Here is a 57356-nt window from a genome sequence, read left to right as displayed (position 1 = left end):
GCTTGGCCTGCGAGGCGATCGCCTCGCGCACCGTCTCGGCGGCCAGCACCTGGTCCACCAGCAGGCGCCGGGTCGACAGGTCAGGACCGATCACCGACTCGCGGATGCGGCGGAAATGGGTACGCAGCACGCGCTGCAGCTTGCGCACCGTACGCTCGGGCTCCAGGCCCTCGTCGACCGTGCTGCGCAGCGAGATCGGCGGTGCGAAGCGGACGATGGTGTTGCGGCCGTTCAGCAGCAGGCCGAGCAGGCGGCGGAAGCGGCCGACCAGCGCCCAGTTTTCCGAGAACAGCACGGCGAACCAGCCGCTCTGCTTGTCCGGGGCGCGGCCGACGAAGATCGACACCGGCACCAAGTGCACATCCAGGTCGTCGCGCACGCGATGGGCCTGCAGGACCTTGGCCAGCGAATCGGAATGGGTCTTGGCGCCGCGCTGCTCGGGAATCAGCGAGTTGCTCGAACTGCGCCGCGACAGGGCCAGGTAGGCGCGCTTGCGGCCGGTGGGGTCACCGGCCAACGGTACCAGCGGCGAGGGCAGGCCAGCCTGGCGGCAGGCCTTGTCCAGGATCAGCGCGTTGGACAGGCCGTAGTCTTCCAGCACGTACATGACCGGGCGGCCATCGTTGTACTGGCCCGGGTCTTCCGGCTCGATCTTCAGCGACAGCCAGGGTTCCACCAGGCGCCCGAGCAGGCGCGCCCACAGCGGGCGGCGGCCGGCAGGACGCGCGTGCACAGGCGTCGCCGCCGGCGGCGTGCCGGCGTCGGTCGAGGGGGACGCCGGCGCCGTGTCGGCGGGCGTCGGCTGGGATTCTTCGCCGGGGAACGGCAGCGGGTTCTGTTTCGACATCGACGTCATTATGGCTTAGCCGATGGCGTTGCCGCTTCCCCATCGGTTGTCGGGGCGGGCACAGGGTCCGGAGCGGCGGCGGCGCGCGCCGCATCGGCCTGCCGCAACAGGGCATCGGTATCGGCCAGGGTACGGGTCAGGTACCAGTGACCCTCGCGCCGGCTCAGCGGCACCTGCACGGTCATCGCGCGGCCGGCGAGCTCGTACTGCAGGCGCACCAGGGCATTGTCGCCCTCCACCGACAGCAGCTCACCGCGCACGCTGCGCAGCGCCTCGTCCACACCCAGGCCATAGCTGGCCAGCACCGCCTTCAGCGTGTGGATGAACGGCGCCAGCTGCTGCAGGCTGCCTTCCATGCCTGCGGCCTGCAGACCGGCATCGTCCTGGAAACCCACCTGGGCGGCGGCGCCGACGAGGGCGGCGATGCTGCTGCGGGCTCTGGCGCGGTCGCTGATCGGGGCATCCTGCGCCCAGGCGGCCAGGGTCTGCACCAGCTGGATGTAGTGCGCCTGCTGGCCGGGCGTATAGCCCTTCTGGTGCCGCAGGTACTGCACACCGAAGTTGCCCATCGACTGCGCGGCCTGGCGCACGGCACGGGCCTGGCCGGCCAGCTGGCGATCGAAACTGCGCTGCAGCTGCACGCTGGCGCCGGGCTCACGCAGCGCCGCCAGCATCGGCAGCAGCTGGTCGCCCAGCGGCAGTCCGGTCAGCGGCCACTGGCTGTGGCCGTCGGCCCAGGCCTGCTGCAGGCGCTGGTACTGGCTGGGGGGCACCGACAGCTTTGCATAGCCGACCAGGTCGTCCTCGGCCAGCCGTTGCGCCATCGCCTGTACCGCAGCGACAGGTTCAGCCGGCGCGGCGGCCGGATCACTGCCGGATTCACGGCACGCGGCGATGGCCAGCAGCAGCATGGCCGCCAGCCCCCATCCCCGCGCAGACCTTCCTCGCATTACCACGCTCATGCAATCGGACTCCCCGGACCGGTCCGCATCTTGCGGCCTGCGACGTGACAGCGGCAAGCCGGGGCGTCACGGTTTCTGCCATGGCGCGCACTGCGCGGTGGATCCACGCCCCGCGCCGATGGGCCCTTGCCGCACCCGGCGGATAAAAAAAGAGCCCGGACCACAGGGATCGCAGGCTCTTCAAACCGGCGCAAGGCCGGTGGACAGTGTTGTGGCGCATGTCCGGCCCGAAGACCGGATGGCGGCGATCCTACGCTGCCCGCAAAGTTAACGCAACACATGATGAAATGTCATTCAACCCATTGATTTTACTGGATCAATCGCGTTGCCAGACTGCTTCAATGAAATCTACGGCATGTTTTTCGGCGATTCGGGCATAAACGCCGGGGTAGCCGGCCAACGCGCAGCCTTCGCCCCAGCTGACAACACCGAACTGGGTCCAGCCCTCGCGCAGGCGCAGCAGCAGCGGACCACCGGAGTCACCCTGGCAGCTGTCGATCCCTTCGCGGCCGGCGCAGATGACCTTGCCGCGTGCGAGCTCGCCTCCGTAGGCCTGCTGGCATTCGGCGAAGGGCACGAACGGGGTCTGCACCGTCTGCAGCTGGGTGGGATAGAGCCGTTCTTCACTGATGTCGGTGTCGCCCCAGCCGATCACCGTGAACTCCCGGCCTGGCTTGAGATAGCTGGCATCGGGCCGCAACCGCAGCGTGACCGGCTGCGCATCGGCCAACGGTGCGCTGAGCTGGATCAGGGCAACATCATGTTCCAGCGTGTTGCCGCTGTTGAACGCCGGGTGCACGTGGATGGCCTTGACGTTGGATGCATGCGCGGACGGTTCGGTGGACAGCCTGGTGACATTGCCCAGTACCGCGATCGAGGCGGGCGAATTGCCCTGCACGCAGTGCGCGGCGGTCAGCACCCAGGACGGTGAGATGAGCGTGCCGCCGCAGAAGTGCCGGGTGTGGTCGGTGTCGCCGTAGGAGATGCCCTGCAGGCTGACCATGAACGGGTAGTCGCCCGGCTTGGCATCCTCGCCGCCGATGATGCGCGGTGCTTCGCGGGGTTGGGGTGCAGCCGTGGCGGGAAAGACGATGGCCGCCGCCAACAGGCCGCCGAACAACAAAGAGGTGCTGCGATACATATCCGTGTATTCCTCTGTCGATGGTTGGTACCGGCACGGCCGCGGTCCGTGCTGGTGCATCGATTGATAGAGGGCGCTCCACGCTTACAGCGCGATGCGGCGCACAGTTTTCCCGGCTGGGGTCGGGTGCGTCAGGGCAACAGGCACAAATGCGAACGCCATCCCGCATTCGACGGGATGGCGTTCGTGGTGCCGGCGTGACCGCCGTCGGGGCGGGGCTCAGCGCGCGGCCAAAGCCGTCGCGATTTCCTGCTGGATCGCCCGTGCTGCAGCCTGCGGATCGGACGCATGGCGGATCGGACGACCGACCACGATGGCATCGGCACCATCGGCAAACGCCTGCGCCACACCCACCGTGCGCTTCTGGTCATCGCCGACCGGGCCACCGGGGCGGATGCCCGGGCAGACGATCGAGAAACCGGCGCCGGTCGCGGCGCGGATCGGGCCGGCTTCCTGGCCAGAGGCGATCACGCCGTCGATGCCAGCGGCCTGTGCGGCCAGCGCGCGTTCGACCACGACCTCCACCGGCTCGCGGTCGATGCCCATCTGCGCCAGGTCCGGGCGGCCCATCGAGGTCAGCACGGTCACCGCCAGCAGGCGCATGTCGCCGCTGTTGGCGGCCGCGCAGGCCTCCATCATCGCCGGGTGCCAGCCGTGGATGGTCGCGTAGCTGACCGGCCACTGCGCCAGGCGCTTGATCACTGCCGCGGCGGTGGCCGGGATGTCGAAGAACTTCAGGTCGACGAACACGCGCTTGTCGCGGCGTGCCAATTCGTCCAGCACCTGGAAGTACTCACCGGAGGCGAGCAGTTCCATGCCGATCTTGTAGAACGCCACGCTGTCGCCAAGGCGGTCGACCCACGCCAGCGCCTGCACACGGTCAGGCACGTCCAGCGCGAAGATCAGGCGTTCGTCGTCACGCAGCGGCAGCGGGGCGCGGCTCACGGCGCGTAGTCCAGCGCGGCACGCTTGGCGTCATGACGGGCCTGCCGCGACTGCGCGTAATCGTTGTTGAACTGCGCCGGCTCGAAGCCGCCGTAGGTCGGGTTCGGCAGCATCCACCAGCGCTCGCCGAACCAGTCGTGATACTGCTGCAGCAGCGCGTCGCGGCCATCGTTGGTGTTGGCGGTCACTTCCACGAAGTCACCCAGCTGGTCGCCGAACTGCATCAGCACGCGGTACTTCTGCCCGGCCAGGCGGCGGCGGCAGTTCTTCTCGCTGCCGGCCTGCTCGCACCCTTCAACCACGGTGCCCAGACCGAGGAACACGCTGTCATCGGCCACCGGCAGGCCCTGCTCGCGCAGGTTGGCCAGGGTCGCGTCCTTCAGGTGCACGGCGCGGTTGGAGATGTACAGCAGGGTCACGCCCTTGGCATTGGCAGCCTTGGCGAAATCGACCACGCCAGGAATGGCCTTGGCCTTCTTTTCGGCCACCCACTGGTCCCAGCTGAGTTCGTCGTATTCCTTGCCGTCACGCACCAGGCGCGCCTGGTAAGGCGAGTTGTCCAGCACGGTCTCATCCACGTCCAGCACCACGGCCGGCTTCAGGCCCTTGGCCTCGTTGCCGCGCTCTTCCGGTACCAGCGCGTCCCAGTGGGCTTCCTTCAGCGCAACGTCCAGATGGTCGGCGGCGGCGCGGTAGGTCTGCTCGGTGATCGCCCTGTATTCCTGCGCGCGCTGCATCCACAGCACGGCATTGAGGTTGTCGTTGGCGGTCGCGTCGAGCGCGCCGTCGGCCTTGGCGGCGGCGGCCGGGGCTTGCGGGGTGGCGGCTTCGGCAGGCGCTTCCACGCGCTTGCAGGCGGACAGGCCCAGCACCGCGGTGGCGAGCAGGGTCAGGGACAGGGAAACGGGACGACGCATGGATTCACCGGCAATCAGATATACCGGCCCATTTTACCGGCAAAGGCGCCGCCGGGACGGCTATGCTTGGCGGTTGACACGTTGTCTTCCGGAAGCCGCCATGACCGACCCTGCCCAGACCCCCGACGTTCCGCTGCTGGATGCCGTACAGGCGCGCCTGCTGGGCTGCCTGGTGGAGAAGGAAGCCACCACCCCGGACACCTACCCGCTGACCGTCAACGCCGCGCAATCGGCGGCCAACCAGAAGACCGCCCGTGAGCCGGTGATGAACGTGAGCGCCGGCAGCGTGGAGCATGCGCTGCGCCAGCTGGAGACCCTGGGCCTGGCGCGCCAGCACTTCTCCTCGCGCGCCGACCGTTACGAGCACCGCCTGCAGAGCGCGCTGGACCTGACCCGGCAGCAGACCGTGCTGCTGGCCCTGCTGCTGCTGCGCGGGCCGCAGACCCTGGGCGAACTGGTCACCCGCGCCGAGCGCCTGCACCGCTTCGCCGATGCCGACGAAGCCCGCCACGCCATCGAGCGCCTGCAGCAACGTGCCCTGCTGGTGGTGCTGCCGCGCGCCAGCGGCCAGCGCGAAGACCGCTACATGCACCTGCTGTGCGGTGAAGTGGACGGCGCGGCATTGGCAGCGAAGTACGCCAGCAGTGGCGGCGGCGCCGAGCCGGCCGAATCCAGGCATGGCCAGGTTGCCGGCCAGCGGCCGGCACTACCCGACGTCGGCCGCACCCAAGGTAGCGAACAGCCGGCTGGGTGTTTCGATGCCCGGCAGCTGGATGACCCCGCGCTCGTGCATGCCCAGGCCCAGCAGCACCTTCGCCGAGGCGACGTTGTCCAGATCGGTGATGCCGTAGAGATCCATCAGGCCCAGCGCCGTGCGCGCGTGATTGAACACCGCCCGTGCCGCCTCGCTGGCATAGCCCTGCCCCGCGTATGCGGACAGCACCGCGTAGCCGATATCCGGTGCCGGCAACCCCTCGCGGCGCACCAGCCCGGCATTGCCCAGCCACGCACCATCGGACAGCCGCTCGATCGCATACATGCCGAAGCCATTCAACGCATAACTCTGCAGCACACGCAGGGCGATGTACTCGCGCGCCTGCGCTTCGTCACGCACGTTGCGGTCACCAATGAATCGCACGAAGCCCGGATCGTTGAGCAGGGCCAGCATCGGTGCCGCATCGCGGTCCGGTTCAATGGCCCGCAGGCGCAGGCGTTCGCTTTCAATCGGGTGCACGGACAGGTCTCCAGCCAGAGACCCCGATTGTGCCTCAGCCCCCGCGGTTGCCGTTGCCTTTGGTTTTCTTTTTTTCTTTCCGTGGCTGACGCGCCAGGAAACCGTCCAAGGCCGGGTAGAGGGGCTGCGCAGGGGCGTGAGCCGCATGGATGCGGCGACCGAGCTTACAGGGACGTACTTGCAGCGTCCCCTGCGCAGTCCCTCTACCCGGCCAACCACGAACCCACTGCGTTGAGCGCCAGCCACGAGGGGCTGCGCCGTTCGCCGATCAGTCGAACAACGCCTCGATCGCCGCCAACCCCGCCGTCGCCCGCTCCTTCTTCCGCGCCGCATCCGCAACCGGATCAGCGCCATCGCGCTGGATCTCCTCGGCCGGGATCTCCTCGAAGAAGCGGCTCGGCTTCAGCCGCACATGCTCGCCGAACTTGCGGGTCAGCTTGCTGTAGCTCATCCACAGCTGGATCTTGGCGCGGGTGATGCCCACATACAGCAGGCGCCGCTCTTCCTGCAGATTGCCCTCGTCCAGGCTGACCTGGTGCGGCAGTACGCCATCCTCGCAGCCGACGATGAACACATAGGGGAATTCCAGGCCCTTGGAGGCGTGCATGGTCATCATCCGCACCTGGTTGCCGCCCTCGTCCTTGTCGCTGCGCGACAACAGCGCCAGCTGGCCGGCCAGATCGGCCGCGGTGGCACCACGCGGGCCACCCTCGAACCACTGCGCCAGTTCTTCGATGTTGTTGGCGCGACGCTGGTAGCTGGCTTCTTCCTTGGCCTGCTGCCGCAGCTCGCTGAGCAGGCCCGATTCCTTGGCGACCTTGCGGATCATGTCGCCGGAGCTGATCTGCCGCGTCTGCGCGCGCAGGTCACGCAGGATGTCGGTGAAGCGCGCCAGGCTGTTGGCCGCGCGCGGTGGCAGCTGCTGCAGCGCGCCGATCGCCTCGGCGGCCTGCGCCATCGGCATGTCCTTTTCCGAGGCCAGTTCGGCCAGCTTGGCCAGGGTGCCGGCGCCGACCTCGCGCTTGGGCGACTGCACCGCACGCAGGAACGCGGTGTCGTCGTCCGGGTTCACCAGCAGCCGCAGCCAGGCCAGCGTGTCCTTCACTTCCTGGCGCTCCAGGAACATGGTGCCGCCGGTCAGGTGGTAGGGGATGCGCAGCAGCTGCATGGCCTTTTCCAGCGGCCGCGACTGGAAGTTGCCGCGGAACAGGATGCAGAAATCGCTCCACGGCACGTTGCGCGTCTGCGCTACGAACGCGATCTCGGCGGCGACCTTCTCGGCCTCGTGTTCGCTGTTGCGGCACTCCCACACACGGATGCGCTCGCCGTCGGCCTGGTCGCTCCACAGCTTCTTCAGGTGTTCGTGCGGATTGTTGGCGATCAGCGCGTTGGCCGCGCGCAGCACGCGGTTGGAACACCGGTAGTTCTGCTCCAGCTTGATGATTTCCAGCGCCGGGTAATCGCGCCCCATCTGCTGCAGGTTTTCCGGGTTGGCACCGCGCCAGGCGTAGATCGACTGGTCGTCATCGCCCACGCAGGTGAAGTTGCCCTTGTCACCGGCCAGCTGCTTGAGCAGGCGGTACTGCGCATCGTTGGTGTCCTGGCATTCGTCGACCAGCAGGTAGCCGATGCGCTCGCGCCAGGCCAGCGCGATCTCCGGGTTCTCTTCCAGGATCTGCACCGGCAACCGGATCAGGTCGTCGAAGTCCACTGCATTGAACGCGCTCAGGCGCAACTGGTAGCGCTCGTAGATGCCGGCCGCCTCCTTCTCGCGGTTGCTGCGCGCAGCGGCCATCGCCTGCTCCGGCGACAGGCCGGCGTTCTTGGCGCGCGACACCAGGTTCTTCATGTCCTCGATGTCGTCCGGCTTGGCGCCGTACATCAGGTCCTTGATCTGCGCGGCCGCGTCATCGGCATCGAAGATCGAGAAACCGCGCTTGAGCCCGACGGCGGCATGCTCGATCTGCAGGAACTTCAGGCCCAGCGCATGGAAGGTGCAGATGGTCACTTCATCGGCATCCTGCTCGCACAGGCGCTTGGCCACGCGCTCGCGCATTTCCTTGGCCGACTTGTTGGTGAAGGTGATCGCGGCGATGCGCTTGGCCGGGTAGCGGCCACAGCCGATCAGGTGGGCGATCTTTTCCACGATCACGCGCGTCTTGCCGCTGCCGGCGCCGGCGAGCACCAGCAGCGGTCCTTCGATGTGGAGGACGGCGGCAGCTTGGGGGGGATTGAGACCGTGCATTGGGGTGCGATTGTAGCGGGCGTTGGTGGCGGCCACAGCCGCCGGCCGGTGGGCTTGCTGAACGGCTTCGGCCGGCGCCGGGTGGCGTCGTACAATCGGCCGATGGCCAAGCTCTATTTCTACTATTCGGCGATGAACGCCGGCAAGACCACCACCCTGCTGCAGAGCGCGCACAACTACCGCGAGCGCGGCATGCGCGTGGCGATCCTGACCCCACGCCTGGACGACCGTGCCGGCGCGGGCGTGGTCGCCTCGCGGATCGGCCTGCGCGCCGACGGCATGGCCTTCGAACGCGACACCGACCTGCAGCAGTGGGTCAGCCAGGATCTGCAGGCCAACGGGCCGCTGGGCTGCGTGCTGGTGGACGAGGCGCAGTTCCTCAGCCGCAGCCAGGTCTGGCAGCTCAGCGAAGTGGTCGACCAGCTGCGCATCCCGGTGCTGTGCTACGGCCTGCGCACCGATTTCCGCGGCGAGCTGTTCGAGGGCAGCCAGTACCTGCTGGCCTGGGCCGACGAGATGCAGGAGATCAAGACGATCTGCCACAGTGGCAAGAAGGCGACCATGACCGTGCGCGTGGACGAACATGGCCATGCCGTGCAGGACGGCCCGCAGGTGGAGATCGGCGGCAACGAGCGCTACGTGTCGGTCAGCCGCGCCGAGTTCAAGAAGATCACCCGTGGCGAGGGGCGGATCGATCCGGCGCAGGCACCGCTGCCGTTGTAGGGCATGGCCCTTCACGGGCCATGACGTCCTGCGGTTTACAAGGCCGCGTGGTCGGGCCTAGGCTGCGGCACTACCTGCTGCCGAACTGGATGTCCGTCATGCGCCCCGCCCTGTTGTTGCTTTCCGTGTTGTTCCTGCCCCTGTTCGCCACTGCGGCCGAGCGCCCGTCCGGTGAAGAGGACGCGGCCGTGATCGGCGCCGGTTTCATGGACAGCCATCCGGACATGATGTACCGGCAGTGGGGCGTCAACGCCCTGCGCCGCAACGACGTCAATGGCGCGATGGACAACTTCCGGCTGGCCGCACGCTATGCCGACAAACCCGCGCAGGGCTACCTGGGCGAGATGTACTGGTACGGCGTTGAACAGCCGCGCAATCCGGTCATGGCCTATGCGTGGATGGAAGTGGCAGCCGAGCGCGGCTACCCGCTGTTCGTGGACCTGCGCAACGAGTACTGGGCGACCCTGCCGCTGGAACAGCACGACGCCGCGCGGGCGCAGGCGAGCGCGCTGCGTGCAGAGTATGGCGATGAGGTCGCGCGCCCACGCATGGCCGAAGTGTTGAGGAAGGGACGACGCGAGATGACCGGCAGCCGCGTAGGCTCGATGTCCAACAACGTGGACATCGTGTACATGGACGGCGGCATATCCCGCACGATCAAGGCCGACCGCCTGTATGACCCCAAGTACTGGGATCCGAAGCAGTACGAGCGCTGGCAGGACGAAACCTGGATGAAGATCCGCCGTGGCACGGTGGAAGTGGGCGTGCCGACCCAGTCGCACGCGACCGACAGCAAGCCCTGAATCAAGGGTGCCGGCGCTTGGCCGGCACCGCTCTGCTTCAGTACAGCGTGCGCTCCGGCGCACCAGCCGGCGGCGGGGTGTACTGGTACAGCCAGGTTTCGGTGAGGGTCTTGCCGCCACTGCGCAGGTACAGGCGGATGTCGATCTGCTCGCTGCTGCCCTCCGGCGGCACCAGGTCGAACATCGCGCGGTAGCCCTTGATCTCGCGCAGCGGCCGCGCCGAGACGATCTCCACCCGGCCACGGCTGGTTTCGACAACGGCTTCGACGTCGGCCTTGTCGATCAGGCTGGCCAGTTCGCCGCCTTCGAAGTCGACCGCAAAGCGCCACGAGAAGTACTCGCGCTTCTTGCCGATCACCCCGCCCAGGCCGGTGCGGCTGGCAACGCAATGGGCCAGCGGCGTATGCGCCGGCGGCTGCGCGCCCCAGTACAGCCGGTAGCCGACCAGCAGTTCCTGGCCCGGCTGCGGCTTTTCCTTCGGGTTCCAGAAGGCCACGATGTTGTCGAAGGTTTCATCGACGGTGGGAATCTCCACCAGCTGCACCGAACCCTCGCCCCATTCGCCCTTCGGCTCCACCCACAGGCACGGACGCTTCTCGTAGAACACGCCGTCGTCCTGGTAATGGTCGAAGTTGCGGTCACGCTGCAGCAGGCCGAAGCCACGCGGGTTGCGGTCGACGAACATGTTGAAGCGCAGGTTGCGCGGGTTGACCAGCGGCCGCCAGATCCATTCACCAGCGCCGGTCCACAGCGACAGGCCGTCGGTATCGTGGATCTCCGGGCGCCAGTCCCAGCCCATGCGGCGGTCGTTCTCGCCTACCTGGTACATGCTGGTGCACGGGGCGATGCCCAGCCGCTCGATGGTTTTGCGCGGGTACAACGCGCTGTCGATGTCCATCAGCAGCACATCGCCGTTGGTGACGGCGAAGCGGTAGGCACCGGCCACGCTGGGCGAATCCAGCAGCGCATAGACGATGATGGTGTCCGAGTCGGCCGCAGGCTGTTCCAGGTAATAGGCGATGAAGTCTGGGAATTCCTCCGGCTTGCCCATGCCGGTGTCGATGGCCAGGCCACGCGCGGACTGGCCGTACTGGCCTTCCTTGCCCACTGCGCGGAAGTAGCTGGCACCCAGGAACGCGGCGAAATCGCGGTCGGTGTCCTTGCGCGTGTTCAGCCGGAACCCGGCAAAGCCGAGGTCGGCCGGCAGCTCACCATTCTTCAACCCGCTCTTGCCGTAGTTGAACGCGGCGCCGTCATAGGCCAGTTCCTGCGCCTTGCCGTCGACCACGTCGTACATGCGCACGGGCGAATGGAAGTACAGACCCAGGTGGAAGAACTTGGCCTGGAACTTACCCGGCTGGTCGGCCCACAGGGCGTGGTCCTGGCGATAGCCGATCGACTGGTACTGATCCCAGTCCAGCGCCTCCAGCTTGCCCGGCAGCACCCGCTTGTGGCTCTGGTAGGGCGCCTGTGCCAGCGCGCGCGCCTGGCCCTTCAGGGTGGCGAAATCGAACGGCTGCGGCTGGCCAAGCCGGCGCAGCCCAAGCTGGCCACTCTTGCTGGCCGCGCAGGCCGGCAGTGACGGCAGGCCGAAGGCGGCCAGGGCCAGGGAGGCATTGCGGATGAAGTCGCGTCGTTGCATGCAGGCGCGGGAGCAAAGGGAAGGTCGGCCATCATAGGCAGACAAACGTTAACGGGCAGCGGTGGACTCGATACCCTGTTCAGCCTGTGCCAATGCCGCAAGGCGGGCATCAAGCTCGTGCAGGGCCGGTGCCTGCGGACCGCGCTGGGCCAGCAGCAGCTGTCGTGCCTCGGCCAGCACGGTGCGGGCCTGCGCGATCTGGCCGGCCTGCTGCAGGACCTGCCCCTGTGCCAGCAGCGCCTGCGGCAGCAGGGCGACGTGATCCGGTTGGCGCCAGATCGCCACCGCGCGGGCATAGTGCGCTGCCGCCGCCGAGGGGTCGCCGCTGGCGCTGGCCCATTTCCCCAGGGCGAACTCGCCGTAGCCGATCTCGCGATGGTCCGGGCCCAGAGCGCCGAGCAGCTGTGCCTGCACCTGCCGCAGTTCCTGGCCGGCCAGCGCGTGCTGGCCACGCTGCAGGGCCAACAGCGCGCGTGCGCGGCGAACCACCAGTGCCTCCGGGTGGCGCGGTCCCCATGCCTCCTGTGCCGCCTGCCAGGCCAGCTCCAGCTCGGCCGCTGCCGCCTGCGTGTCGCCCTGCCGGGCCAGCACATCGCCCAGCTGGCGATGCAGGCTGATCACCTGCGGGCTGCTGGCGTCGGCGCGTTGGCCGAGCAGGGCCAGCGCCTGCCGGTACCCCGCCAGCGCGGCCGGCAGGCGTCCGGCGGTGGCGTCCAGGGCGGCCAGATCGGCCAGTGATTCAGCACGCCCGAAGCGCTCGACCATCCCCTGGTGGCGCAGCGCCAGCGCCTGCTGGAACGAACGCCGCGCCGCATCGGCGTCACCCAGCTGGGCCTGGCACCGCCCGAGCTGGCTGTGGAACTCGGCCACCGCCGCCGGCAATGCCGCCGCTTGGCTGGCCGCAAGCGGTTGCAGTGGCTGCAGGTGCGCCAGGCACTCGCGTCCGCGACCGAGCATGCGCAGTGCGCGCCCCCGCTGGGTCACCGCCTCGATCTGCAGCGCCGGCGGCACCTCGCCCACCTCCTGCAGCAGCTGGCGCTGCTGGTCCAGGGTCTGCAGCGCCAGCTGGTAGTCGCCCAGGCCGATGCGCAGGCGGCCGATCACCCCTTGCAGCTCGGCCAGCGCCAGCGGCTGGTCAGCCAGTTCGGCTTCGCCCCGTTGCTGGCCGGTGGCCAGCAGCTGCGGCACGTCGAAATGGCCGTGGCGCTGGCTGGCCGCCTTGTCGAACAGGCCAACGGTGAAATCCTGCATGGCCTGCGCACGCGCCATTTCCGCCCGCGCCTGGCGCAACTGCCACAGGGCGAAGGACGTGGTCCCCAGCAGGGCCAGCGCGGCCAGCCCGGCCAGCGCCACGCCCCAGCGATGGCGGCCCACGTACTTTCGCACCCGGTAACCCATGCCCGGCGGACGCGCCTGGATCGGCTGCCCCTGCAGGTAGCGGCGCAGGTCGCCGGCCAGTGCTTCGGCCGAGCTGTAGCGCTGCTGCGGGTCTTTCTGCAGGGCCTTTTCCAGCAGCACGTCCAGATCGCCACGCAGTCGCTTGGCCTGCCGCAGCAGCGCCCGTCTCGGTGCCCCCGGCTCGGCGGCCAGCCGTTGCAGCAGCGCCGAGGCACGCGGTGCCTGCACATCCAGGATCGAGCGCTCCCATTCCGCATCGCTGTGCCGGCGCAGGCGATAGGGCTTGTGCCCGGTGACCACCTCGAACAGCACCACGCCCAGCGAATAGACATCGGTCAGGGTCGTCACCGCCTCGCCACGCACCTGCTCCGGCGCGGCGTAGTGCAGGGTGAACGCGCGGATTTCGGTAGCCGGATGGGCCGCGTTCGGATCGTCGTGGTCGAGCAGCTTGGCGATGCCGAAGTCGAGCAGTTTCACCGTGCCGTCGGCGCGTACCAGGATGTTGGAGGGCTTCAGGTCGCGGTGCACCACCAGGTTCGCATGCGCATGGCTGACCACCGCGCAGACCTGCAGCATCAGCTGCAGACGCGTTTCCAGCGGCGGTTGCAGGCGCCGGCAGTAGTCGCTGATCGGCTCGCCTTCCACGTAGTCCAGCGCCAGGTAGGGCTGCCCGTGCTGGTCCACCCCGGCGTCCAGCAGCTGTGCCAGGTGCGGGTGCTGCAGGCGGGCCAGGATCTGCCGCTCGCGGCCGAAGCGCTGGCGCAGGCCGGGATCGGCCACGCCACTGCGCAGCAGCTTCAGCGCGACCTGGCGCTGGTACAGGCCATCGCAGCGCTCGGCCAGCCAGACCTCGCCCATGCCGCCTTCGCCGAGCGGATGCAGCAGCCGATACGGCCCGACCTCGCTTCCGGCGCGGCCTGGCGGCGTAGCGGTCCACAAGGGCTGGGCCATGAACTCGTGGCTGTCAGCTTCCTGCTGCAGCAGGCGTTCCAGTTCGCGGCCCAGCGTCGGGTCCTGCGCGCTCACGCGCTGCAGGCGCAGCTGGCGGGCGGCGGGTGCCAGCTCCAGCAGCTGGTCCAGCCAGGACGACAATTGCTGCCAGCGGGCGGTATCCATGGTGTGGGTGGCGGCGACTCAGTCGCTGCGCATCGCGGCCAGCAGGAACAGCCGCGCCTTCTGCCAGTCGCGGCGGATGCTGCGCTCCGAGCGCTGGCTCAGTTCGGCGATCTCCAGTTCGGACAAGCCGGCGAAGTAGCGCAGCTCCACCACCTTGGCCAGGTGCGCATCGACGGCCTGCAGGCGTTCCAATGCAACATCGAGGGCCAGCAGATCCTCGTCCAGGCGCACGCCGCTGCTGCTGTTCTCGGGAATCTCGGCCACCCGCTTGAGGTCGCCACCGCGCTTGCGCGCCAGCCGGTTGCGCGCGTAATCGACGACCACGCTGCGCATCGCCGACGCCGCATAGGCGAAGAAGTGCGCACGGTCCTCGAAGCGCGCCGCACCGCGGCTGCCCAGCAGTTTCAGGTAGGACTCGTGGACCAGCGAGGTCGCATCCAGGGTGCGTCCCTGCTGCCCGGCCAGCTGCCGCCGGGCCATGCTGTGCAGTTCCTGGTACAGGGTGGTCAGCACACGGTCGAGCGCGGCGCGGTCGCCACCGCGCGCAGCATCCAGCCATACGGTGATATCCGGGCCTTCGTCCATCGCCAACGCTCCCCCGCAGCGGATGTCGGCTGGACTATAGCGCTGCACGTGTGCAGCGCATGAAGACGTTCAGCGCTGGCAGCGGCTGCACCACACGCTTGCCCGCTGGCCGATCATGGCGTGCTTGAGCGGGCGGCCGCAGCCGGGGCACGGCAGGCCATCGCGGCCATAGACCAGCAGCTCCTGCTCGAAGTAGCCCGGCGCGCCGTCGGGGCTGATGAAATCGCGCAGGGTGGTGCCACCGCGGGTGATGGCGTAGTCCAGCGTTTCCTTCACTGCCGTGGCCAGCCGCCGATAGCGCTCGCGGGTGACCTTGCCGGCCTCGCGCAACGGGCTGATCCCCGCCTTGTACAGGCTCTCGGCGGCGTAGATGTTGCCCACCCCGACCACCACCGCCTGGTCCATCAGGAAGGTCTTCACCGGCGCGCTGCGGCCGCGGCTGCGGGCGAACAGGTAGTCGCCGTCGAAGGCGTCGTCCAGCGGCTCCGGGCCCAGCCCCTGCAGCAGCGGGTGGATCTCGCCGGCCGGCTGCCAGAGCAGGCTGCCGAAGCGGCGCGGGTCGTTGAAGCGCAGCAGGCGGCCGTTGTCCAGGCTGATGTCCACATGGTCATGGGCGCGCAACGGGGTGTCGCCGGGCAGCACGCGCAGGCTGCCGGACATGCCCAGGTGCAGCACGGCGCTGCCGATGGCGGTATCCAGCAGCAGGTACTTGGCGCGGCGGCGCACCTCTTCGATGCGCTGGCCGGGCAGCAGCTCGGCCACTTCCGGTGGAATCGGCCAACGCAGGTCGGCACGGCGCAGGATCACCCCGTGCACGCGGCGACCCTGCAGGTGTGGCGCCAGGCCACGGCGGGTGGTTTCTACTTCGGGCAGTTCGGGCATGGGACGATTCTATGCCCGCTCAGCGCGGCGGTGCAGCCAGTTCCCGTGCATCCAGGAATCCGTCACCGTTGGCGTCCTGCTTGTGGAAGCGCTGCACGATCACCTGCCGCTGCTGTTCGCGGGTGATGGCCCTGCCCTTGCCGCCGGGCAGTTCGTCGGCGGTCAGCACGCCATCGCCGTTGCGGTCCATGCGATCGAAGGCATACAGCATCCACTGCAGGTACTCGGCTTCACTGACCTTGCCGTCGCCATCGCTGTCCATGCGCTGCAGGTAACTGGCAGTGTCGCTGACCTGGGCCTGCACGGCAGGTGCGCACACGGCGGCCAGCAGCAATGCCGTCAGCGCAGCCCTCATCCGCCCACCAGGGTGTAGCCCTTCAGTCGCGCGGCATAGGCCTGCAGCGCGGCGATGCCGCTTTCCTCGGCCTCGCGGCACCAGGCCTGCAGTTGACGCAGGCGCTCGGCGGCATCATGGCCGCGTGCTTCCAGCAGCGTCGCCAGGCGTGCGCGGTATTCCACCAGGGTGCGGATGCGCGGGCGCTGGGCGACCCATTCGCTGAGCTGGGCGCGGCTGTCCGGCTTCAACCAGCGGCCGTCGTTGACCAGGCCACGGCGCAGCCGGCGCGGCAGCAATCGGCGCAGCTTTGCACCCGCGTATCGCGCCTCTTCGCGCAATGCCGGCATGAACACGTTGCGCTGGTAGTCGGTCATCGCCTGGAAGCGATGCGACAGCAGTGCCTTCAGGGTATCGGCGTCGGGCACGGCGATGTTCGGGCGCACGTCCATGGCCGGCGCGACACGCAGGACCTTGGCCAGGCGCAATGCCTGCAGCAGGCGGATCGCACTCCAGCCGATGTCGAATTCCCAGCGCCGCATCGCAAAGCGCGCCGAGCTGGGGAACGCATGGTGGTTGTTGTGCAGTTCCTCGCCACCAATCCAGAACGCCCACGGCGTCAGGTTGGTGGAGGTGTCGGCCGACTCGTAGTTGCGATAGCCCCACCAGTGGCCCAGGCCATTGACCACGCCGGCGGCCCAGAACGGGATCCACGCCATCTGGATCGCCCACAGGGCGACGCCCGGCAGGCCGAACAGCACCGTGTTGATGGCAAACAGCAGCACCGGGCCGAGGGTTGCATACGGGGTGTACAGGCGGCGCTCGATCGCGTCGTCCGGAGTGCCGCGACCGTACTGTTCGATGTCCTCGCGCATGCCGCGTGCTTCGCGGTACAGCTCCACGCCGCGCCAGAACACCTGGCCGATGCCACGGGTAACCGGGCTGTGCGGGTCGTCCTCGGTTTCCACCTTGGCGTGGTGCTTGCGATGGATCGCCACCCACTCCTTGGTGATCATCGAGGTGGTCAGCCAGGTCCAGAAGCGGAAGAAGTGCGCGACCACCGGATGGAAGTCCACGCCCCGGTGCGCCTGGCTGCGGTGCAGGTAGAGGGTGACCGAGAAGATCGTGAGCTGGGTGAAGACCAGCAGCACCAGGGCCAGCTGCCACCAGCCCAGGCCCAGTACGCCACCGGTCAGCAGGGACATCAGGGCATCAGGCATGGCGGCTCTCCAGAGCGACACAGGTATGGAAGACATCATGGGCGCTTGCGTTGCAAACTGCACCTTGCACCGCTGGATTGGCAGCGCCATTCCGTGGCTTCGTTCACAGTTGGGGACCCGTGTTGTCGACCCTTGATCCGCGCATCCGCGCCGTAGACCCCGCCCCATCCGCCGGGGACCCGCCGCCCTTGATCGAACTGGACCGCGCCAGCGTGATGCGCGGACAGGTGAAGGTCCTGCACGGGCTGAGCCTGCGCATCGCGCAGGGCCAGCACACCGCCCTGCTCGGCCCCAATGGCTGTGGCAAGTCCACCTTCATCAAGCTGATCACCCGCGAGCTGTACCCGCTGGCGCAGGCCGACGGCACGGTGGCGGTGAAGGTGCTGGGGCAGAACCGCTGGCAGGTCGACCGGCTGCGTTCCCAACTTGGCATCGTCACCGGTGACCTCAGCAGCAACCTGGCCGACATGCCGGGGCTGACGGTGGAGCAGGCGGTGCTGTCGGGGTTCTTCGCCAGCTACATGGTGCCGGCCTTCCGCGAGGTCACCGACGATATGCGCATGCGGGTGGGCGAGACCCTGGCGATGACCGGTGCGTCGGGCCTGCGTGAGCGTGCCTACGCCGAACTGTCGGCCGGCGAGACCCGCCGGGTGCTGATCGCCCGCGCGCTGGTCAACCGGCCGCAGGCGCTGCTGCTGGATGAACCCTCCACCGGGCTGGACCTGGTCGCCCGCCAGCAGTTGATCGCCACCATGCGCGTGCTTGCGCAGCAGGGCATCACCCTGGTGCTGGTCACCCACCACATCGAGGAAGTGATTCCCGAGATCGAGCGCGTGGTGCTGCTGCGCGACGGCCGCGTGGTGGCCGATGGAGCGCGCGCCGAGCTGCTGCGCGACGAACCGCTGTCAGCCGTGTTCGGCGGTGCGATCACGGTGGTGGAACAGGAAGGACGGCTGACCGCGTACGCGGGGTGACACCGCGTCTGTGGCGGGCCGGACGTCCGGCCCGCCACGCCCTGCTTCAGAACCGCAACGCCAGCGCGCGCGACTCGATCGGTGCCATCCGGCTCTGGTCCTGCAGCTGCAGGTCGCGCAGTTCATAGGGCGCACCGAAGCCGGCAGGCAACGCGGCCTGGTCGAAGGGCAGTACCAGCGCGCCGCGGCCCGGGCCATCGAACCACGCTGCGGCATGCGCCTGCGCCACCGGCTGCAACTGGCCGTTGGCTGCGGTGGCATACAGGGTGCCGCGCGCCTCGTAGCGGCCGGCGGCGGCCACCTGCAACGGCAGACTGACCTGGCGGCTGGCCGGGTCGGGGGCGGCCTGGCCGGTGAAGCGTGCGGTTGGCCGCGCCACGGCGAAGGCGACCTTGCCATCGCGCAGCACGCCGTCGGCCTGGGCGAACACCTGCAGTTCCCACAGGCCCTGTGCGTTGCTGGCCTCGGCCGGAATCCTTACCTGTGCACGCAGGCTGCCATCGGTGGTGCGCAGCAACCGCTGCGGCCAGCTGCGGCCATCGGGTGCGACCAGCAGCGCTTCGCCGCCGAGGCTGTCACGCCGTGTGCGCAACGCCGACGCGCTGGCACCGTCTTCCAGCAGACGCGCCTGCAGCTGCACGTTGCCTCCGGCCAGCACCTGCGTCTGGCTGGCCTGCACTTCCAACCGCAGCGGGCTGTTGGGCTCCAGCACCTGCACCACATAGCGGCCCTGCGCCTGCGCACTCTGCAGGCGGTAAGCGCCGGCCGCGCTGGTGGTGCCGGTGCGCAGCATGCTGCTGCCATCACCGACCGGCATGCCCGCATCCTGCAGCTGGCGTGCGTCGACACTGCGCGCGACGCTGCTGCGCCCCGCCGGATCACGTACCTGCAGCGAGCTTGCCGGCAGCGCGCGGGCGCCCGGCGCCGGGCTGAGCTGGATCACCGCATCCGGTGCGCTCAGTGGCAGTTCCAGGCCGCGCTGCAGTTCGGCAGCGTCGACCTGCTGCCAGTAGCTGCGGCTGATGGCGGCCTGGGGACCGGGGGCCTGCAGTGGCTGTGCCGGGTCCAGCGCCCAGGCGAAGGCCAGCGGCGAGTGCTCGCTTTCATCGGCAGGCAGCGGCGCGGCAACCAGGCCGGCGGGAATCTGGTCGCCAGCGGCAACACGCAGCGGCTGCGCGGCCTGCGCCGATGCAGTGGAAAGGACCGCCAGCACGGCGGCAGCCAGCAGGGTGGAATGGATCGTCATGGTCATCTCCCTCACTGGGTCAGGTCGTTGCGCAGGATGCCGCCGAGGCCGAAGCACTCACGGCGGCTCTGGTTGTGGCTGAGCGGCTCGGCGCCCTGGGTGCGCGCCTTGTCGGTGAACCACAGGGTGCCGGCCGCCTTCTGGCTGCTGCACTCCAGGAAACCGTCCGAGCACGACGACAGCCAGTTCTGGGTGAACTCCAGGCCGACATTGGCGGAGTAGCCGCCGCAGTAGCTGTTGCTGTCCCACACTGCCGATTCCACATCGCTGCCGACCACTGCGCGGAACGGCTTGGGCAGGGCCGGACGGCCGGCGGTGCCGTACAGGTTCTGCGCGTTGTAGGTGGCCATGTGCCCCACCTGCTGCATGCGCACGGCATCGTTCTTGTAGCCCAGCAGCCAGCCCAGCGAGGTCTCGAAGGTGTTGCCGTTGAGCACGGCGTCGGCCAGCGGCGTACCTGCCGAGGAGGGCGCCAGCGCAGTGACCTTGCGCAGCCGGTTGATGATCTTCGGGTAGCGGCTGTCGTAGGTGGGATTGGACAGGATCCAGCGCATCACGTTGCCGCCGTTGGAATGGGTGATCACCACCAGCTGGGTGATGCCCCGGCTGTCGATGAAGCCGGTAAGCTGGTTGGCCAGGCAGCCGGCCGCTTCCGGCTTCCACATGTACTGGGTGAAGTCGCAGTTGATGACCACGTAGTTGCTGCTGTTCGGCAGGCCCTGGCGGACGGTGTCGATGATCGCCGGCTGCCAGTAGTCCTGCGTGGCATTGGTCTGCGCGCCGGTGCCGTGTACGAAGGCGACGCCGTACACATCGGCGGCCTGCGCCGGTACGGTCGACACCCCAAGGAGCAGGGCCAGAACGGTACTTCCTGTTGCGGTGCTGCGCATCGCGTCTCTCCCTTTCAGCGGATCCCCCCGGCCCGGCTGTGACCTGATGCTCGTGGCGGCAGCGCGTGAAAGTCCGTGCGCTGCGCCCGGATTCAGCAGATTGCCGACAATTGATTACCGTTTTCATCCAGTGCAGCGGGACCATGCCGGGTCTGGCCGTATGACCGATGGACGCTGCGGCCGGCAATCGAGGCTGCGATCATGGCCGGCGAGTTCCCTGCCCGAGTCTGCCCATGTCGTCGATCCTCCCCCCTGCCCGGCCGCTGCTGGGCCTGGCCATCGCGTTGTCGCTGGCCGGCTGTGCCGCCACCACCACCAGCAAACCGACCGCCGTCGAAGCCAACGTCACCACCAAGGCCGTGGGCTACCTGGACAAGACCGCAGTGCCGGCCAGCATCGATCTGGTGCCGGCACCACCGGCCGCCGGCTCGGCGGCCTTTGCGCTGGACGAGCAGGTCAGCCGTGAAGCACGTGCGCTGCGCGGCAGCCCGCGTTTCGCCCAGGCCGGCGTCGATGCCGAACTCGGCTTTCCGGAAGGTGCCAACCATTTTTCCTGTGCCGCCGACATCGACGTCGATGCAGTGAAGACCCCGGCCCTGTACCGCCTGCTGGAGCGCAGCCGCATCGACGCCAGTGCTGCCACCAAGGCTGCCAAGAACATGTACCAGCGCCCGCGTCCGTTCATGGTCAACGGTGAGCCGACCTGCTCGCCGAAGGATGAGGAGGGGCTGCGCAGCAACGGCTCCTATCCGTCCGGCCACACCTCGATCGGCTGGGCATGGGCATTGATCCTGTCGGAGATCGCACCCGACCGCGCCGATGCCATCCAGGCGCGCGGCCGCAACTACGGCGAGAGCCGCCTGGTGTGCAACGTGCACTGGCAGAGCGACATCCTCGAAGGCCGCTTCATGGGCGCCGCCGCCGTGGCCCGCCTGCATGACAACGCGGCGTTCAACAGCGACCTGCTTGCCGCGCGCAGGGAGATCGCTGCTGCGCGCAAGGCCGGCCTGCATTCCAGCCGCGACTGCGCCACCGAGAACGCCGTGCTGAAGGTGCGCCCGCAGAGCGCCTTGTAATCCACCGCCGCTGCGCTCGCCGGGCATGGCCCGGCGCTACCGGGCGCGACGCATGGGTAGCGCCGGGCCATGCCCGGCGGACGCGAAAAACAGAAGGGCCGGCATTGCGCCGGCCCTTCGTCATTTCATTACTGCTGCAGCCGCATCAGAACTTCGCGGTGAACTCCACGCCCCAGGTACGCGGCTCGTTGAGGAAGCCGGTCAGGTTGTTGAAGTCGATCGCGCCGACCACGCGGGTCTGGTTGGTCAGGTTGCGGCCGAACACGGCCACGTCGTACTGGCCGTAATCCCAGTTGTAACCCAGGCGCAGGCCACCTTCCAGCGAACTGCGGCCGCGGAATTCCGGCGACTCGTAGATGAAGAAGTTCACCGCGCTGCGGTAGGCCCAGTCGGTGTAGGCATACAGCTCGCTGCCATCGCTGAGCGGGAAGCCCACGCGCAGGGTCGCGTTGTGGATCCACTTCGGTGCCTGCGGCAGCGGATTGCCGTTGACCAGCGCATAGGTGCCGCCATTGATGACCGTGGTCGGGTCGGTGATGGTGCAACCGCCGCCACAGACCGCCACCGCCAGGTTCTTGTCCTTGATCTCGGTGTCGTTGTAGCTGCTGCCGAAGGTCAGCAGCACGTTGTCGGCCAGGTAGGCTTCCAGGTCCAGCTCCACGCCCTGGCCGATGGTCTTGTCGGCGTTGAGCAGGGTGGCGGTGTTGTTGGTGCCACCGACGGCGATCAGCTGCTGGCCGTCCACGTCATAGCGGAACACGCTGAAGCCCAGGCGCGCACGACGTTCGAACAGGTCGGCCTTGATGCCGGCTTCGTACGAAATCACCTTCTCCGAATCGGCCTGCGACAGGCCCGGTGCGAACGCCAGGCGACCCTGGATCGACGGTGCGCGGAAGCCCTTGGCCACGCGTGCATAGGCATTGACGTTGTCGGTCAGCTTGTACACGCCGCTGACATCCCAGCTGACGTCGTTGACGTCGGTGTTGGCCAGGTACGGACCGCTGACCGGGGTGCCGAACGGCACGGCCTGCAGCACGCTGGCACTGAAGTCCTTCTTGTCCTGCGTATAGCGCACGCCGGCACGCAACTTGAAGCGGTCGGTGACATCGAAGTCGCCCGAAGCGAACACCGCCCATGCCTTGTTGCGCTGCTGCTGCACGACGTGGCCGGTCTGCGGGTTGCCCGGGGTCAGCGAGTCGTAGTTGAAGTTGTTGATGGTGACGTCTTCATCGAAGTAGAAGACGCCGGCCTGCCAGTCGAAGCGGCCCCATTCGTTGGATTCCACGCGGAATTCCTGGGTCCACTGGCGGTGGTGCGGCAGGCCGTCGGCCGACTCGGACGAGAACGGAATCAGGCCCGGGCCGGAGTTGCCCGCGCCGAGGAACGCGGCGCCGTAGCCACCGTCGATGTCGCCGCGGTTGAGCGATTCGGCGGTCTCATAGCCGGTGATCGAATGCAGGGTCACCGAACCGAGGTTCCACTGCAGGCGCGCGCTGCCGCCCCAGGTTTCCAGGTCGGAGAAATTGACGCCGTCGTTGGCGACCTTGTCGCGGTCGAAGTTCTCGACCAGCGCGTTGCCGCCCTTCTCGATGATGTTGGCGCGGAACAGGCGCGCGGTGCCGTTGAGCTTGCGCTTGTGCAGGTTGAACAGCGCTTCGAAGTCATCGCCTTCGTACAGGAACTGCACGCGGCCGGCTGCTTCGTCATAGCCTTCAAAACCACTGTTGGGCGCACCGGCACGGGTGTTGTCGACCCAGTCGTCACGACGCTGGTAGATGGCCGACACGCGTGCGGACCAGCGGTCGGTCAGCGGGCCGCCGTAGGCGCCCTGCACGTTCCAGCTGTTGTAGCTGCCATAGCCCACGCGCACGTAGCCATCGGCATCCTGCGACGGCCGCGCCGAATCGAACTTGACCACGCCAGCCGGGGTGTTGCGCCCGAACAGGGTGCCCTGCGGGCCGCGCAGCACTTCCACGCCGGCCAGGTCGAACAGCGGGAAGCCCTTCAGCAGCGGGCTTTCCTGCACCACATCGTCGTACACCAGCGAGACCGGCTGCGATGCATTGAGGTCGAAATCGGTATTGCCCAGGCCGCGGATGTAGAAGCGCGGGAAGGCACGGCCGTAGGACGACTCGATGTTGAGGCTCGGCACGCGCGCAGCAAGGAAGCGGATGTCATCGCCCGCCGAACCGAGCACGTCGAGCTTTTCGCCCTGGATCGCGCTGATCGCAACCGGCACGTCCTTGGCGTTCTCGACACGACGCTGTGCAGTCACCTGCAGCGCATCGAGGGCGACCGGATCCTTGGCGGCGGGGGTTTCCTGGGCGGCTGCTACCAGCGGCAGCAGGGCGGAAAGAGCGACAACGAGCGGGCGCGCGACCGGAGAGCGGCCACGGGAAGTACGGGTCGGAGACATGGCGGTAGGCTGTGTTTGGAGGGGTGGTAAAACGGCGCTACCAGATAATTGTTGCAATACAGCACCTCCCTCGCAAATGCCGATCGTTCATGGCCGCCTCGCGCGCCGCCGGACGCTGCCGCTAGACTCGGGGTTTTTCCCGCAACGGACCTGCTGCGATGACCCAGTGGTACTTCCATGCTCCCGGCCAGGCCGACCGTGTCGGTCCGTTCGACGAGGAGGCTGCGCGCCGCTTCGCCCAGGCCAATCCGCGCGCGCTGGCCTGGTGCCAGGGCATGACAGGGTGGACACCGGTGTCCGAAATCGCCGCCCTGCAGCAGGCCGGCACCGGCACCGGCACCGCGGCTCCGCCGCCGATGCCTGCAGTCACCCCTGCAGTCGCAACCGCGTCAACCGGCGGCCGCGCCGACCGCATCGACTTCCGCATCGTCGGCCATGAAATGCAGTTCGTGGAAATCGAGCTGGATCCCGGCGAAGGCGCGGTGGCCGAGGCCGGCGCGCTGATGTTCAAGGATTCCTCGGTGCAGATGGACACCGTCTTCGGCGGCGGCGCGCGCAGCGGCCAGAGTGGCGGTTTCATGGACAAGGTGATGGCGGCCGGCAAGCGCGTGCTGACCGGTGAAAGCCTGTTTGCCACCGTCTACACGCAGACCGGCCAGGGCCGCGGCAAGGTCGCTTTCGCCGCGCCCTATCCCGGCACCGTGCTGGCGATGAAGCTGGACCAGCACGGCGGGCGCCTGATCTGCCAGAAGGACAGCTTCCTGGCCGGCGCGCGCGGCGTGCAGATCGGCGTGCAGTTCCAGCGCAAGATCATGACCGGCCTGTTCGGCGGCGAGGGCTTCATCATGCAGAAGCTTGAAGGCGATGGCTGGGTGTTCATCCATGCCGGCGGCTGCGTGGTCGAGCGTGAGCTGGCCGCCGGCGAACGCCTGGACGTCGATACCGGCTGCATCGTCGCCTACCACCCGACCGTGGACATGGACGTGCGCCGGGTCAAAGGCATCCGAAGCGTGCTGTTCGGTGGCGAGGGCGTGTTCCTGGCCACCCTGACCGGGCCAGGCAAGGTCTGGCTGCAGTCGCTGCCGTTCTCGCGCCTGGCCGGCCGCATGTGGATGGCCGCGCCGCAGGGCGGCGGCAAGAGCCGCGGCGAGAGTTCGCTGCTGGGCTGATCGGGAAGGCTGGACGGCTGGTAGTGCCGGCCGCTGGCCGGCAACCCCGGCAACCCATGCATCCCAGCGATTGCCGGCCAGCGGCCGGCACTACCCAGTCGGCGGCAGGCGATTTCATGAATGGGGAGCCGACCCACCCTGCCCGGCCTGCCACGCCTTCGGTATGCTGGCGCCCTTTCCTGAATCCGGCGCCGCGAGCGCACTGCCGATGAGCCTGTTCCGCCCCCGCGTGCTGCTGTCCGTCGCCCTGCTCGGCCTGCTGGCCGGTTGCGGTGGTGAAGAGGTCCGCCCCACCCCGCCCGCGCAGCCCACCGTGGTTCCGCAGGCCAAGCCGGTGAAGATCGGCATCGCGCTCGGCGGCGGCGCGGCCAAGGGCTTTGCGCACATCGGCGTGATCAAGATGCTCGAGGCCAACGGCTTCGAACCGGTGGTGGTGTCCGGCACCAGTGCCGGCAGCGTGGTCGGCGCCCTGTATGCCAGCGGCATGGACGCCTTCCAGATGCAGAGCAAGGCGGTGGCGCTGGACGAAGCCAGCATCCGCGACGTGCGCCTGTTCTCCGGTGGCTTGGTGCAGGGCCAGAAGCTGCAGGACTACGTCAACGAACAGGTGGCCAACCGCCCGGCCGAGCGCCTGAAGAAGCCGTTCGCCGCCGTCGCCACCCAGCTGGAAACCGGCGAGCGTTCGATCTTCGTGCGCGGCAACGTCGGCCAGGCGGTACGCGCTTCCAGCAGCATCCCCGGCGTGTTCGAGCCGGTGAAGATCGGTGGCCGCAACTACATCGACGGCGGCGTGGTCAGCCCGGTGCCGGTGGATGCCGCACGACAGCTCGGTGCCGAGTTCGTGATCGCCGTGGACATCTCCAGCAAGGCCAGCGGCAAGGCACCGACCGGCATGCTCGGCATCGTCAACCAGTCGATCTCGATCATGGGCCAGCGCCTGGGCGAGCAGGAACTGGCGCGCGCCGACATCGTGATCCGGCCGAAGGTGCTGGACATCGGTGCTGCCGATTTCAGCCAGCGTGGCACGGCCATCCTGGAAGGCGAGAAGGCCGCGATGGCGGCGATGCCGCAGATCCGCGCCAAGATCCAGCAGCTGCAGAAGGCCCGCGCCGCCGCATTGGCACCGGCACCGGTGGCGGCGCCCAAGTGCGACGAGCCTTCGCGCCTGGGCAAGCTGATGGGCCGCAAGGAAAAGTGCTGACGCGCGGCGCTTGAACGGCCGCCGCGGTCAGCGCCGCGGTGGTGGGTAACCACTGGCCAGGCGTCGCTGCCGGCGCCGCTCATCCACCGCCCGGTCATGCCGCTGTGCGCTCAGCTGCAACTGCTCCATCGCGTCCCCCGGCAGCCACAGCTGTTGCTGGGCACGGGTGATCGCCACATAGGCGGCGCGCACCGGGCTGTGCAGCGCGCGCGCATCATGGCCGCTGTCGAAGCAGCACGGCGCCATGGACACCGTGGCGAACTGCAGGTTCTTGGCGTGCTGGGCCAGGCACAGCACGACGCTGGCCTCGTCCGCATCGACCAGTTGCCCGAGCAGGCGCTGCAACGCCGCAGCATCGAAGCCACCGGCAAACAGCGCGGGGATGTCCGCCTGTCCACGCTTGGCACAGACCTGCACGAAGCTTTCCCAGCGTTGTCCGGGGCCGCCAGCGGCGGCGCTGCGCCAGGCGTCGATCGGACCGTCCACCTCTTTCAACAGCGCCTGCCGCGACGCAGGATGCAGATGCACGCGCGCGCCGCGCGCAACCAGCTCGTTGGCTTCCAGCAGCATCCGCCACAGGCTGCCGTACAAACGGGCGCCGGTGCTGGGCACCGCCGACCAGTCGTCATAGCGGCGCAGGCCGGTGGCGCGGTCGCTGGCCCCCACGAAAGGCGCCGGTTCGCCGAGATCGTCCAACGCCAGTGACTGGTTGACCAGCGCATCGACCTGCCGCCCCTGCCGCACCGACTGGTGCATCTCCAGCGTCTTCGCCGATGACCAGCGCTGTACGCGTCCGCTCAGCCGTTGATGCGGATCGCCCAGGCTGACCACGCCGGGCGCGTGGGTGGCCAGCAGCTGTTTCCATGCAGGGCTGAGATCGTGCGCCTCATCGACCAGCACCATGCCCAGCGACACCGGCAGCGGCACAGCACGCAGGGCCAGCCATTTGCCGATGTGTCCGGCATCCAGGCGCAGGCAGCCGCCCTTCTGCACCACCGGATCGAACATGCAACGCCAGACGAACTCCGCGGCCGCGATGAACGGCGTGGCTTCCAGCTGCGCTGCGCCCAGCGAGCGCTGGAAGTGCCAGGCCTGCAGGTTCGGCGCTGACGACGCGCACCACCGGTTGATGGCGTCCAGGGCGATCATCAGGACCTGGTCCGGCCGGCGTGCACCGATGGCCGGCAGGCCGAGGCGGGCGGCCGCCTCACGCAGGGTCAGCGTGCTCTGCCGGTAGGTCGGTACGAAGCCGCCAGTCAGGCCGTTGGCGGCGGCATGGCGGGCGATCGCATTGGCGAACTCGATCTGGGTCAGCAGGCGCGTGCCGGCGTCGGCCGGCAGCCGCGCGCGGAATGCCTCGACCTGGCCTCGCGTGGGCGCCACGTAGGTGTAACGGCCCGGGCGAGCCTGCAGCAGCGCCAGCACCAGATGGCCCTTGCCTGTGCCGGCATAGGCCTGCAGGTCGATCAATTCATCGGGATTGGCCGCGATCGCACGCAGCACGCGTGCCTGTTCGGAAGTGAACAGGCCGTTGTGCTGGGTTGCATGCGTGGTCTGTTCGTCATCGCCGGTGTCTTCGTCATCGCCTTCGGCCAGCGATGTCGCCGGAAAGTGGATCGTGTGCTCTTCCAGGGTGATCCTGCACGCCGTCTGGAAGTCCGCGCCGGGATACGCATGCGGCGACGCGGCCAGCACCGCCTCCATCACCTCGTCCGGTGCCAGCAGCACGTCCTGCGCGGCCAGCACGCCCAGCCACGCCTCCAGCGCCCGCGCGTCCTGTCCAGCGCTGGCCGCCAGCTGCGCCTGCGCAGCAGGGCCGTCATCGGCGGCGAACAGCGCACAGGCGTCGTGCAGCAACCGCTGCAGCTGGGTGGCCGGTGGCCTCTGCCGGCGGCACAGCATGGCCACCAGCAGGCCGGCCTGCTCCAGCGGTGTGTCCGGCGACGTGCCTTCGCTCAGGTGCCGCAGCAGGCTCTGCTCGCGCAGCGGAAGGAACAACGGGGAAGACGTCGGGGATGGGGTATCAGACATGCCGGAGCCAGAGGGAATCACTGCGCGGCCTGCGTGTGCACGGCCGCCGCGGGCCACGATGCTCGGCCAGCCCGCGCGCGCCGTCAAACATCACCGCGGCCGCCGGTTCATTCCAGCTGCGACAACGGCAACGCCTGGAAACCCTTCACCGTGCGCAGCACGAAGCTGGAATTGGCATCGGCCACGCCACCTGCGTTGAGCAGCCTGTCCAGCAGGAAACGCGAGAAGTGCTCCAGATCGCGCACATACACATGCAGCAGATAGTCCATGTCGCCGGTCAGGGCGTGGCAAGCCACCACTTCATCCCATGCCTGCACGCTGTCGACGAAGTGCCCGATCGCGGCCTGGTCATGCTTTTCCAGCTGGACGCGCACGAACGCCTGCAGCCCCAGACCGAGCCGGCGGGGCTCCAGGCGCGCGCCATAGCCGACGATCACCCCTTCGCTTTCCAGCCGCTGCAGGCGGCGCAGGCAGGCCGACGGCGACAGGTTCACCCGCGTCGCCAGCTCCGCGTTGGTGGCGCGACCATCACGCTGGATTTCGGCCAGCAGACGTATATCCGTGCGATCGAACTGGACTTCTCCGGCCATTGTTGCCCCGCAACATGGTGAGTACGCAAGGATATTGCGCCAACAAGGTCAATCCGCGCAACTTTTGCAACCCTGTTGCGCGCCCCCTGCCCTAGCATCGTGGGTATCCCGTCAAGGAGTCTTCCATGGATCTCGCCCAGCCCCGCCGCGTCGAACACCAGCAGACCGACAAGGGCTACGTGCCGGTGTACACCACCGCGCTCGTCGAGCAGCCGTGGGACACCTATACCGCCGACGACCACGCCACCTGGAGCACGCTGTACCAGCGCCAGCGCGAACTGCTGGTCGGCCGCGCCTGCCAGGAGTTCCTGGATGCGCAGGACGAGATGGGCATGAGCGCGCACATGATCCCGCGCTTCGACCAGCTCAATGAAGTGCTGGGCGCGGCCACCGGCTGGACCCTGGTCGGCGTGGAAGGCCTGCTGCCGGAACTGGATTTCTTCGACCACCTGGCCAACCGCCGCTTCCCGGTGACGTGGTGGATCCGCCGCCCCGACCAGATCGACTACATCGCCGAACCGGACCTGTTCCACGACCTGTTCGGCCACGTGCCGCTGCTGATGAACCCGGTGTTCGCCAACTACATGGAGGCCTACGGCCGCGGCGGCGTCAAAGCACATGCGATCGGCCCGGAGGCGCTGCAGAACCTGACCCGCCTGTACTGGTACACGGTGGAGTTCGGCCTGATCGACACGCCCGAAGGCATGCGCATCTACGGTGCCGGCATCGTCTCCTCGAAGGGTGAATCGCTGTACTCGCTGGAGTCGGCCGCACCGAACCGCATCGGTTTCGACCTGCAGCGGATCATGCGCACGCGCTACCGCATCGACACCTTCCAGAAGACCTACTTCGTCATCGACAGCTTCGAGCAGCTGATGCAGGCGACGTCGCCGGACTTCACCCCGATCTATGCCGCGCTGGCCGACCAGGCGCACCTGCCGGCGGGCGACGTGCAGGCCGACGACCGCGTGTTCCAGGCGGGTACGGGCGAAGGCTGGGCTGATGGTGGGGATGTGTGAGGCGACAGCCGAGGTCCGGCTAGACTTCAAAAGCGTCTGCAGCTTTTGAAGATTAGGGGGTCAATCCTGGGTCTCCGCTATCCTGCACGGCATGACTGATGCATTTGCTTCGCTGCGCGTAACCGACGTCGCCTTCAACGACGACTTCATCCTGATGACCCTGGCCGACGGCCGCCGCACCCGGCAGCCGTTGCGCTGGGCGCCTGCGCTGTTCGAGGCCACGGCTGAACAGCGTGCGCAGTGGGTGCTCACGACCGATGGGCTGGGCGTGAACTGGCCCGCGCTGCTGCCGGCGCAGGAACGCGGCGTGGTCGATGTTCCGAACCAGGTGTGGGATGACCGCTATGAAGCCGCGCTGGCGCGCCTGAATGCGGCCGCGTGGTCGCTTGATGCGCTGTCCGATGACGACCAGCAGCTGGTGGCGCTGTGGCGGATGGAAGCGGACATCAACAACGGCGGCTTCATGCAGTTCCTGTGCAACTGGGGCGACCCGACCTGCCAGCTGGCGCTGCGCGCGTTGCAGGCGATGGGCGCAACGCAGACGCACGCGATCCTGGCCGGCATGCGTGGTCTGCTGGACCGGCTGGAAGACGACCCGGCGATCAAGGAACTGACCGACCTGTATGGCGCGATGACCGAGCAGGAGCAGGAGGCACTGCATGCCTTCGATGAAGCGTATTTCGCGCGGCCGGAAGACTTGGCCCGGTTGGGTTTGAAGCATTTCGGCCCGGAGCCGTTGTAGAGCCGAGCGCACGCTCGGCTGCGTTTCAGTTACCGCGGATACGCCAGCAGTACCACCAGATCCTCATCACCTACCTGCTGCAGCGCATGGCTGCTGCCCTTGCGCGTAAGCAACGCATGCCCCGCACGCACGTCGTGCTGTTTTCCGTCCAGCACATAGCTGCCCTGCCCGCTCACGATGTAGTAGATCTCATCCTTGTGCTGCGGATGCAGGCCGATGCCCGCGCCCTTGTGCAGCACGCGCTTGCGCAGCACGAACGGCAGGCCCTGCGCATCGGCGAAGAACGGGTACGCCGTGGTCGGCCCGGCGCCGCCATGTGGGCCCGGTTGTGCGCGCGCCAGCGTGTCTTCGTGCACCACCTGCGAGGCACGCGCAGGATCGCCGCCCTGCCCCACCCCCATTACATCGCAGTCGATATCGCGCACCAGTGCAGGCTGCAGCGCCGGCAGAACCTGCACCGCCTCGCGCAGCACCAGGCACGCCACCGCGTTGGCGCCGGCCACGCTGAAGTGGGTGCCGTCGGCCTTGTGCTGTTCCGGCACGAACAGGAAGTACGGGCGTGCACCCTGCTCGCCCAGCGCGCGGATCCAGCGCATGCTGCGGTCGTTGAGGTCGATCAGTGCAACGTGCTCGCGTGTGGCCAGTTGCTGCATCGCCAACGTGTAACGCGCGTGCGTATCCAGCAGCGAACCGAAGTCGTACAGCAGCCGTGCCACCGGCGTGACCAGCACCGGCGTGGCACCCTGGTCACGCGCCACCTGCACGTAGCGCATCAGCATCCGCGGGTAGTCACTGTCCGGATCGGTATAACGCGTCCGGTCTTCGAACTTGGCATCGTTGTGGCCGAACTGGATCAGCAGCACGTCGCCGCGACGCAGTTCGCGGCCAATCGCATCCAGCCGCCCTTCGTCGATGAAGCTGCGCGTGCTGCGCCCACCCTTGGCGTGGTTCCGCACTTCGAAGCGCGCCGGATCCAGGTAGCTCTGCAGCGCCTGGCCCCACCCCGCCTGCGGCGCACGCTCGGGCCCATATTCGGCCGCAGTGGAGTCACCGGCAATGAACAACCGCACCGGCGCCGCATGCGCGGCGGCGCTCGACAGCAGCAACAGCAACAACAGCTTCCGCATGGCCGGGCCCTGGTAGTGCCGGCCGCTGGCCGGCAACTTCATGGATGCGTTGAGCGTCGGTGGAAATGCCGGCCAGTGGCCGGCACTACCGAAAACCAAGCATTACCGCGCCAGCCAGCCACCATCGACCGGCAGCACCGCACCGTTGATGTAATCCGACGCCGACGAGGCCAGGAACACCGCCGCGCCGGCCAGATCTTCCGGCGTACCCCAACGGCCGGCCGGAATGCGCTCGAGGATCGCCTTGTTGCGGTCCTGGTCGGCGCGCAGCGCGGCGGTGTTGTCGGTGGCCATGTAGCCCGGTGCGATCGCGTTGATGTTCACGCCCTTGCCCGCCCACTCGTTGGCCAGCAGGCGGGTGATGCCGGCGATGCCGCTCTTGCTGGCGGTGTACGACGGTACGCGGATGCCGCCCTGGAACGACAGCATCGAGGCGATGTTGATGATCTTGCCGCTGCCCTGGGCGATGAAGTGGCGGCCGGCAGCCTGCGAGATGAAGAAGGCCGACTTGATGTTGACGTTCATCACGTCGTCCCAGTCCTGCTCGCTGAAATCCACCGCGTCGGCGCGGCGGATCAGGCCGGCGTTGTTGACCAGGATGTCCAGCCCGCCCAGGCCTTCGAGCGTTTCGCGCACCACGCGCTCGACCGGCTCGATGCTGATCAGGTTGGCTTCCACCGCCAGGCAGCGGCGGCCCAGCGCGGTGATCTTCTCGATGGTTTCGGTGGGCGGGGCGATGCCGGCCACGGCGACATCGGCGCCTGCGGCAGCCAGCGCCACTGCGATGCCCTGGCCCAGGCCGGTATTGCCACCGGTTACCAGAGCGACTTTTCCTTCCAGGCTGAAGGGATTGGTCATTGCGTATGCGTTCCTTGGTAGAGGCGTGCGTGATGCGGGGCAGGTGGCCACCGGCACGGCGTGCGCGGTGGCCGCCCGGCGCTTACTTGAGCTGGCAGATGTCCAGCACGTGCATGTCGGTGTAATCCAGGTTCTCGCCACCCATCGCCCAGATGAAGGCGTAGTTGCTGGTGCCGGCGCCCATGTGGATCGACCACGGCGGCGACACCACCGCTTCGTTGTTCTGGATGACGATGTGGCGCTGTGCGTCCGGCTCGCCCATGAAGTGGTAGACGCGGTCGCTGTCGCCCAGGTCGAAGTAGAAATAGACCTCGCTGCGGCGGTCGTGCAGGTGCGGCGGCATGGTGTTCCAGACGCTGCCCGGCTTGAGCACGGTCAGGCCCAGCAGCAGCTGCGAGGACTGGCAGGTGGCCGGCACGATGTACTGGTAGATGGTGCGCTCGTTGCTCGTTTCCAGCGCGCCGCGATCCAGTGCCACCGCGTCCTTGATCGACAGCTGCTTGGTTTCAAAGCGCGCATGCGCCGGGGTCGAGGCCAGGTAGAACTGCGCCGGGTTGGCGGCGTCCTGCGAAGCGAAGACGACGTCCTTGCTGCCCATCGCCACGTACAGGCCATCCTTCGGCCCCAGCGTGTACACGGTGCCATCGACGGTGACCGTACCGGTGCCGCTGCCGACGTTGATGATGCCCAGCTCGCGACGCTCCAGGAACGGATGGCCAGCGGCCGACGCCGGTTCGGTCTGCGCCGGCAGCGACAGCGGGCCGTTGACCGGCGCCGCACCGCCCAGCACGAAGCGCTCGTAGTGGGTGTACTTCAGGGTCACCGCATCGGCGTTGAACAGGCCATCGAGCAGGTACAGCTCGCGCAGCTGATCGTTGCTGGCGCCCTTGATGGCGTCGGGATGGGTGGCGTAATGGGTCTTGCAGTACATGGCTTCTCCAGAGCAGGGGGCGGGCCGATGGTTCGGCCCCGGCACGGTTCACGGTCGATTCTAGCCAGACAGGAAACCGGTGTCATTTTGCGCTGCACGATGGTGGTTGGACGGCATCGGCAGGTGCGATCGATGGGGGGAGGGCGGGTGGAGTGTCACGACCAACGGTCGTGACCTACCGGACTGATCCGTGAAAGGTGTCACGACCAACGGTCGTGACCTACAGGATTGATCCCTGCGGGATCAATCCTCGGGCGGTTGGCAGGAATCGCGCACGATCAGGTGCGGGCGCACGCTGGCGATCTGCAGCGCAGGCTGGCCTTCGGGCTGGATCAGCATGGCCGCAGCGGTGCGGCCGGTGTCGCGGGTATGCCGGCGCACCGAGGTCAGCGACGGCCACAGGCGCGAGGCCAGCGGGCTGTCGTCGTAACCGACGATCGACAGCTGGCGCGGAATGTTGATGCCCGCACGCAGCGCGACCTTGTAGATACCGGCGGCCATTTCATCGTTGCCGGTGAAGATCGCCGTCGGACGGCGCTTGCCCAGCAGCAGTTTCTCGGCGGCGGCCACACCCGATTCGAAGGTGTAGCCGGCCTCGATGATGCGATCCTTCGGCAGCTCGATGCCACGCTGCGACAGCGCCTCGATGAAGCCGGCGGTGCGTTCGTGCGCCGAGCGGTATGCACTCGGGCCGGTCACCAGGGCGATGTCACGGTGGCCCAGCGAAAGCAGGTAATCGGCCGCTTCGGCGGCACCGTCGCGGTCGTGGGTGACCACCATCTGCGAGGTTTCATCCAGCGGCAGCGCAGCCACGCGGGTGAAGCGGCAGCCGATCTCGTCCAGCATGTCCGCCAGCGCCTGGTCTTCGGACGCACGTGGCACCAGGATCACCCCATGCAGCTTCTGCTGCTGGGCGAAGCGGCGCACGCCGTCGATGTAGCCCGGGCTGCGGCTGTCGCAGGGGTGCACCACCAGTTCGAAGCTGGAGCCACGCAGCGCATCCAGCGCGCCGTACTGCATGTCCACGATGTACTGCGCGGTGGGGTTGTCGTAGACCATGCCGATCAGGAACGAGCGGCGGAAGGCCAGGCCACGGGCCAGCGGGTCGGGGGTGTAGCCGACTTCGCGCATCAACGCTTCCACCTTGTCGCGCGTGTCCTTGCGCACCAGCGGCGAGTTGTTGATGATCCTTGAAACCGTTTTCTTGGATACACCCGACAGTCGCGCGATGTCGTTGATCGTGGCTGCCTTGCCCTTTGCCAATGCCGGCGTAGCGGCATCGTTCTTGTTGCGCACTGACATGTAGTGAACCCGATAAGCCTGGGGATTCCAGCGCGCGCTCAGTCCAGCGCGCGATAGCGGAAGCTGCGGAAGGTTACCGCACCGTTGCCGGCCGCATACAGGGCCGGTTTCAGTGCCAGGAACTTGCCAGCCACATTGTGATGGTAACCGGACACTTCCATCTGAACCGGATACTTCTGCCAGGTCTGGCCATCGGCGCTGGAATGGATGGTGACGATGTGGCGGTTGTTGGTCACCCGCAGCCAGAGCCGGCCGCCCTTGGCGCTGGCCGCCAGCCGGGTGGGGCGCTCCTCGCCGTAGCGGTGCATGACGAACTGCTCGCCGTTGCTGCCCACGCCCACATACAGGCGGTCGCTGTAGAACAGCAGGGCACCGCCCACCGCGCCGGGGGCGATCTCCATCTGCACCTCGAACTGGTAGGCCGGATCCCCGGCAATGGTCGTCAGCGGCGAGGCATCGCGCGGCGTGCTGCCCTTGCCCTGCAGCACCAGGCCGTCGCCGCTGAAGCGCAGGCGCCGTTCTTCATCCAGCGCCGGGTTGAAGAACGCCCACTGCGGGCCCAGCGCACGGCCGGTGAAAGCATCGGACAGGGCCATGCCGTGCGGTGCCAGCGCGCTGCCCGATGGCTTGCGCAGCGGCTGCCCGAGATCGCCGCCCTTGGCCACGAACCAGCCATCGGCGGTCCATTCGATGGGTTCCAGCAGCGCCTGCCGGCCCAGCGTCCAGAAGCCGTTCTCGTAGCCGTGGTACATCATCCACCAGCGGCCGTCGGTGCCTTCGATCACCGTGGCGTGGCCACGCGACCACCACGGTTCAGCGGCCGACCGGGTGCGCATGATCGGGTTGTTCGGCGCGTTCACCCACGGGCCGTGGATCGAGCGCGAGCGCGCGGTGATCACCATGTGCCCGGTCGGCGGGCCGGCGGTGCCGCCCACTGCAGTGGTCATGTAGTACCAGCCATCGCGGAAGTGGATCTTCGGGCCTTCCTGCGCGTAGGCCTCCACGTCCCAGCTTTCCGGGTAGCGCCAGCCGTCGTACACATGCTTGGGCGTACCCACCACGCTCAGGCCGTCATCGGCCAGCTGCACGTAGTCGCCGCCGCTGAGGAACAGGTAGCGCTTGCCGTCCTCGCCAACCGCGTGGCCGGGGTCGATGTAGCCGCCCAGGCCGATGTCGATCGGCGCACTCCACGGGCCCTTGATGTCATCGGCCCAGACCACGAAGTTGCTGCGGCGCTCACCGGTGCGCGCCGGGAAGTAGATGAAGTAGCGGCCCTGGTGCTTGACGATGTCCGGCGCCCAGATCGCGCCTACGTTCTGCGTGATCGCATGGCCGAGCGGCTGCCAGTTGACCAGGTCGCGCGAGTGCCAGATCGGCAGGCCGGGGTAGGCGTCGAACGAAGACAGGGTGAGGTAGTAATCCTCGCCGTCCTTCAGCACCGACGGATCGGGCCTGTCACCGGCCAGCACCGGGTTGAGGAAGGTACCGTTGCCAAGGTCGCCCTGGCGCTGGTGCTCGATGCCGCGCTTCCACTGCGCGGGCGCGGGATCTGCAGCCAGGGCAGGCAGCGCGGCCAGCAGCAGGCCAAGCAGGGCGGTTGCAGCAGCGCGGTGCAGCGTCGGTGTCATGTGATTGCCTCCGCTCATCAGGCGCGCAGCGCGGCGGGCAGCCACAGCGACAGCGACGGGAAGAAGGTGACGATCAGCAGCACGCCCAGCGCGGCGAACCAGAACGGCCAGATCGTGCGCATGCTCTGGCCGACGCTGATCTTGCCGATGGCGGTACCGATGAACAGCACCGAGCCCACCGGCGGCGTGACCAGGCCGAGGCCACCGGTCAGCACCAGCACCAGGCCGAAGTGGATCGGATCGATGCCATAGGCCTTGGCCACCGGCAGGAAGATCGGCGTGCAGATCAGGATCATCGGTGCCAGGTCCATGAAGGTGCCCAGCAGCAGCAGCATCACCACGATCATCAGCAGCACCATGAACTGGCTGTGCGCGAACGACTGCAGGAAGTCCACCGCCGCCGCAGGCACCTGCAGGTAGGCCAGCAACCAGCCGAACACCGCCGCGGTGGCGATCACGAACAGGATCACGCCGGTGCTGCGCGCGGCATGGATGACGGTGTCGAAGAACTCACGCCAGCGCAGCTGCCGGTACAGCACGGTGGTGACCAGCAGGGCGTAGACCACGGCGATGGCCGCGCTTTCCACCGCAGTGAAGATGCCGGCGCGGATACCCACGAAGATCAGCGCCACCAGACCCAGGCCGGGCAGGGCGGAGACGATGCGCAACAGCACCGCGCGCCAGCCCGGGAACACTTCCACGCCATAACCACGGCGACGCGCGACCACGTAGCCGGTGATCATCAACGCCAGGGTCATCAGCAGCGCCGGCACGATGCCGGCGGCGAACAGGTCAGCGATCGACAGGCCACCACCGGCGGCGGCCGAGAACAGGATCAGGTTGTGCGACGGCGGCACCAGCAGCGCCACCAGCGCAGCGGTGATGCTGACGTTGACTGCGAAATCGCGGTCGTAGCCACGCTTGACCATCTGCGGAATCATCGTGCCGCCCACCGCCGACACATCGGCGATGGCCGAGCCGGATACACCGCCGAAGAACAGCGAGGACAGGATCGAGACCTGGCCCAGGCCGCCGCGCATGCGCCCGACCAGCGATGATGCCAGGGCGATCAGGCGTTCGGAGATGCCGCCGCGCATCATGATCTCGCCAGCGAAGATGAACAGTGGAATGGCAATCAGCGAGGCCGAACCGGTACCTGCGGAGATCTGCTGGACCAGCACGATGCTGGGAATGTCCAGGTAGAGCAGGGTGGCCAGCGCAGCGGCGGCCAGCGCGTAGGCCACCGGCACGCCCAACAGCAGCAGCGCGGCAAAAACAGAGAACAGGATGGTGATGCCCATGGATCAACGATCTCCTTCAGCGTCGTCGGCGTCGGCTGCCGCGGCATGCAGCGCTTTCCACGCACGGTTCAGCGCGAACAACAGCATCAGCGCACCGCCCACGGCCAGCGGCAGGTAGTTGATGCTCTGCGGCAGGTTGGCGCCGGCGGTCTTGATGTCCATTCCATCGAGCAGCAGGTCGGCCGACCAGAACGCGATGAAGCCGCCCAGCACGGCCACCACCAGCTGGGTGAACACATCCACCACCCGGCGCAGGCCGGCGCCCATGTAGCCGTGCAGCAGGAAGAAGCCGAAGTGGCGATTGGTATGCACGCCGCAGGCCGCGCCCAGGCTCATGGCGGTGGCCAGCAGCAGCAGGGTCACCGGCTCGGTCCAGCTGGGCGAATCGTTGATCACGTAGCGGGCGAACACCTGCCAGCCCTGCACCACCACCAGCCCCAGCAGCGCGGCCACGGCAACATGGATGGCGATGTCGGCGATGCGGTCCAGCAAGCGTTGGCCGGGTCCGGTGGAAATCGTCGTCTCGGTCATGGCAGTGTCCTCAGGCGGCGGCACGGATGCGGGCGACCAGCGCAGCCAGCTCGGGTTGCTGCAGGTACTGCTGCAGCAGCGGCTGGGCGGCGGCACGGAAGGCGGGCAGGTCCACCTCGTTGGCTTTCACGCCCGAGGCCAGCACCGCGCGGCGCGCGGCATCTTCGGACGCATCCCATTGCTCGCGCATCACCTTCACCGAGGCGCGCGCGGTCTCCAACAGCAGCTGGCGGTCGGCCGGCTGCAGGCGCTCGAAACTGGCGCGCGACATCAACAGCACGTCCGGCGCATACGAGTGATCGCTCTGCGACCAGTAGTGCGCGGCCTCGAAGTGGCGGCTGGAGTGGAAACTGCGCATGTTGTTCTCGGCGCCGTCGATCATGTGCGTCTCCATGCCGGAGAACGTATCGCCCAGCGACATCGGCGTCGGGTTGGCGCCGAGCAGGCGCATCAGCTGGATGAAGATGTCCGAGGACGCCACACGCAGTTTCAGCCCGTGCAGATCACCGGGCTGCACGATCGGATGCTTGGTGTTGTAGAAGCAGCGTGCGCCGGAATCATAGATGGCCAGGCCGACCAGGTCGCGGCTCTCGAAACCACGCAGCACCGCATCGGCAATGCCGCCATCCAGTGCGGCGCGCTGGTGCGCCACCGACTCGAACACGTACGGCAGACACAGCGCCTGGGTGAGCGGGAAAGCGTTGTTCAACGCACCGGCATACACGCGGGTGATGTCGATGGCGCCGAAACGGGCCATGTCGATCGCTTCCGATTCGCGACCGAGTTGGCCCGAATGGTATTGCCGCAGGCGCAGGCGACCGTTGCTTTCGCGCTGCAGGGTTTCGCCGATCCACTTCACCGCGGTCACGGTGGGATAGTCGGCCACGTGCACGTCGGTGGCCGTCAGCAGCTGGCCGCCGTCGATGGCATCGGCGGGCCCGCGGCCACAGGCCGCGAGCATCGGGGTGGCCAGCGCAGCAGCGCCGCCGGCCAGGAAATGTCGTCGTGTGATCATCTGCGCCCTCCCGCGCGTGTTCACCGGATCGTGCGGCGGTTACCCGGCCGGCACGGCCCTGCAGGCAATTTCGCCGAAGCCGGCAAACCGCACCAGCGCCGTCTGCCCCACGGTGATGTCATGGATGCCGGTGGCATTGCCGGTGGCGATCAGGTCGCCCCGTCGCAACGGCCGGCCGCGCAGCGCCGAACGGGACAACGCGAACGCATATGCCGCGCGCAGGCCGCCGGGCAGCCGGGTGGCACCACCCGTGCCGACCACCTCGCCCTCGATCAGGGTTTCGGCGCGCAGGTCGGTTTCGTCGCGGGCAGTCCAATCGGCAATCTCCGGCCCCAGCACTAGGCCGTTGTTGTTGCCGAAGTCGGACACCACCACGCGCGGGCCGAGTTCGTTGATCGTCGCCAGCGGGCTGCTGGCCACTTCCACGCCGATGTACAGGCGCGCCGGCAGCGCTTCAGCCTGCTCGGGCGTCCAGTGCAGCTGTGCGGCGGGAGCGTCCTCCAACAGCTCCAGCACGTACTCCGCCTCGACCGCGCCGAAGCCGCCGACGAACACTGGAATGTCCACTGTTCCACCGGTAGCATTTTTCAGCTGACGCGAGAAAACCGGGCCCAGCAGGCGGTCGTCCCCGGACGCATCGCGGCGCTCGGCGGCGATGTAGCCGACCTTCCAGCCCACCACCTGGTCATCCCAGCTGGCAATGGCCAGATCCTGCACCTGGTAGGCAGCCACCAGGTCAGGCGGGACAAGGCCCGGGAAGCCGGGCAGGGCCTGGCCGCCGCGGCGCGCGGTGGTGAAAGCGTGGGCGATCGCGGCCGCATCGTCCGGCGCCGGCGTCTGCCCATGTATGCCGTGTTCGTTGCTCAAGAACGGTCTCCCTCTGGCGTTGTTGCACTGCCCATCGACAGCGTCTGCAGGAGGTGTATATGGTAAACCGGTGTCATCGTGCAAGCCGCAGCGCATCACGAGCGCTTTCCGGTGACCTCGGCCACTCTGTTGTCTCCCCGTTGGAGCCCTTTCCACCATGCGTTTTTCCCGTGTGCTGTTGTTGCTGTCAGGCCTGCTGCTGACCGTCCCCGCATCCGCGGCCGATGTGCCGTTGCGCGCAGGCGAACACCTGGGCCGGGAGCTTGCCGGCGAGCAGCTGCCGCTATGGCCTGCGGGGCAGGTCCCCGGTGAAACGGGCACTGCGCGGCCGGCGCGCGTGGTCGAGCGCAGTGATGACCCGGCCCACCCCGATCGCTTCATCGACCAGGTCGATGCGCCCTACCTGCTGGTGCACACGCCGGCCCGTGCCAACGGCCGCGCGCTGCTGGTGATTCCCGGTGGCGGCTACCAGCGCGTGGTGATCGACAAGGAGGACAGCGCGCTGGTGCCGGAGTGGGTGGACCGTGCCGGCTACACCCTGTTCGTGCTGCGCTACCGCCTGCCGCAGGCCGGCCGCGACCGCCAGGCGGCACTGGCCGACGCGCAGCGCGCACTGCGCGTGGTGCGCGACCAGGCCGCACGGCGCAGGCTGGATGCCGACAGCGTGTCGGTGATGGGCTTCTCCGCCGGCGGCCATGTCGCCGCACGGCTGGCCACCGGTTTCGATGCGCCGGTCTACCCGCCACGCGATGCCATCGATCGCCTCAGCGCGCGTCCCGCACGCGCGGTGCTGGTGTATCCGGTGATCGACATGGGCGCGCATGCACACAGCGGCTCACGCGGACGCCTGCTGGGCGAGCAGCCCGATGCGGCGTTGGCCGCGCAGTATTCGATGCAGCAGCACGTACGCGCGGACATGCCGCCAACGCTGCTGATCCATGCCAACGATGATCGGGTGGTCAACGTGCACAACAGCGAGGTGATGGCGCAGGCACTGGCCAAGGCGGGTGTCGAACACGAGCTGCACCTGTTCGCCCATGGCGGCCATGGCTTCGGCATGCGCATGCCGCCTGATTCAACGCTGGCCGTGTGGCCGCTGCTGGCACAACGTTGGCTGCAGGCGACGGAGGCGGCACATTGAACCAGGGGGATGCCAACCTGCAGCGCCGCCGTTTCCTGCGCGACAGTGCACGCTGGGCGCTGGCCACGGCCACCCTCGCAGCGCTTCCTGCCGCCGCGGTGCCTGGGCCACGTGATGACACACAGGTGGTGGCACGCCTGCGTGGCGGCCGCGTGCGTGGCCAGCGCGAGCACGGCGTGCACGTGTTCCGTGGTCTGCGTTATGGCGCTGACACCTCCGCCTACCGTTTCCAGCCGCCACGGCGCGAGACGGGCTGGCGTGGTATCGCCGACGCCCTGGAATACGCCGCGTCTGCGCCACAGAGCGGAGCGGACGGGCCGGGCAGCGAAGATTGCCTGTTCCTCAACGTCTGGACGCCGGCATTGGGCGACGGCGGCAAGCGGCCGGTCCTGGTCTACATCCATGGCGGTGGCTTCAACAACGGCTCTGGCAGCGATCCGCTGTACGACGGCAGCGCATTGTGCAGACGCGGCGACGTGGTGGTGATCACCGTCAATCATCGCCTGAACACCTTCGGCTACCTGTACCTGGGCGCGCTCGGCGATCCGCGCTATGCGGCCTCCGGCAACGTCGGCCAGCTCGACCTGGTGCAGGCGCTGCAGTGGGTGCGCGAGCATGCAGCGGTGTTCGGCGGCGACGCCGGCAACATCACCGTGTTCGGGCAATCCGGTGGCGGCGCCAAGATCGCCACGCTGATGGCGATGCCCGCGGCGAAAGGCCTGTTCCAGCGCGCGTGGACGATGAGCGGGCAGCAGGTGACCGCCGCCGGTCCACGTGCGGCGGCGCAACGGGCTTCGATTGCGATGGAAACCGTGGCCGCGCGCGACCTGCAGGCGTTGCTGCGACTGCCGGCGGCCGAGCTGCTGGCCGCCACCCGCGCCCGCGATCCCTCGCGGGTGGAAAGCAGCGCGCTGTACTTCGGCCCGGTACTGGATGAGGTGGTGCTGCCGGTGCACCCGTTCTGGCCACAGGCACCGGCGCAGTCCGCGTCGATTCCGATGGTGATCGGCAACACCCGTGATGAGACGCGCGCGTTCCTTGGCAACGACCCGGCCAACTTCACGCTCACCTGGGAGGATCTGCCGGCGCAGCTGGAGAAGCAGCAGTTCGTCGATCTGCTGCCCTCGGTGGTGATCGCAGAATATCGACGCCTGTATCCGCACTACACGCCCTCAGAGGTGTTCTTCGCGGCCACCACCGCCGGCCGCTCGTGGCGTGGTGCGGTGGAGGAACTGGAAGCACGCGCTCGGCAGACAACCGGGGCCGCACCCACCTGGGCCTACCAGCTCGATTGGCCATCACCGGTGGAAGACGGACGCCTGCGTGCCTTCCATACGCTGGATATTCCGCTGGTGTTCGACAACGCCGGCCTGCCGGGCGCGCGTACCGGCGGTGGTGAAGACGCCCGAGCACTGGCAGCGACGATGAGCGATGCGCTGATCGCCTTTGCGCGTACCGGCGATCCCAATCACGCGGGAATGTCGCAATGGGCTCCCTATGGCGTGCCACAACGGCAGACGATGGTGTTCGATCGGCACAGCCGCGTGGTTGACGATCCACGTGCCGGCGAGCGTGCGCTCTATGCAAAAGTGCCGTTCGTGCAGCGCGGCACGCAGTGATGACACCGCGGTGCAAACATTCTGTTAACCCGCCTCGGCTAGAGTCGGTTCATGGAAGCGATGTTCACGCCACCGCCGTTCACCGGCCGCGAGCGCTTGATTGCAGGGATTGATGCCGCCGTCTGCCTGGTCGATCCGCAGGCGATCACCGGTGCGCTGCAGCGGGTGCTGCGTGAAGCCATCGTCGATCCGCTGATCGAGCTGCCGCCCTGCGTACGTCGCCCCGTGGACGGCCATTACGCGCGCCGTGAACTGTACCGAAGCGCCACGCTGGGCTACAGCGTGATCGCGATGTGCTGGGGCCCGGGGCAGGGCACGCCACTGCACGACCACGATGCGATGTGGTGCGTGGAGGGCGTGTGGCAGGGCGAGCTGATCGTGACCCCGTACGCGCTGCTGGAACAGCGTGGCGAGCGTCACCGCTTCGCTGCGCAGGAGACGCTGTACGGGCACCGTGGCAGCGCCGGCAGCCTGATTCCGCCGCACGAGTACCACACACTGCGCAACGCCAGCGACGAGGACGTGGCAGTGTCCGTGCACGTCTACCAGGGCGTGATGGAGCGCAGCGCGGTGTTCGATCCGCTGGATGACGGCTGGTACCAGCGCCGGGTGAAGGCGATGGAGACCGAGGCGTCCTGATTGCGTTCCGCCGGGCATGGCCCGGCGCTATCAGGGCTTGTGGCCCACCGATTCATCGGTAGCGCCGGGCCATGCCCGGCGGAACGCGGAATTCATCGCGGCACATCCACCACATTGTTGAGCCGCGTGACTTCCTCTCCGCCATCGGCCAGCGCAACACGCACGCGCAGGCCGCCGCGATCCCCTGCTGGCAACGGCAACGACACCACCGCCGTCTTCGGCAGCAGGTCGGTCGGTGCTGCGATCGCTGGCACTTCGGTGCGTGCGATCTCGCGGCCCCGCGCATCTTCCAGTATCGCCACGCCCACACCGCTGGCCACATGCCCAAGGCCGTGCACGGTCACGTGTACCTGGCGCCCGTCCACCCGCACATCGCCACGGCCCACGCCCAGGTCCGGACGCATTTCCACCGGCGTACCCGCAGACACACGCTCGAATTCGAAGACTTCGGTGCGACCGGGCTGGAACTGCATCGGTACCGACGCACTCGTCTCCAGCTGCACCGTACGCTCGCGCGGCCTACCGTCAATGCGGCCATCGCCATCGGCATCCACGCCACTGCGCACGCGCCAGGAACCGCTGCCCACGTTCCAGCCGGTCATGTCGGCGGCGATCACGCGCGCGCCGAGGTTGTGGCTGGTGATCGTGAAGCGCTCACGCGAGGGCGCATGCACCAGCAGTGCCACCTGTTCCGCGGCGCCCTCACGATCGAAGCGCCAGCTGACGGTGTGCCCGGGCCAGCTCTGGTTGCGCTTCAGGGCGATGCCGCCCAGCCGCGCACGCTGCAGGAACTCGCTCGGTGCTTCCACCCGGTCGGACCACCAATGGCCCTCGGTGTTCATGTACGCGCGTTGTGCCTTGGCCTGCAGGCCCTCGGCATGCAGCGCATCGATGTACTTCCGCTCGCCGCTGGCCTGCCATGCCATCAGGCTGGCGAAACCGGTCTTTCCGGCGTCGGCCTCGGCGGTCAGCAGCGGGTACCAGTCCTGCTGCCGGCCAAGTGCCTCTACATAGTTCTCGCCAAGGTTGGCCAGCGCGCCGGGGCCGCCGCGCTGCACGCGATAATCCAGTGCCTGCAGGTACTTCGCATCACCGGTCCAGCGCCATGCCGCCCAGAAGGTGTGCATCGTGTCACCGCTGCCGGAACCGTTGTTGAGTTCGCCGCCGCGGGTCGCACCCGTGGCCCAGTTGATCTCGTTGGGCAGGGTGAAGCGGCCCTTGTCGTCGGTGCCGGCGTGGGCCAGATAGCCATCGGCCAGGCCGATCACCAGCCGGCGCCCGGTCGGGTCGGCGTTGTACTGGCCCAGCAGGAATGCCGGGTGCAGCACCGGGAACGAGTACGGCTTCTGCCACTGCCAGTTGGGTTCGCGGTAGACCTTGTTGCCACCGAACCAGTTGCTGGAGAACAGCACATGGCCCTGCGGGTTGCGCAGGATGATGCGCTCGTCGAACGCCTTCACCGTTTCCATCAGCCGTTCCAGGGTCAGCGGATCGCCCCAGTTGAGGTACAGCATCGCGCTGTTGGTGTTGATGCCTTCCTCGTAGGCATGCAGCTCGTCGGTCTCGATGGTGCTCAGGCCATTGCTGAACATGCCGTTGCGGTACACCGCGTCGGACAATGCGCTCAGCGAGGCATTCAGACGGTCCGGCTGCACGCCCATCAGGGCAAGGCCGGGCCACTGCTGGGTCAGGTCGGAATCATCGGAGATGCCACCACCGAAATCGCCGTAGGTCACCTGCCGCTGATCGATCCACCAGTCGACGAACTGCCGCACCTGCGCCAGGTCCTGCACCTGGTGGAAGGCCCACGCCGGTACGCCCTTGGGCACCTCCGGCGCGGTGTACGGCGGTCGCCCCTGGCTGTTGTAGCTGATGTAGTTCCAGTACAACCGGCCCAGTTCGTGGTCCGGGTCGACGCGCAGCAGATCGCTCAGGTCCGCGTAGACGCGCGCGTACAGGCGCTGGCGCTTGGAGGTGGTGTGTTCCTCCACGAGGAAACCCCAGTTGTCGCGCACCTGGTTGAAGCGGTCGGCCACATGCTCCTTGAGCGCATCGGCGCGTGGCTTGAACACCAGCCGCACCTGCGCACCGTCCAGTGCCTTGGCGTCGAAGCCGGGGGCAGCCGAGGCGATGCTCAACCACAGGCTGTCGGCGGTGAGGATGCGGTCGCGCAGGTCCAGCCACAGCGTGCGCTTCTGCCCCGGCTGCACCGAGACCGATACATCGATCATGTCGCGCGCCGGCCAGATCGGATCCTTGATGCGGAGGTTCAGCGGGATCAGGCCATCGTGCGTGGCCGGCAGGTCGAGCGCGGGAATATCGATGGCCACGCCATCCAGGCCGTCATGCATGTTCTCCCAGCTGTAGGCCCAGCTGCGGATCAACGGCTGGTTGGCCGGCGCATCGCCCACGCCGGAGGGAATCAGCACGTGCACGATGGGCTTGGGCTGCGTTGGCAACGAATCGGCCGGGCGCCGGCGCGAGCCCGCCCCCTTGGGCAGCGCCATCACCGTGCTGCGTTCGGCCGCCGGGTAGCGGCCTTCGATGTAGCGGCGCAGTGTGTCCAGGTTGGTGTAGTCCGGCAGTGCCTGGCTGTCGATGACATAGGTCTGCTTGACCGTGCCGTCGGGCTCGGCACCTTCGCTCACGCCATACGCCCAGATCTCCTGGATCGACGTTTCCTGTTCAACGTTGCTGAAGCGCAGCACGCCACCGGTCTGTGCCGGGATGTCGTCCACGCTGCGCACCACACCCTGCGGACGCGTGGCCAGCACCTGGGTGGCGTGCGCGGCATCGCGGCCATGGGCCAGCGTGCCGAAGGCCGCGCCGCGGATCTCCACCCGGTTGACGGTCTCGCCGGCCGGCACGGTCAGGTCCAGATGCTGGCCGCTTTCCACATACGTGTTCCAGTCCGGCAACTGGAAGTAGTCGTTGCGGCCGGGGAGGCGCGAGCGGTTGTAGACACCGGGCCAGGTGGTCTCGGCGATGCCGTCGGTGGCCTTCCACATCCACGCCTTGAGGTCGCGGGCATCGTCGAATTCGATCTTGCGGATGCGCGTGCTGGCTGCGGTCAATGGCGGTGGCGGCGCGCCTTCCCAGCCGAAGCGATGGCGCCACGCACGGTCATCGGCAGTGCTGGCAACGGCGCTTTCGGCGGCCTTGCCGCGCGCGAGCGCACTGACGGCCGCAGCATCGAGCATGCGGTCATACACGCGGATGTGCTGGAAGTCGCTGCCACGCAGGAAGTTGTAGCGGCTCTGCACCTGGTAGGGCGCCATCACCCGCCCGGCCAGGCCGAGCTGGTCCAGCGCGGCATCGTAATCGCCGCTGGCCAGCACACGCGCCACCTCGCGGCCATCGACGAACAGGCGTACACCCTGATCTTCGTCCCAGGCGAAGGCCAGGTGCAGCCACTGGTCCGCACGTGGCGGCGTGTCCATGCGGAACGACACGCGCGTGCGGGCGAGGTTGGCATCGGTGACGAACGCATCGAAACCATGCCCGTTCCAGTCGATGCGCAGCCAGGCCATGTCCCAGCTGCTGTGGTCGGCATAGCCGACGCGGAAGATCACGAACGGTGCTTCGCCCACCGCGTAGCGCGCGCGCCAGTCGAAGGCGAGGGTGCCACGCTGGGCGAGGATGTTGCCGGGTGCATCCCAGGCCAGCACGCCGTCGTCCTGCCACTGGATGGCCTTGCCGCGCGCTCCGTCGTCGACGATGTCGACCTTGTCGCGGAAGTTCGGCACCGCCTCACCCTGCGCCGCCACGGCCTCAAGGCCTTTGCCGGCATCGACATGGAACAGCAGCGTGGGCGCATCGGCGGCGGCCATCGCGGGGCCGGCAGCCAGGGCCACCGCCAGCAACAGGCAGCGGGACAGGATCGAGCGGTGCGGCATCAGGCGTTTCCTTTCAACGGGCGACGGCCGGCGAGGGCCGCCGGACCGTAGCAAGGCCACGCCGCGACGGCACCTTGCGGCGCAGCAGCGGTCGTGGCGAACGACGGCGTGCCGGGTGGCACGCCGTCGGCGTTGCTCAGAACTTGTAGCGCAGCCCCAGCAGGTACTGGCGGCCGGTCTCGGTGTACTGCAGCGGCAGGCGACCGGTCAGCGGCGAGTACACCCACTCGTCGGACGCTTCGTTGGTCAGGTTGATGCCTTCCAGGCTCAGTTCCAGCTGGTCGCTGATCTTGTAGCGGATGGATGCATCGAACACCGTGGTACCGGTCATTCCGTGGTAGCCATCGAGGTTGAAGCCGGTTTCCTGGCCCGGTGCCTGGGTCAGGTAGTCATCGCGGTTGGTGGCCGAGATGCGCCCGGCGAACTTCTCGCCCTCATAGAACAGCGTGGCGTTCCACGACGACTTCGACAGGCCGGTCAGGTCGGTCTTCATCACCGGCTGCCCGGCCGCGTTGATGTACTGGATCTTCGATTCCACCCAGGTGTAGTTCAACTGCATGCCCAGGTTGGCCCACTTGCCCGGCAGGAAGGTGAAGGGCTGGGTGTAGTTGGCCTCCACGCCGTGCAGTTCGCCGCCCGGGGTGTTGACCGGCTTGCTGTAGGTGAAGTCATCGGTGGCCGAGGCGCCGGTGCCGACCAGCAGCGAAGCCGGCAGGCCGCTGTCACTGTACGGACGCACTTCGCGGGTGGTCTGTACGAAGCTCTCGATGTCCTTGTAGAACAGGCCGATGCCGGCCATTGCGCCCTCGGCGAAGTACCACTCGAAACCAAGGTCGACATTGGTTGCGCGGATCGGATCCAGCATCGGGTTGCCGCTGGAGATGGTGCGTGCACCACCGGCCACGGCCACCGTCGCGCCCGGGGTCAGGCTGCCCAGCCCCGGACGGCTCATCACCTTGGCCGCACCCAGCCGGATCAGGAAGTCCGGGGTGACTTCCGCCACCAGGTTGAACGAGGGCAGGGTGTCATCGTAGGTACGGCTGACCGTGGTTTCGACGGTGCCGTTGGCCAGCGTCGACTGCCCGGTGGCCGACTGCTTGGTGCGCACGTAGCGCACGCCGAAATTGCCCGACAACGGCAGCGAGCCCAGTTCGGTGGAGAACTCGCCCATCAGGTAGGCGCCACGGTCCTTCTCTTCGACGCTGCGCACATTGTTGGCGCGCGGGGCGACGGCGAAGGTGCCGCTGTTGCTGTAGATGTCGAGCTGTTCGGCGATCGCATCCAGGTCCGGCACGACCCAGTTCGACGGACTGCCGCTGATGCCCTTCAGTCCGGCCTGCTCGGTCAGGTTCACCGGCACGATCTTGTTGCCGCCGGCGAAGTTGGGCACGGCCAGTTCGCTGGCGCGGCGCAGTTCGACGGTCTTGAACGTGTAGTCCTTGGCCAGCACGCCGCCCTTCAGGCGGAAGCCCGGGCTGATGTTCCAGTTGAAGTCGATCTGGCCGGTGTCGAAGTCGTTGTCCACGTACTGCGGACGCAGGCGGATCTCGGCCAGTTCCCAGCCGTTGGGATTGGTCGGGTCGATGCCGTAGTTGAGGATCGGCGCACGGCTGTTGCCGCGGTAGTCGTAGCTGTAGCCCTTGACGTCGTACTTGTCCATGATGACGGTGGTCTGCACCGGGTTCTCGTGCTTGGAGCGCGAGATGCCGATCTTGCCGGACAGGGTGAAGTCATCACCGAAGCGGTGCTGGCCGTTCAGCGCGATCTGCTTGAACTCGGTGCTCCACTCGTCGTGGCGGTTCTCGGTGCGGATGTCGACGTTGTCGAATTCGCCGTAGAGCAGTGCGTTGTCGCGGATCTCGCCGTTCTTGACGATGGTGGTCGGCTTGCCCGACAGGCGTGCGCTCGCATTGGCGCCACGGCTGAAGGAAATCGCCTCGATGTAGTGCTCGTCGCGCGTTGCGTCGATCTTCGAGTACAGCGCATCCAGCGAGATCTCGGTGGCGTCGTTCGGCTTCCACTGCAGCGAACCGGTCACGCCCAGACGCTTCTGCTCATGCTCCATCTGCACGTAGCGCGGGAAGCGCGGATGGAACACATCGGCGCCACGCGCGGCGGCGAACGGCGAGGACGCGGCGAAGTTGCCGTTGCTCGGGCCGTTGGCCCAGCGACCGGTGTTGGAGCCTTCCTCCAGCGCCTGGCGCTCGGAATAGGCCACCGACAGCAGCGCGCCGAAGGTGCCATCGGCGAAGGTGTTGGAGATCAGCGCGGCAATGCGCGGATCGGCCTTCTCGGCCATCGCGTTGTAGCTGGCCTGGCCACTGGCGGCGAAGGTGAACCCGTCGTAGTCGAACGGACGCGCGGTGCGCAGATCGACGGTGGCGCCCAGCGAGCCTTCCTCGACATCGGCCGAGGCGGTCTTGCGCACCAGCAGCTGCGAGAACAGGTCCGAGGCGAACACGTTGAAGTCGAAGCCACGGCCGCGGTTGGTGCCGCCGCTCTGGTCACCGGCGCCGACCGTGGTCAGCGCTTCCATGCCATTGATGCGCACGCGGGTGAATTCCGGGCCGAGGCCACGCACCGAGATGTTGCGGCCTTCGCCGGCCTCGCGGGTGATGACCACGCCCGGGATGCGCTGCAGCGACTCGGCCAGGTTCAGGTCGGGGAACTTGCCGATGTCCTCGGCAACGATGGCATCGACCACGCCGGCTTCGCCGCGCTTGATGTCCAGCGCCTTCTCCACGCTGGCGCGGTAGCCGGTGACGGTGACCGTATCCAGGTCGGTGGCGTTCGGGTTGGCGCTCTGCTGCTGCGCGCCGGCGTTGCCTGCCAGGGCCAGTGCGACGGCCAACGCGAGCAAGGTAACCGGTGTCTTTTTTTCATGGTTCCGAGAATGCATGCCTTTCCCCTCTCCCAAAGGTCTGGTATCGCGGCTGTTTCAGCGGGATGACACCGCTGGTCAGGCCGGACGTTAACAGCACGTTCCCGATCCGGCATCTTGCACCGCAACAGATCTGAAATGTCTCCAAGACGCTTGCAGGACAGTGCTTCCAACAGTTTGGTAGGCTAAGGGCAAGGATGGGCGGGATTGAAATGACACCGCTAGCCAATTCCACGCCCCACGCGTGGTCCACTACCACGCCGCCCAGTGTCACATGCGGGCGGCACGCGTGAAGGAGCAGAAATGGGTCGTATCGTGTGTTTCGGGGAACTGCTGCTGCGCCTGGGTGCGCCCGGTCGCGAACTGCTGCTGCAGTCGCCGCAGCTGCAGGTGCATGTCGGCGGTGCCGAGGCGAACGTGGCTGTCTCGCTGTCCCGCTTTGGACATGACGTGGCCATGGTCAGCACCGTCGCCGGCAACGCCCTCGGCGCGCATGCGCTGGCCGAACTGCGCCGGCATGGGGTCGATACGCGCGGCGTGCGCGAAGATGCCGAAGGCCGCATGGGTCTGTATTTCCTGACCACCGGCGCGGTGCAACGGGCCAGCGAAGTGGTCTACGACCGTGCCGATTCGGCATTCGCCAACAGCACCGCCGCCGACTACGACTGGCCCGCACTGCTGCAGGGCGCGCAGTGGCTGCACCTGTCCGGGGTCAGCCCGGCGCTGGGCGCGGACGTGGCGCAGGCCACCCTGGCCGCAGCGCGCGCTGCGCGTGCACTGGGCGTGCGCGTGTCCTTCGATGGCAACTTCCGGCCGAAGCTGTGGCAACGCTGGGGTGGCGATGCGCGGGCGATCCTGCACGAACTGTTCGCGCAGGCCGACATCGTCTTCGCCGACTACCGCGATATCGAAGTCATCCTCGGCCAGCGTTTCGAACAGGCCGACGTGGTCGCGCGTGTGGAAGCGGCGGCAGCGGCCGCGTTCGAAGCGTTCCCGCAGCTGCAGTGGATGGCCTGCACCCAGCGCCAGACGCTGAGCGTGGACCACCATGCGCTGGGCGCGCTGCTGCTCGGCCGCGATGGCACCCGCGCGCAGGCCCCGGTACGCCAGCTGCAGGGCATCGTCGACCGCATCGGCGGCGGTGATGCCTTCGCGGCAGGCATCCTGCATGGCATCCTGTCGGCCTTCGATGCCGACGCCACCGTGCGCTTCGGCCTGGCCGCCGGGGGCCTGAAGCATTCCATTCCCGGCGATTTCAATCCCGTCAGCGAAGCTGATGTGTTGGCCCTGGTGGGCGAGGAGCGATTCGATGTCCGGCGCTGATCCACGCGTTCGTGCGGTACTGAAACTGGCACCGGTGATTCCGGTGTTCACCCCCGATGACATCGACGATGCGGTACAGGTCGCGCAGGCGCTGTTCCGTGGCGGCCTGCCGGTGATCGAGGTGACCCTGCGCACGCCGCGCGCGCTGGAAGCCATCAAGGCGATGGTCGAGGCCGTGCCGGATGCGGTGATTGGTGCCGGCACCGTGCTCGATGCCGCGCAGATGCAGGCGGTGAAACAGGCCGGCGGCCGCTTTGCGGTGTCGCCCGGGGCGACCCCACGGCTGTATGCCGCCGCGCGCGATGCCGATCTGCCCTACCTGCCTGGCGTGGCCACCGGTTCGGAGCTGATCGTCGGCCTGGAACACGGCCTGGACACCTTCAAGTTCTTCCCGGCGGTGCAGGCCGGTGGTGCCGCGATGCTGTCGGCGTGGCACGGCCCGTTCGGCGATGTGCGCTTCTGCCCGACCGGCGGCATCAGTGCGCAGACCGCCAGTCAGTTCCTGCATCTGCCCAACGTGCTGTGCGTGGGCGGTTCGTGGCTGACCACCGCCGCGCTGATGCAGACCCGCGACTGGGACAGCGTCGAGCGCCTGGCACGCGAGGCCGCGGTGCTGGCGGGCTGATCCCTCGGCCCCTGCTGGAGCCGGGCACAGACCCGGCGCCAGCGCATCCGCTCAGCCGCGTGGCGTACCCAGCCGGCGGTACAGGGTGCTGCGGTTGATCCCCAGCCGCTTGGCGGCCGCGCTGACGTTGCCCTGGCACTCGGCCAGCGCCTGGCGCATGGCCGCCTCGGCGATCTCCTCCAATGCCCCGCTGGCAGGCACTGCGGGCGCGGTGGGCGTGCCAGCACGTACGTCCGCGGGCAGCAGCTGCGGGCCCACCGGTTGCCCCGGCTCAGCCAGTGCGGCCAGCGTGCGCAGGCAGGCACTCAGCTGGCGCAGGTTGCCGGGCCAGGCATGGGCGGCCAGCGCCGCGCGGGCCTGCGACGACAACGCATGGCCCTGTCCCAGCTGCTGCCACAGGGCATCCACCACGGCAGCGCGATCGGGGTGCTGCCGCAACGGCGCCAGGGTCACCACGTGGTCGGCGATGCGGTAATACAGATCCGCACGGAAGCGACCGGCATCCACCGCCTGCGGCAGTTCGCAGTGGCTGGCGCAGACCAGTGCGAAATCCAGTTTCACCGGCTTGCCGCCGCCCAGCGGTGACAGCTCGCGTTCCTGCAGCACGCGCAGCAGGCGCGGTTGCAGCGCCAGCGGCATGTCGCCGATCTCATCGAGGAACAACGTACCGCCCTCGGCCTGCCGCAGCAGGCCCGGGCTGCCCTGCCGGCGCGCACCGGTAAAGGCACCCTCCTCGTAGCCGAACAGCTCTGCTTCGATCAGGCCTTCCGGCAGTGCCGCGCAGTTCACCGCGACGAAGGGCTTTCCCGCACGCGTGCTGCGTGCGTGCAGTTCCCGCGCGAAGACTTCCTTGCCGGTGCCGGTCTCGCCCTGCAGCAGCACCGGCAACCCGGCCTGCAGCACGCGTCCTGCGGTGGCCAGTTGTTGTTGCTGCCCGCTATCGAACAGTGGGCCCTGCGCTCTCGCCGGCAACGGCGCGGTCGGTCCAGGCGTAGCCACACTGCGTCGCGACGCACGGGCCTCGCGCACGCCGTACAGACGACGGCCCTGGCGATCAAGCAGCACGCCGTCATCTGCCAGCCGCGACAGCGGTTGTTCGAACAGCGCTTCGTACGGCGTGCGGCCGATGTCCTGGCGATCCAGCCCGAACAAGGCAAGGCCGGCACGATTGGCCGCGACCAGGCGACCGCCGCGGAAGCCGAGCACGCCTTCGCGCGCACTGCCCAGCAGCGCGGGTTGATGATGCAGGCGCAGCAGCTCGCAGTCGGCCAGGCCGTCGGCGAAACCGCGGTGCTCGATCTGCGCTACCGCCTGCCGCACCAGCGCCAGCGCGTGCACATGTGGCAGCCGCGCGTCGCCGGACACATCGAGCACACCCAGGCACTGCCCGTAGGGATCCAGGATCGGCACGGCCGAACAGGTGAGGATGCCGTGCGGGGCGAAGTAGTGCTCGCCGCCACGCACCTGCAGCGCGCGCCCGTCCACCAGCGCGGTGCCGATCGCGTTGGTGCCGACCGTGCCCTCGTCCCAGCGCATGCCCGGCATCAGCGCGACACGACCCGCCTTGTCGAGGAAACCGGCACTGCCTTCGGCGTCGAGGATCCAGCCGTCTTCATCGGTCAGCAGCACGATGCTGCCGCTGTGGGTCATTTCCGCCGCCAGTCCATCCAGCTCCGGGCGCGCCTGTCGCCACAGGCGCTCGCGGCGCTGGCGCAGTTCGCGCAGGCGGTTGTCGGTCAATGGTTCGGCGGCCGGCTGCGCATCCACCAGCAGGCCGTGCCGTTGGCAGCGTTGCCAGGAATGCAGGATCGCCTCGGGCACCGCGCCGACGGGCGCAGCGCCGCGCTCGAAGAAGCTGCGCCGGGCACTTCCCAGGCGGGGATCGGGAGCAAGCGGGGACACCGACAGCCTCCTGTGTCGCACATTGCGACAGTTGTTGCGGGACCTGTCCCGATTAACAGCACACCCCGCGTCGGCCTGCAACGACCGCGCCTGCTGCGCTGCCGCAGGGCGCGCGACAGGATGACCGACGGCCGGGCGGTGAAGGCGTGATGCAGCGCAGCAGGCCACAGTTGGCATCGTCCTTGCGCCTGTGGAAACACCACGTCCATCTCAGGAGCCGTCATGAACGCCGTACCGTCCACCCGCCCGCATGCCACCGATCCGCGCTCCCTGTTCAAGCCGCGCTATGGCAACTACATCGGTGGCGAATGGATCGCCCCGCGCAGCGGCCGGTACTTCGACAACATCTCGCCGGTGAACGGCCAGGTGTTCACTGAAGTTGCCCGCTCCAACGCCGAGGACATCGACGCCGCACTCGATGCCGCGCACGCCGCAAAGGACGCCTGGGGCCGCACGTCGGCCGCCCACCGTGCGCTGCTGCTCAACCGCATCGCCGATCGCATCGAACAGAACCTGGAACTGCTGGCCCACGCCGAGACCTGGGACAACGGCAAGCCGATCCGCGAGACGCTCAACGCCGACGTGCCGTTGATGGCCGACCACTTCCGCTACTTCGCCGGTTGCCTGCGTGCGCAGGAGGGCAGCCTGTCGCAGATCGACGACGACACCGTGGCCTACCATTTCCACGAACCGCTGGGCGTGGTCGGGCAGATCATCCCGTGGAACTTCCCGCTGCTGATGGCGGCCTGGAAGCTGGCGCCGGCGCTGGCCGCCGGCAACTGCGTGGTGCTCAAGCCTGCCGAGCAGACCCCGGCGTCGATCCTGGTGCTGATGGAGGTGATCGGCGACCTGTTGCCGCCGGGCGTGCTCAACGTGGTCAACGGCTTCGGCCTGGAGGCGGGCAAGCCGCTGGCCAGCAGCCCGCGCATCGCCAAGATCGCCTTCACCGGTGAAACCTCCACCGGCCGCCTGATCATGCAGTACGCCAGCCAGAACCTGATTCCGGTGACGCTTGAGCTGGGCGGCAAATCGCCGAACCTGTTCTTCGCCGACGTGATGGCCGAGGACGATGATTTCCTCGACAAGGCGGTGGAAGGTTTCGTCATGTTCGCCTTCAACCAGGGCGAGGTCTGCACCTGCCCGTCGCGCGCACTGGTGCAGGAATCGATCTACGAACGCTTCATGGAGCGTGTGCTCGAACGCGTGGCAGCGATCCGCCAGGGCAATCCGCTGGACCCGAACACCATGGTGGGTGCGCAGGCATCGGGCGAACAGCTGGAGAAGATCCTGTCCTACATCGCCATCGGCCGCGAGGAAGGCGCCGAGGTGCTGATTGGCGGTGACAGAGCCGCGCTCGGTGGCGACCTGGCCGGCGGCTTCTATGTGCAGCCGACCGTGTTCAAGGGCCACAACGGCATGCGTGTGTTCCAGGAGGAGATCTTCGGGCCGGTGGTGTCGGTGACCACGTTCAGGACCGAAGAAGAAGCGCTGCAGATCGCCAACGACACGCTGTACGGGCTGGGTGCCGGCGTCTGGAGCCGCGATGCCGCGCGACTGTACCGGGTGGGCCGCGCGATCCAGGCCGGGCGGGTATGGACCAACTGCTATCACGCCTACCCGGCGCACGCCGCGTTCGGCGGCTACAAGCAGTCAGGCATCGGCCGCGAGAACCACCGGATGATGCTCGACCACTACCAGCAGACCAAGAACCTGCTGGTCAGCTACGCACCGAAGAAGCTCGGCTTCTTCTGAGGATTGATCGGGATCAAGGCGCGGGCATGGGGCCGGCGCCATCCTGTCTGCAAGCGCACTACGGAGAAGCACGCATGAACAGAACCATGAAGGCCGCCGTCGTCCGTGAGTTCGGCAAGCCGCTGGTCATCGAGGAAGTCGTGGTACCGCGCCCGGGGGCGGGCGAGGTGCTGGTCAAGATCGAGGCCTGCGGCGTCTGCCACACCGACCTGCACGCCGCCGAGGGCGACTGGCCGGTGAAACCGAACCCGCCGTTCATCCCCGGCCACGAGGGCGTGGGGCACGTCGTGGCCGTGGGAGGCGGGGTAGGGCACATCAAGGAAGGTGACAGGGTCGGCATCCCCTGGTTGTACTCGGCGTGTGGCCATTGCGAACACTGCCTGGGTGGCTGGGAAACGCTGTGCGAAACGCAGCGCAATACCGGCTACTCGGTCAACGGCGGCTTCGCCGAGTACGCATTGGCCGATGCCAACTATGTCGGCCTGCTTCCGAAGGAAGTGGGCTTCGTGGAGATCGCACCGGTGCTGTGCGCCGGCGTCACCGTGTACAAGGGCCTGAAGGTCACCGACACCAAGCCCGGTGATTGGGTGGCCATTTCCGGTATCGGCGGCCTCGGCCACATGGCCGTGCAGTACGCCCGCGCGATGGGCCTGAACGTGGCAGCAGTGGATGTGGACGACGCCAAGCTGGCCCTGGCCAGGCGCCTGGGCGCACAGGTCACCGTCAACGCGCGCACCACCGATCCGGCCGCGTTCCTGAAGAAGGAGATCGGTGGCGCGCATGGTGCGCTGGTCACCGCGGTTTCGCCCAAGGCCTTCGAACAGGCGCTGGGCATGGTCCGTCGCGGCGGCACTGTCTCGCTCAACGGCCTGCCACCGGGCAACTTCCCGTTGGACATCTTCGGCATGGTGCTCAACGGCGTCACCGTACGCGGCTCGATCGTCGGCACCCGCCTGGACCTGCAGGAATCGCTGCAGTTCGCCGCCGAAGGCAAGGTTGCCGCCACGGTCAGCACCGACCGCCTGGAGAACGTCAACGAGGTGTTCGCGCGCATGCACGCCGGCACCATCGAAGGCCGCGTGGTGATCGACTTCGCTGCCTGATCCCCTGTGCATGGCCGCCGTGTCCGTTTCCCTCTCCCACGGGCACGGCGGCCATGCCGATCTGCCGGCAGCGCCGCGCACCCCGGCGGCCGTACAATGCGCGCATGCCCGGCACGCTCAAGACCGTCTTTCTCTCCCTGCTCGCGCTGATCGGCGCGCTGCTCGCGCTGGCCCTGGTCAGCAGTGCCGCGGGCTGGCTGCCATCGCTGCTGCGCATGACGCCGGGAAGCGAGGCCCAGCTCGGCTGGGACCTGGCATTCACCGTGCTGGGTGGCATCGCCGCCATTGCCTTCGCCACCTATTACGCGCCGTGCTGGCCACGCGCGCATGGCACCTCGATCTGGTCACTGCTGGTGCTAGGCGCGGGCTATGGCCTGTGGGTGATGGGCGGCGACTTCCCGCACTGGTTCGTCATCGGCCTGCTGGTTTCGCTGCCGGTGCAGTTGCTGCTGGGCTGGTGGTTCGGCCGTCGCGCATCGCGCGATCGGCGCTGAGCGGATACSGGTAGTGCCGGCCGCTGGCCGGCAACCTCGATGATCCTGCAGTTGCCGGCCGCAGTTGCCGGCC

The 57356-nt window shown here is 67.9% G+C and carries 46 protein-coding genes and 1 pseudogene (1 of these 47 running past the window's edge); 17 read left to right on the top strand and 30 right to left on the bottom strand.

Translation table 11 applies throughout. The features are described from left to right. The 5 genes from plsB to AC1DCU_RS14405 form a co-directional block, all read right to left on the bottom strand. Window positions 1–856, bottom strand: partial view of a glycerol-3-phosphate 1-O-acyltransferase PlsB gene (plsB, locus tag AC1DCU_RS14425; protein ID WP_025875424.1) — the beginning only. The gene continues 1781 nt to the left of window position 1, outside the view; only the first 856 of its 2637 coding nucleotides appear in the window; it begins with the start codon at window positions 854–856; its stop codon lies beyond the left edge, outside the window. Then, entirely contained in the window at window positions 856–1809 is a 954-nt protein-coding gene (locus AC1DCU_RS14420; RefSeq protein ID WP_025875426.1) for a hypothetical protein, read from the bottom strand. Before AC1DCU_RS14420 ends, plsB begins: the two co-directional genes overlap by 1 nt. Window positions 1810–2125: 316 nt before the next feature. Then, window positions 2126–2950, bottom strand: a complete 825-nt coding sequence (locus tag AC1DCU_RS14415) for a S1 family peptidase (RefSeq protein WP_032978418.1) — start codon at window positions 2948–2950, stop codon at window positions 2126–2128. Between the two features lie 219 nt (window positions 2951–3169). After that, window positions 3170–3895, bottom strand: coding sequence for an orotidine-5'-phosphate decarboxylase (gene pyrF, locus AC1DCU_RS14410; protein ID WP_025875430.1), 726 nt, complete (start codon window positions 3893–3895; stop codon window positions 3170–3172). Beyond that, window positions 3892–4812 carry a 5'-nucleotidase, lipoprotein e(P4) family gene (locus tag AC1DCU_RS14405; protein ID WP_025875432.1) on the bottom strand — a complete coding sequence of 307 codons (921 nt, stop codon included), beginning with the start codon at window positions 4810–4812 and terminating at the stop codon, window positions 3892–3894. The genes pyrF and AC1DCU_RS14405 overlap by 4 nt, the downstream gene beginning before the upstream one ends. A 100-nt stretch (window positions 4813–4912) precedes the next feature. Between AC1DCU_RS14405 and AC1DCU_RS14400 the strand changes: the two are divergent. Beyond that, window positions 4913–5479: pseudogene (locus AC1DCU_RS14400) on the top strand (YceH family protein); the annotation flags it as partial. A gap of 39 nt (window positions 5480–5518) precedes the next feature. On the opposite strand, the gene AC1DCU_RS14395 reads toward AC1DCU_RS14400, so the two are convergent. Both AC1DCU_RS14395 and AC1DCU_RS14390 read right to left on the bottom strand, forming a co-directional pair. Beyond that, entirely contained in the window at window positions 5519–6046 is a 528-nt protein-coding gene (locus AC1DCU_RS14395) for a GNAT family N-acetyltransferase (RefSeq protein ID WP_099786326.1), read from the bottom strand. 268 nt (window positions 6047–6314) lie between these two features. Further along, complete coding sequence (locus tag AC1DCU_RS14390) at window positions 6315–8291, bottom strand: UvrD-helicase domain-containing protein (RefSeq protein WP_032978558.1); 1977 nt, start codon at window positions 8289–8291, stop codon at window positions 6315–6317. 102 nt (window positions 8292–8393) lie between these two features. Between AC1DCU_RS14390 and AC1DCU_RS14385 the strand changes: the two genes are divergently transcribed. Both AC1DCU_RS14385 and AC1DCU_RS14380 read left to right on the top strand, forming a co-directional pair. After that, on the top strand, window positions 8394–9014 hold the full coding sequence (locus tag AC1DCU_RS14385; protein ID WP_025875442.1) for a thymidine kinase: 621 nt from the start codon (window positions 8394–8396) through the stop codon (window positions 9012–9014). A 98-nt stretch (window positions 9015–9112) separates the two neighbouring features. Then, window positions 9113–9817 carry an SEL1-like repeat protein gene (locus AC1DCU_RS14380; RefSeq protein ID WP_032978425.1) on the top strand — a complete coding sequence of 235 codons (705 nt, stop codon included), beginning with the start codon at window positions 9113–9115 and terminating at the stop codon, window positions 9815–9817. A gap of 37 nt (window positions 9818–9854) precedes the next feature. On the opposite strand, the gene AC1DCU_RS14375 is transcribed toward AC1DCU_RS14380, so the two are convergent. The 6 genes from AC1DCU_RS14375 to AC1DCU_RS14350 all read right to left on the bottom strand — a co-directional run bounded on the left by AC1DCU_RS14375 (window position 9855) and on the right by AC1DCU_RS14350 (window position 16994). Continuing rightward, complete coding sequence (locus AC1DCU_RS14375; protein WP_032978429.1) at window positions 9855–11459, bottom strand: OpgD/OpgG family glucan biosynthesis protein; 1605 nt, start codon at window positions 11457–11459, stop codon at window positions 9855–9857. A gap of 48 nt (window positions 11460–11507) precedes the next feature. Beyond that, window positions 11508–13973 carry a serine/threonine-protein kinase gene (locus AC1DCU_RS14370; protein ID WP_051585162.1) on the bottom strand — a complete coding sequence of 822 codons (2466 nt, stop codon included), beginning with the start codon at window positions 13971–13973 and terminating at the stop codon, window positions 11508–11510. An 18-nt stretch (window positions 13974–13991) separates the two neighbouring features. Beyond that, window positions 13992–14558 carry an ECF-type sigma factor gene (locus AC1DCU_RS14365; RefSeq protein ID WP_025875449.1) on the bottom strand — a complete coding sequence of 189 codons (567 nt, stop codon included), beginning with the start codon at window positions 14556–14558 and terminating at the stop codon, window positions 13992–13994. 69 nt (window positions 14559–14627) lie between these two features. Continuing rightward, window positions 14628–15440, bottom strand: a complete 813-nt coding sequence (gene mutM, locus AC1DCU_RS14360) for a bifunctional DNA-formamidopyrimidine glycosylase/DNA-(apurinic or apyrimidinic site) lyase (protein ID WP_025875451.1) — start codon at window positions 15438–15440, stop codon at window positions 14628–14630. A gap of 19 nt (window positions 15441–15459) precedes the next feature. Continuing rightward, window positions 15460–15795: an EF-hand domain-containing protein gene (locus AC1DCU_RS14355; protein ID WP_025875455.1), complete on the bottom strand. Its 336-nt coding sequence runs from the start codon at window positions 15793–15795 to the stop codon at window positions 15460–15462. Further along, window positions 15792–16994, bottom strand: coding sequence for a DesA family fatty acid desaturase (locus tag AC1DCU_RS14350; protein WP_025875457.1), 1203 nt, complete (start codon window positions 16992–16994; stop codon window positions 15792–15794). Before AC1DCU_RS14350 ends, AC1DCU_RS14355 begins: the two co-directional genes overlap by 4 nt. A 188-nt stretch (window positions 16995–17182) precedes the next feature. On the opposite strand from AC1DCU_RS14350, the gene AC1DCU_RS14345 reads away from it, so the two are divergent. Then, window positions 17183–17968 (top strand): ABC transporter ATP-binding protein, encoded by a 786-nt coding sequence (locus tag AC1DCU_RS14345; protein ID WP_032978432.1) that lies wholly within the window; start codon window positions 17183–17185, stop codon window positions 17966–17968. A 46-nt stretch (window positions 17969–18014) separates the two neighbouring features. Here the strand turns inward: AC1DCU_RS14345 and AC1DCU_RS14340 are convergent, their stop codons facing one another. Both AC1DCU_RS14340 and AC1DCU_RS14335 read right to left on the bottom strand, forming a co-directional pair. Continuing rightward, on the bottom strand, window positions 18015–19214 hold the full coding sequence (locus tag AC1DCU_RS14340) for a DUF4785 domain-containing protein (RefSeq protein ID WP_032978565.1): 1200 nt from the start codon (window positions 19212–19214) through the stop codon (window positions 18015–18017). An 11-nt stretch (window positions 19215–19225) separates the two neighbouring features. Further along, window positions 19226–20104: a hypothetical protein gene (locus AC1DCU_RS14335; protein ID WP_025875463.1), complete on the bottom strand. Its 879-nt coding sequence runs from the start codon at window positions 20102–20104 to the stop codon at window positions 19226–19228. A gap of 233 nt (window positions 20105–20337) precedes the next feature. Between AC1DCU_RS14335 and AC1DCU_RS14330 the strand changes: the two genes are divergently transcribed. Continuing rightward, entirely contained in the window at window positions 20338–21180 is an 843-nt protein-coding gene (locus AC1DCU_RS14330; protein WP_032978435.1) for an acid phosphatase, read from the top strand. Between the two features lie 145 nt (window positions 21181–21325). On the opposite strand, the gene AC1DCU_RS14325 is transcribed toward AC1DCU_RS14330, so the two are convergent. After that, window positions 21326–23596 (bottom strand): TonB-dependent receptor, encoded by a 2271-nt coding sequence (locus AC1DCU_RS14325; RefSeq protein ID WP_032978438.1) that lies wholly within the window; start codon window positions 23594–23596, stop codon window positions 21326–21328. Window positions 23597–23754: 158 nt separating this feature from the next. On the opposite strand from AC1DCU_RS14325, the gene AC1DCU_RS14320 reads away from it, so the two are divergent. Then, on the top strand, window positions 23755–24765 hold the full coding sequence (locus AC1DCU_RS14320; RefSeq protein WP_282280366.1) for a TIGR00266 family protein: 1011 nt from the start codon (window positions 23755–23757) through the stop codon (window positions 24763–24765). 208 nt (window positions 24766–24973) lie between these two features. Beyond that, a complete protein-coding gene (locus tag AC1DCU_RS14315; RefSeq protein ID WP_025875469.1) occupies window positions 24974–25966 on the top strand; it encodes a patatin-like phospholipase family protein in 993 nt (330 codons plus the stop codon). A 27-nt stretch (window positions 25967–25993) separates the two neighbouring features. Here the strand turns inward: AC1DCU_RS14315 and AC1DCU_RS14310 are convergent, their stop codons facing one another. Both AC1DCU_RS14310 and AC1DCU_RS14305 read right to left on the bottom strand, forming a co-directional pair. After that, window positions 25994–27997 (bottom strand): hypothetical protein, encoded by a 2004-nt coding sequence (locus AC1DCU_RS14310; protein WP_442251643.1) that lies wholly within the window; start codon window positions 27995–27997, stop codon window positions 25994–25996. 107 nt (window positions 27998–28104) lie between these two features. Continuing rightward, window positions 28105–28587 carry an Lrp/AsnC family transcriptional regulator gene (locus AC1DCU_RS14305; RefSeq protein WP_025875473.1) on the bottom strand — a complete coding sequence of 161 codons (483 nt, stop codon included), beginning with the start codon at window positions 28585–28587 and terminating at the stop codon, window positions 28105–28107. A gap of 125 nt (window positions 28588–28712) precedes the next feature. Here AC1DCU_RS14305 and phhA point away from each other — a divergent pair, with 125 nt between their 5' ends. Then, entirely contained in the window at window positions 28713–29606 is an 894-nt protein-coding gene (gene phhA, locus AC1DCU_RS14300) for a phenylalanine 4-monooxygenase (protein ID WP_025875475.1), read from the top strand. Between the two features lie 91 nt (window positions 29607–29697). Beyond that, window positions 29698–30348: a DMP19 family protein gene (locus AC1DCU_RS14295; RefSeq protein WP_442251644.1), complete on the top strand. Its 651-nt coding sequence runs from the start codon at window positions 29698–29700 to the stop codon at window positions 30346–30348. Between the two features lie 29 nt (window positions 30349–30377). Here AC1DCU_RS14295 and AC1DCU_RS14290 read toward each other — a convergent pair whose 3' ends face one another. From AC1DCU_RS14290 to AC1DCU_RS14250, 9 genes are all read right to left on the bottom strand, one after another. Next, window positions 30378–31475, bottom strand: a complete 1098-nt coding sequence (locus AC1DCU_RS14290) for a GDSL-type esterase/lipase family protein (protein ID WP_346603270.1) — start codon at window positions 31473–31475, stop codon at window positions 30378–30380. A gap of 102 nt (window positions 31476–31577) precedes the next feature. Further along, on the bottom strand, window positions 31578–32333 hold the full coding sequence (kduD, locus tag AC1DCU_RS14285) for a 2-dehydro-3-deoxy-D-gluconate 5-dehydrogenase KduD (RefSeq protein WP_033832661.1): 756 nt from the start codon (window positions 32331–32333) through the stop codon (window positions 31578–31580). Between the two features lie 82 nt (window positions 32334–32415). Next, a complete protein-coding gene (kduI, locus tag AC1DCU_RS14280) occupies window positions 32416–33264 on the bottom strand; it encodes a 5-dehydro-4-deoxy-D-glucuronate isomerase (protein ID WP_032978442.1) in 849 nt (282 codons plus the stop codon). A gap of 243 nt (window positions 33265–33507) precedes the next feature. Then, a complete protein-coding gene (locus tag AC1DCU_RS14275) occupies window positions 33508–34566 on the bottom strand; it encodes a LacI family DNA-binding transcriptional regulator (RefSeq protein ID WP_025875485.1) in 1059 nt (352 codons plus the stop codon). 38 nt (window positions 34567–34604) lie between these two features. Next, entirely contained in the window at window positions 34605–36194 is a 1590-nt protein-coding gene (locus tag AC1DCU_RS14270; protein WP_478013549.1) for a family 43 glycosylhydrolase, read from the bottom strand. A gap of 17 nt (window positions 36195–36211) precedes the next feature. Further along, on the bottom strand, window positions 36212–37495 hold the full coding sequence (locus AC1DCU_RS14265; protein WP_025875489.1) for a TRAP transporter large permease: 1284 nt from the start codon (window positions 37493–37495) through the stop codon (window positions 36212–36214). A gap of 3 nt (window positions 37496–37498) precedes the next feature. Continuing rightward, the gene (locus tag AC1DCU_RS14260) at window positions 37499–38026 is read right to left on the bottom strand and encodes a TRAP transporter small permease (protein WP_442251646.1); all 528 of its coding nucleotides are present in this window, start codon (window positions 38024–38026) and stop codon (window positions 37499–37501) included. Between the two features lie 10 nt (window positions 38027–38036). Then, complete coding sequence (locus AC1DCU_RS14255) at window positions 38037–39041, bottom strand: TRAP transporter substrate-binding protein (RefSeq protein ID WP_025875493.1); 1005 nt, start codon at window positions 39039–39041, stop codon at window positions 38037–38039. A gap of 39 nt (window positions 39042–39080) precedes the next feature. After that, window positions 39081–39908, bottom strand: a complete 828-nt coding sequence (locus AC1DCU_RS14250) for a 2-keto-4-pentenoate hydratase (RefSeq protein WP_117309136.1) — start codon at window positions 39906–39908, stop codon at window positions 39081–39083. A gap of 157 nt (window positions 39909–40065) precedes the next feature. Between AC1DCU_RS14250 and AC1DCU_RS14245 the strand changes: the two genes are divergently transcribed. From AC1DCU_RS14245 to AC1DCU_RS14235, 3 genes are read left to right on the top strand one after another with little or no spacing between them, the layout of a single operon-like run. Beyond that, window positions 40066–41049 (top strand): alpha/beta hydrolase, encoded by a 984-nt coding sequence (locus tag AC1DCU_RS14245; protein WP_282280378.1) that lies wholly within the window; start codon window positions 40066–40068, stop codon window positions 41047–41049. Further along, the gene (locus AC1DCU_RS14240; RefSeq protein WP_282280379.1) at window positions 41046–42668 is read left to right on the top strand and encodes a carboxylesterase/lipase family protein; all 1623 of its coding nucleotides are present in this window, start codon (window positions 41046–41048) and stop codon (window positions 42666–42668) included. The genes AC1DCU_RS14245 and AC1DCU_RS14240 overlap by 4 nt, the downstream gene beginning before the upstream one ends. 51 nt (window positions 42669–42719) lie before the next feature. After that, entirely contained in the window at window positions 42720–43307 is a 588-nt protein-coding gene (locus AC1DCU_RS14235; RefSeq protein ID WP_282280381.1) for a cysteine dioxygenase family protein, read from the top strand. A 92-nt stretch (window positions 43308–43399) separates the two neighbouring features. Here AC1DCU_RS14235 and AC1DCU_RS14230 read toward each other — a convergent pair whose 3' ends face one another. Then, window positions 43400–47203 (bottom strand): LamG-like jellyroll fold domain-containing protein, encoded by a 3804-nt coding sequence (locus tag AC1DCU_RS14230; RefSeq protein ID WP_442251647.1) that lies wholly within the window; start codon window positions 47201–47203, stop codon window positions 43400–43402. Window positions 47204–47339: 136 nt separating this feature from the next. Continuing rightward, window positions 47340–50102 carry a TonB-dependent receptor gene (locus AC1DCU_RS14225; RefSeq protein WP_248151889.1) on the bottom strand — a complete coding sequence of 921 codons (2763 nt, stop codon included), beginning with the start codon at window positions 50100–50102 and terminating at the stop codon, window positions 47340–47342. A 285-nt stretch (window positions 50103–50387) separates the two neighbouring features. On the opposite strand from AC1DCU_RS14225, the gene AC1DCU_RS14220 reads away from it, so the two are divergent. Both AC1DCU_RS14220 and eda read left to right on the top strand, forming a co-directional pair. Further along, entirely contained in the window at window positions 50388–51407 is a 1020-nt protein-coding gene (locus AC1DCU_RS14220; protein WP_080150218.1) for a sugar kinase, read from the top strand. Continuing rightward, window positions 51394–52032: a bifunctional 4-hydroxy-2-oxoglutarate aldolase/2-dehydro-3-deoxy-phosphogluconate aldolase gene (gene eda, locus AC1DCU_RS14215; RefSeq protein WP_099844519.1), complete on the top strand. Its 639-nt coding sequence runs from the start codon at window positions 51394–51396 to the stop codon at window positions 52030–52032. Before AC1DCU_RS14220 ends, eda begins: the two co-directional genes overlap by 14 nt. Before the next feature lie 51 nt (window positions 52033–52083). Here the strand turns inward: eda and AC1DCU_RS14210 are convergent, their stop codons facing one another. Continuing rightward, entirely contained in the window at window positions 52084–53934 is a 1851-nt protein-coding gene (locus AC1DCU_RS14210; RefSeq protein WP_442251649.1) for a sigma-54-dependent Fis family transcriptional regulator, read from the bottom strand. Window positions 53935–54156: 222 nt separating this feature from the next. Between AC1DCU_RS14210 and adh the strand changes: the two genes are divergently transcribed. The 3 genes from adh to AC1DCU_RS14195 all read left to right on the top strand — a co-directional run bounded on the left by adh (window position 54157) and on the right by AC1DCU_RS14195 (window position 57283). Next, window positions 54157–55686, top strand: coding sequence for an aldehyde dehydrogenase (gene adh, locus AC1DCU_RS14205; protein ID WP_442251650.1), 1530 nt, complete (start codon window positions 54157–54159; stop codon window positions 55684–55686). A gap of 74 nt (window positions 55687–55760) precedes the next feature. Further along, the gene (gene adhP, locus AC1DCU_RS14200) at window positions 55761–56789 is read left to right on the top strand and encodes an alcohol dehydrogenase AdhP (RefSeq protein WP_025875513.1); all 1029 of its coding nucleotides are present in this window, start codon (window positions 55761–55763) and stop codon (window positions 56787–56789) included. Window positions 56790–56893: 104 nt separating this feature from the next. After that, window positions 56894–57283, top strand: a complete 390-nt coding sequence (locus AC1DCU_RS14195) for a hypothetical protein (RefSeq protein WP_025875515.1) — start codon at window positions 56894–56896, stop codon at window positions 57281–57283. Window positions 57284–57356: the final 73 nt, after the last annotated feature.

Source organism: Stenotrophomonas sp. 10L48, assembly GCF_056395105.1.
The sequence above is the reverse complement of the archived record's forward strand: the minus strand, read 5'-3'. Positions and strand labels throughout refer to the sequence as shown.

Excerpts from the sequence above, each read along its gene's own strand:
- AC1DCU_RS14265 (WP_025875489.1), bottom strand. The coding sequence starts at position 37,495 with ATGGGCATCACCATCCTGTTCTCTGTTTTTGCCGCGCTGCTGCTGTTG.
- kduD (WP_033832661.1), bottom strand. The coding sequence starts at position 32,333 with ATGACCAATCCCTTCAGCCTGGAAGGAAAAGTCGCTCTGGTAACCGGT.
- AC1DCU_RS14335 (WP_025875463.1), bottom strand. The coding sequence starts at position 20,104 with ATGCGCAGCACCGCAACAGGAAGTACCGTTCTGGCCCTGCTCCTTGGG.
- AC1DCU_RS14295 (WP_442251644.1), top strand. The coding sequence starts at position 29,698 with ATGACTGATGCATTTGCTTCGCTGCGCGTAACCGACGTCGCCTTCAAC.
- AC1DCU_RS14350 (WP_025875457.1), bottom strand. The coding sequence starts at position 16,994 with ATGCCTGATGCCCTGATGTCCCTGCTGACCGGTGGCGTACTGGGCCTG.
- AC1DCU_RS14245 (WP_282280378.1), top strand. The coding sequence starts at position 40,066 with ATGCGTTTTTCCCGTGTGCTGTTGTTGCTGTCAGGCCTGCTGCTGACC.
- AC1DCU_RS14330 (WP_032978435.1), top strand. The coding sequence starts at position 20,338 with ATGTCGTCGATCCTCCCCCCTGCCCGGCCGCTGCTGGGCCTGGCCATC.
- AC1DCU_RS14375 (WP_032978429.1), bottom strand. The coding sequence starts at position 11,459 with ATGCAACGACGCGACTTCATCCGCAATGCCTCCCTGGCCCTGGCCGCC.
- AC1DCU_RS14390 (WP_032978558.1), bottom strand. The coding sequence starts at position 8,291 with ATGCACGGTCTCAATCCCCCCCAAGCTGCCGCCGTCCTCCACATCGAA.
- AC1DCU_RS14230 (WP_442251647.1), bottom strand. The coding sequence starts at position 47,203 with ATGCCGCACCGCTCGATCCTGTCCCGCTGCCTGTTGCTGGCGGTGGCC.
- AC1DCU_RS14195 (WP_025875515.1), top strand. The coding sequence starts at position 56,894 with ATGCCCGGCACGCTCAAGACCGTCTTTCTCTCCCTGCTCGCGCTGATC.
- AC1DCU_RS14320 (WP_282280366.1), top strand. The coding sequence starts at position 23,755 with ATGACCCAGTGGTACTTCCATGCTCCCGGCCAGGCCGACCGTGTCGGT.
- AC1DCU_RS14415 (WP_032978418.1), bottom strand. The coding sequence starts at position 2,950 with ATGTATCGCAGCACCTCTTTGTTGTTCGGCGGCCTGTTGGCGGCGGCC.
- AC1DCU_RS14275 (WP_025875485.1), bottom strand. The coding sequence starts at position 34,566 with ATGTCAGTGCGCAACAAGAACGATGCCGCTACGCCGGCATTGGCAAAG.
- AC1DCU_RS14365 (WP_025875449.1), bottom strand. The coding sequence starts at position 14,558 with ATGGACGAAGGCCCGGATATCACCGTATGGCTGGATGCTGCGCGCGGT.
- eda (WP_099844519.1), top strand. The coding sequence starts at position 51,394 with ATGTCCGGCGCTGATCCACGCGTTCGTGCGGTACTGAAACTGGCACCG.
- AC1DCU_RS14420 (WP_025875426.1), bottom strand. The coding sequence starts at position 1,809 with ATGAGCGTGGTAATGCGAGGAAGGTCTGCGCGGGGATGGGGGCTGGCG.
- AC1DCU_RS14235 (WP_282280381.1), top strand. The coding sequence starts at position 42,720 with ATGGAAGCGATGTTCACGCCACCGCCGTTCACCGGCCGCGAGCGCTTG.
- AC1DCU_RS14305 (WP_025875473.1), bottom strand. The coding sequence starts at position 28,587 with ATGGCCGGAGAAGTCCAGTTCGATCGCACGGATATACGTCTGCTGGCC.
- AC1DCU_RS14325 (WP_032978438.1), bottom strand. The coding sequence starts at position 23,596 with ATGTCTCCGACCCGTACTTCCCGTGGCCGCTCTCCGGTCGCGCGCCCG.
- kduI (WP_032978442.1), bottom strand. The coding sequence starts at position 33,264 with ATGTACTGCAAGACCCATTACGCCACCCATCCCGACGCCATCAAGGGC.
- AC1DCU_RS14340 (WP_032978565.1), bottom strand. The coding sequence starts at position 19,214 with ATGACGATCCATTCCACCCTGCTGGCTGCCGCCGTGCTGGCGGTCCTT.
- AC1DCU_RS14255 (WP_025875493.1), bottom strand. The coding sequence starts at position 39,041 with ATGATCACACGACGACATTTCCTGGCCGGCGGCGCTGCTGCGCTGGCC.
- AC1DCU_RS14310 (WP_442251643.1), bottom strand. The coding sequence starts at position 27,997 with ATGTCTGATACCCCATCCCCGACGTCTTCCCCGTTGTTCCTTCCGCTG.
- AC1DCU_RS14385 (WP_025875442.1), top strand. The coding sequence starts at position 8,394 with ATGGCCAAGCTCTATTTCTACTATTCGGCGATGAACGCCGGCAAGACC.
- phhA (WP_025875475.1), top strand. The coding sequence starts at position 28,713 with ATGGATCTCGCCCAGCCCCGCCGCGTCGAACACCAGCAGACCGACAAG.
- AC1DCU_RS14380 (WP_032978425.1), top strand. The coding sequence starts at position 9,113 with ATGCGCCCCGCCCTGTTGTTGCTTTCCGTGTTGTTCCTGCCCCTGTTC.
- AC1DCU_RS14355 (WP_025875455.1), bottom strand. The coding sequence starts at position 15,795 with ATGAGGGCTGCGCTGACGGCATTGCTGCTGGCCGCCGTGTGCGCACCT.
- AC1DCU_RS14225 (WP_248151889.1), bottom strand. The coding sequence starts at position 50,102 with ATGCATTCTCGGAACCATGAAAAAAAGACACCGGTTACCTTGCTCGCG.
- AC1DCU_RS14405 (WP_025875432.1), bottom strand. The coding sequence starts at position 4,812 with ATGCGTCGTCCCGTTTCCCTGTCCCTGACCCTGCTCGCCACCGCGGTG.
- AC1DCU_RS14290 (WP_346603270.1), bottom strand. The coding sequence starts at position 31,475 with ATGCGGAAGCTGTTGTTGCTGTTGCTGCTGTCGAGCGCCGCCGCGCAT.
- AC1DCU_RS14370 (WP_051585162.1), bottom strand. The coding sequence starts at position 13,973 with ATGGATACCGCCCGCTGGCAGCAATTGTCGTCCTGGCTGGACCAGCTG.
- mutM (WP_025875451.1), bottom strand. The coding sequence starts at position 15,440 with ATGCCCGAACTGCCCGAAGTAGAAACCACCCGCCGTGGCCTGGCGCCA.
- AC1DCU_RS14270 (WP_478013549.1), bottom strand. The coding sequence starts at position 36,194 with ATGACACCGACGCTGCACCGCGCTGCTGCAACCGCCCTGCTTGGCCTG.
- AC1DCU_RS14315 (WP_025875469.1), top strand. The coding sequence starts at position 24,974 with ATGAGCCTGTTCCGCCCCCGCGTGCTGCTGTCCGTCGCCCTGCTCGGC.
- AC1DCU_RS14260 (WP_442251646.1), bottom strand. The coding sequence starts at position 38,026 with ATGACCGAGACGACGATTTCCACCGGACCCGGCCAACGCTTGCTGGAC.
- AC1DCU_RS14220 (WP_080150218.1), top strand. The coding sequence starts at position 50,388 with ATGGGTCGTATCGTGTGTTTCGGGGAACTGCTGCTGCGCCTGGGTGCG.
- adhP (WP_025875513.1), top strand. The coding sequence starts at position 55,761 with ATGAACAGAACCATGAAGGCCGCCGTCGTCCGTGAGTTCGGCAAGCCG.
- adh (WP_442251650.1), top strand. The coding sequence starts at position 54,157 with ATGAACGCCGTACCGTCCACCCGCCCGCATGCCACCGATCCGCGCTCC.